The sequence below is a fragment of the Tateyamaria sp. genome (assembly GCF_039945315.1).
Taxonomy (GTDB): domain Bacteria; phylum Pseudomonadota; class Alphaproteobacteria; order Rhodobacterales; family Rhodobacteraceae; genus Tateyamaria.
The window spans coordinates 1-56,029 of record NZ_JBDUXB010000060.1 but is presented as its reverse complement, the minus strand read 5'-3'; the positions used below and the strand labels follow the sequence as shown (position 1 = coordinate 56,029).

Below are 56,029 nucleotides of genomic sequence, written 5' to 3'. Positions count from 1 at the left end.
GACAAAGGCCAAGGAGTGCGCCCATGAACATTCTGATTTTGGGCGGCGGTGGCCGCGAACATTCGCTGGCTTGGGCCGTCCTGCAAAACCCTAAATGCGACCGGTTGGTGGTTGCCCCAGGCAATGCCGGAATCGCTGCAATTGCAGACTGCGCTAACCTCGATATCTGTGACGGCGGTGTCGTGGTCACCTTTGTCGAAGAAGAAGCGATAGATTTCGTCATCATCGGCCCAGAAGGGCCCTTGGCAGCAGGGGTCGCCGACCGCTTGCGCGATGCAGGCGTCCTCGTCTTCGGCCCAAGTAAAGCAGCCGCACAGCTCGAAGCCTCCAAGGCCTTTACCAAAGAAATTTGCGCCGCCGTTGATGCACCCACAGCGGCCTACGGTCACTTTACCGATGCTCCTGCCGCGCGGGCTTATGTGTCTGAAGTGGGTGCGCCCATTGTCGTCAAGGCCGATGGACTGGCCGCAGGCAAAGGCGTCATCATCGCCGAAACTGTGGCACAGGCCCACGCCGCAATCGACGACATGTTCGGCGGCGCTTTTGGCGGCGCAGGTGCCGAAGTGGTAATCGAAGAATTCATGACTGGCGAAGAGGCGTCCTTCTTTGTCCTCTGCGATGGCACCGACGTCTTGCCCATCGGCACCGCTCAGGATCACAAGCGCGTCGGCGAAGGCGACACGGGCCTCAATACCGGCGGCATGGGCGCCTATTCCCCTGCCCCGGTCCTGAGCGAGGCCATCGCAGCTCGCGCCCTCGACGAGATCATCCGGCCCACCATGGCCGAGATGGCGCGTCGCGGGATGCCTTACCAGGGGGTGCTCTATGCCGGGTTGATGATCGAGGACGGCGCGCCGCGACTGGTGGAATACAACGTTCGCTTTGGCGATCCTGAATGCCAGGTGTTGATGATGCGCTTAGGGGCTCAGGCCTTTGATCTGATGCATGCTGCAGCTGAAGGACGACTGGCAGAGGCGCAGGTCAACTGGGCCAACGATCATGCCATGACGGTAGTCATGGCGGCGAATGGCTACCCCGGATCTTACGAAAAAGGTGCTGTGATCGGAGGACTGGACGCATTGCCCGAAACCAGCAGCCAGATGGTGTTCCATGCCGGAACCAAAGCGCAAGGCGGGGCCGTTACAGCGTCTGGTGGGCGAGTGCTAAACGTGACCGCACGGGGGGGCACCCTTCAGGAAGCAGCCGCAAAAGCCTATGAAATGGTGGACGCGATCGACTTTCCTGACGGCTTCTGCCGGCGAGATATTGGCTGGCGCGCGCTCAAAACCTGAGTGTCATTTCGCTAGAATGTTTCTTGCCGGAGGCTTGTGTCAGTCAACGCACTCCATGGCCCGCGCAAAGGCAGGGCGTGAGGTGTCGGTGCCGATAGCGCGCGTTTCGAAACCGTCGGCCGCCCAAGTGATAGCAACCAGCTGCGCCCAGTTGGCCGTCGCCACAATCATCTCGGGGCTGCCTGCGCATGTGCGGATACCGCCAGCGATATCCGCCTCTCCGATCCGGTGGTTGGTCACACCTTTGAGCGTCGCAACCTGTCTCAGGGTGCCCACCTGATAGCTCCAGACATGCAAGGTTTTGGCGAGATGGGGGCGGTCAACAAAGGTGATTTCGACAACCCCGTCCCCGTCCAGATCAGCAGCCCCGATAGGGGCCAGCCAGCGATTACGGGTCCCGATATGGGGGGTCTCGGTGATCTTGCCTGACGGCCCGTAGACCACCAAAGCCGCGCCAGCATTGACGTCAGATTCGACGACGATCACTTCTGGGGCACCGTCACGGTTCAAATCGGCCAGACGCGGGGCCACGTCTTCGAACACATGATCGATGGGCAGGGTGAATGTCGATATGCGCCCGTCTGTGAGGGTGAGCTCAAGCGCACCCCACTCGATGGCGTCTCCGAGGACCCCATGCGCATATCTGTCGGTAGGTGCAGTGTAACGCGCCGATGCAATGGTGTCGGCCCGCACGCCACCGGGCACCGCGAGCCAAAGGCACACCGCCAGCAGCGCGCCGCGGGCGGTGCCGTTCGATAGGCGCAACAGCAGACGCGGCGCCCGGGCCAAGATCAGATCTGCTTTTCGGGCATCTGCACGATCAGGCCATCCAGCGCGTCGGTCACTTTCAACTGACAGGTCAGGCGGGACCGGGTCTCGTCCGGCTCATAGGCAAAGTCGAGCATGTCTGTTTCCATGTCGTCCTTGGCAGGCAGCTTTTCGACCCAGTCGGCGGCCACATAGACATGGCATGTCGAGCACGCACAGGCGCCCCCGCAATCAGCCTCGATGCCCGGGATGTTGTTGTCCCGCGCGCCTTCCATGACAGTCAGGCCATTGGCAACGTCCACCACATGTTTGGTGCCGCCGTGTTCGATGTAGGTAATCTTGGCCATGAAATGTGCCCCTTCGGTTTTGTCGCTCTGACAGGTTCTAGCGATCCCTTTTTCGCCCCGCCAGCCCCTTTCGCACGCCCGCCCTTTTCCGCTTGCGATGAGAGGTAAATGTTCTATTTTTGTTCTCATGCGTGTTGCTAAAAATCTGACATCACCCCGACCGGAGCCTTCAGCGCACGGCTGGCCGCGCCCGCCGTCCTGCTTGCGAGCGTGCGATCTGAATGCTCCGCCCGTCAACGCGCGCATCGCGGTTGCGGGCCTTGTGATCCTGCGCCAACGCCCCGGCACCGCCAAGGGCGTGATCTTTATCACGCTTGAAGATGAAACCGGCGTGGTCAACATCATCGTGTGGCGCCACATCTACGAACGCTTCCGCCGTGCGGTGGTGGCAAGCCGGATGCTACGGGTGACGGGGCGGATGCAGCGGGCGCACAGTGTCACGCATGTGCTGGCCGAAGAGATTGAGGATATCTCGCCCCTGCTCGACCAGCTTCTGGCTGAGGATACAGGTCGACAGATGGCGGCCGAGGCGCGCACCAAAACATGGGACGGCCGCAAATAGGCACAAACCCACCTGCCCCCCTCTGGCAGCCGGGCAACAGCACACACACTCCACCACATGCAGGACTAGGCAGGCCACAGGCCCGACGCTATGCTGACAAAAAAGCCCACTCAGAGGCCCGAGCATGCGATCCATACCTTGTCTTTCTGCCTTCGCGGCAGCCCTGTTTGTGACAGCCTGCGCCGAAAACGCAGCTGTCACCTCTTCCAACATTGATCCCGTATCACTGGCAACCTCCCCACCTGGGGCGGAGCCAGGCACATGCTGGGACAAGACCGTCAGCCCGGCGATTGTAGAAACGGTCACCCGCAAGGTGCTGCTCCAACCAGCCCAGATCAGCAGCGATGGACGGATTCAAGCGGCACCCGTCTACAAGGATGAAACCTATCAGGAGGTTGTCAAACCACGCGAGGCCACGTGGCACGAAATACCTTGTGCTGCAGATCTCACGCCTGAGTTTGTCTCGTCTTTGCAACGCGCCCTTGGCGCCCGTGACTATTATCGCGGGCCAGTCACAGGTGAGCTGGACAATGCAACCAAAGATGCAGTCCAGCGCTATCAGCGTGATGAGGGGATAGAGAACAAGACGCTGTCCCTGGCTACAGCGCGCCGATTGGGTTTGATTGCCGTGCCTCGGGACACCGACGCCTGACCAAGCGCACCACAGGTGCGCCCCAAATCTCATCCGCCACAAGAAAAAAGGCGCCCGGTGAGGGGCGCCTTTCCCAATTCAATGAAAGCGTTGGCTACTCTTCGAGGCTCAGCGCGACAAAGCGTGGGTCACCCCCCCGCCGCACAAGCAACAGCAGCGACTTGCGCCCGGCATCCTTAACTTCTTCGAGCCGCGTCTCGAAATCGGAGATGGATGTCACCTTTTGCTGACCTGCTTCGGTGATCACATCGCCCGCGCGCAAGCCCTTTTCATAGGCTTCGCTGGTCTCATCCACAGCCATAACTGCCAGCCCGTCTTGATCATCATCAAGCCCAAGTTCGGTGCGCATTTCTTCGGTCAATGTGCTAAGTGTGAGACCAAGAACTTCGCGCGTCACGGGGCCTTCCGGTTCACCGTCCGGCGCCTCAACAGCGGCAGGCACAGCGCCTTCAGCCTCTTCACGACGGCCCAGCGTCACACGCAGGGTGACAGTCTCACCATCGCGGTACACAACGACGCGCACAGTCTCGCCCACGGGGCTGTTGCCCACTTGGCGAACCAGTCCACGTGTGTCTTCAACGTCGACGCCCGCAAAGCTCAGGATCACGTCACCGTCCTGCATGCCCGCCTCCATGGCAGGACCTTCGGGAACGGAGGTCACCAGAGCACCTGCAACAGGCTCAAGACCAATCGCCTCGGCGATGTCCTCGGTCACGTCCTGAATGCGTACGCCCAGCCACCCACGGCGGGTTTCGCCGAACTCTTGCAGCTGATCGACAACGCGGGTCACAACGTTGGATGCCATTGAGAACCCGATGCCGATAGAGCCACCATTGGGCGACAGAATCGCGGTGTTCACGCCGATTACTTCGCCGTCCATGTTGAACAATGGACCACCCGAGTTACCCCGGTTGATGGCCGCGTCTGTCTGGATGTAGTCATCATATGTTCCGCTGAGCGCGCGGTTACGTGCCGAAACGATACCAGCGGACACCGAAAATCCCTGCCCCAACGGGTTGCCCATCGCAACCACCCAGTCACCAACGCGCGCACCATCACTGTCGCCGAACGGGACAAACGGAAGCGGGCCGTCGGCCTCAACCTTCAGCAGTGCGATGTCGGTGTTTGGGTCGGTGCCGATCAATTCGGCCTCCAACTCGTCTCCGTTGAAGAATTCGATCAGGATTTCGTCCGCGCCTTCAATCACGTGGTTGTTGGTGACGATGAACCCATCTTCAGAAATCACGAAGCCGGAGCCGAGCGCCGAGGAGCGGCGTGGGCGGTTGCCCTCTCCGTTGCGGTCCTGAAACTCGCGAAAGAAATCCTCGAATGGAGAGCCTTCCGGGACGATGCCCTGCGGGCCCGTCCGCCCTTCAACCACCGTCGAGGTCGTGATGTTAACCACCGACGGGCTGATCTGCTCGGCCAGTGGCGCTAGGCTTTCGGGGCGGGCATAGGCCATTGCGGTCTGCACTAGCACAAAGGCGAGCGCGAGCACGCCTAGCCACAAGGCCCGCATCATGTTTTGGTTTGGTAACTGCTTTGAAATAGCGATTGCCTGTCTTTGCATCAGGTTTCTCCTAGAACGTCACTTGGCCGATTTTGGCCCGTTTGCACACATTCGTACGACCTTGCGCACAGGGTGCATGTAGGGTTGCATGCTTGCAAGATTAAAGATGGCTTTGATCAGCAACGTTTCAATACTGCGTTACCAGAGCGTGAAGATCGAAGCCCTAAAGACCCAGAAAAAAGGCCAGCCACAGGCAAATCAGACCCGAGACACACACCAGTGCACCAAACTGTCGTCGAACCGGCAGCGGCAAAGTGCGCAGCATTTCAAGCACGCGCTCAATGAGCGAAGGGGCCAGCACATAGGCCAGCCCCTCCACAATCATAACCAGCCCAAGGGCAAGCAGCACCCAGGCCATCAGTCACCTTCGACGCTGCGCGATCCCTGATCGGAGCGCAGGTAGTTGAAGAATTCGCTGTCAGGTGACATGACCATTGTTGAGTTGTCGCCCTTTAGCGCACGTTCATACGCCGTCAGGGAACGGTAGAATTCAAAGAATTCCGGGTCCGCACCAAAAGCTTCGGCAAAGATCGCGTTGCGGCGGGCATCAGCCTCACCACGAATGATCTCGGCCTGACGTTCGCTGTCTGATACCAGTTCAACCACAGTCCGGTCAGCCTGAGCACGGACACGCTGGGCGGCCTCGTTACCACGAGCGCGTTCGTCCGTCGCTTCACGCTCACGTTCTGCCCGCATCCGCTCGAACGTCGCGTCGAGGTTTTCGGTTGGCAGGTCGGTCCGCTTCAGACGCACGTCGATGATCTCGACGCCTAGCGCACTGGCCTCTGCGATGGCCGAGTTGCGGATGCGCAGCATCAGCGCTGCCCGGTCCGAACTCAGGATATCGTTGGAGGACACCGAACCCAGCACTTCCCGCGTTTCAGCGCGCAAGATCGAATCAAGGCGATCTTCAGCGAAAGCAATGCCACCAGCACCAACGGCCTGTCGGAACTGGTTCACATCCACGATCCGGTAACGGGCGAAGGCGTCAACGACGAGACGACGATCATCCAAAGGCGTGACCTCAAGCGGGTCAATATCGCGGCTGAGGATCCGGTCATCATAGCGGACAACTTCCTGAATCAGCGGTATCTTGAAGGCCAGACCTGGCTCTTCCTTGACAGCGACGACGCGGCCAAATTGCAGGACCAGACCCTTTTCACGCTCGTCCACAATGTAGATCGAGGACAGACCAATAGCGGCAAGGATCACGATAATCGGCAGTAAATATGTTGCTCGACGCATCAGTTCGACTCTCCCGTACTACGGCGCAGTTCATTGAGTGGCAGATACGGCACAACGCCTTGCCCGCCACCACCAGCAGATTCATCCAGAATAATTTTGTCCATCTGGCCCAAAACATTCTCCATCGTCTCCAGATAAAGACGCTTGCGGGTCACATCCGGTGCCTTGGCATATTCTTCCAGAACGGCGGAGAAGCGGGACGCCTCACCTTCGGCCTGGTTGACCTGCTGAGCGCGGTACCCTTCGGCTTCTTCAAGAAGCTGCGCAGATTGACCACGGGCTTCAGCCAAAACACGGTTTGCGTAGGCGTCAGCGACGTTTTGCAGACGATCGCGTTCTTGTTCCGCAGCCTGAACGTCGCGGAAGGCGTCAATCACTTCGACAGGTGGGTCAGCCTTGTCAAAGTTCACACGAATAATGTTCACCCCACTGTTGTAGCTGTCGAGTGTGGACTGGATCAAATCCTGCAAACGGTCACCAATCACACCACGATCCCGGTTGAGGATCGGAGCCAGATCGGACTGGGCGATAATCTCGCGCATCGCCGATTCAGACACGGCGCGGATCGTCGGGCGCGGGTCACGCAGGTTGAATAGAAAAGCGCTGGGATCGTTGATGTTCCACTGCACTTGAAAATCGATGTCGACGATGTTCTCGTCACCCGTCAGCATCAGACCAGCATCCGAACCCTGACGACCCACACCAATCTCTTCGGTGCGTTCCGTAGTAACCGCGATCACCTCTTTGGTCACAACCGGCCATGGGGCAAAGTTCAGGCCCGGCTCACCGATGCTCGAAAACTCACCCAGAAACAGTTCGACTGACTTTTCTTCCGGGCGGACCGTATAAAAGCTCGCCAGACCCCACAAAACGATGGCCGCAACAACAGCGATGCCAATCGTACCGCGTGTCAGGAACGGTCCAGCACCGCCGCCGCCACCACTACCGCCGCCGGTGTTTCCGCCACCGCGGCCACCCATCAGGACGCGCAGTTGCTCCTGACCTTTTTTGACCAGTTCATCGATTTCAGGGATTTGCGGACCCTCGTTGCCGGGACGCTGCCCACCATTGTTCCGGTCAGGACGGCGCGGGCCATTGCCACGTCCATCATCACCGCCGCCCGAATTTCCGCCGCCCCCCCAGGGGCCGCCCGTATTGCCAGCCATGTGGTGTCGTTCTCCTTTTACCATGCAGTCGCACTGCATCTTGACCCGTAACCTGTGCTTTTTTCGCGAGAATTCAAGCAGTCCGCATGGGTGTCTTCATGGTTACGATCTCTTCGGACATTGTGGGGTGAACCGCAACCGTCCGATCGAAATCCTCTTTGGTTGCACCCATTTTTATTGCAATCCCGGCCAATTGGATCATTTCACCCGCGTCAGGTGCGACGATGTGACAACCCAAAACCGTGCGGTTGGCTTTGCTGACCACAAGTTTCATCAACACACGATCCGGTTGACCCGCAAAGGCAGTACGCATCGGGCGGAAGGATGTGCAGTAGACTTCGATCTCCTCCTTCTCGCGCGCATCTTCCTCGTTCAGACCCACAGTGCCCATTTCGGGTTGGGTGAATACGGCAGACGGGATCAGTTCGTGGTCGACCGCCGTTGGGTTATCTTTGAACACCGTCTCGACAAAGGCCATGCCCTCGCGAATGGCGACCGGGGTCAGGTTCACGCGGTTCGTCACATCACCAATAGCATAAATATTGTCGGCGCCGGTCTTCGAATATTCATCGACCATAATCTCGCCACGCCGGCCGATTTCGATCCCCAAGTCTTCCAGACCCAAATCACGACTGTTGGGGTCCCTGCCCGTGGCAAACAGGACCATATCGAATTCACGGGGTGTACCGCTGGTCGGCTTCACCCACACAGGTCCCTGCGCTCCGTCGGCCGACGTGCTGAGCTCGACAGACTGCTGCGCCGTCGCCCCCATCGCGGCATCCGTGGCCGTGGCAGTCGAGGCAGAGTGGTCGGCGCTCGCCGGGGCCATCTCGACAATATTGGTGCCCAGCTTCAGGTCGACCCCTTGTTCGCGCATCGATTCCGCAATCAGCCCGCGGGCCTCATCATCAAATCCCCGCAGGATTTGCGCACCGCGATAGTACTGGGTGACCTCGACGCCCAGACCGTTGAAGATACACGCAAATTCACAGGCAATGTATCCGCCGCCGACGATCAGGATCGACTTGGGCAGAGCCTCAAGATGAAAGATGTCATCGCTGACAATGCCAAGGTGTGCATTCGGAATGTCCGGGCGGACGGGATGCCCACCGGTCGCGATCAGGATGGTCTTGGCAGTGCGGGTCTCACCATTGGACAGAGCGATGGTGTGCTTGTCCTTAATGCGTGCACGAGCATCAAACGTGTCGACACCGGAATTCTTGAGTAAAGAGCGGTAAATGCCCTCCAACCGGTCCAGTTCCTCGTTCAGGTGTCCGCGAAACACCGACCATTCGAATTGGCCGTCTTGAACATCCCACCCGTAGCCACGGGCAAGGCTGGGCATTTTGGAAAACTCGCTGGAGAACACCATCAGCTTTTTGGGCACACAACCCCGGATTACACAAGTCCCGCCATAACGGTCTTCTTCGGCCAATGCCACCCGCGCCCCGGCGTCCCCTGCGGCGACACGGGCCGCGCGCACTCCGCCGGATCCACCGCCGATGACAAAAAGGTCATAATCAAAATCGGCCATCGGAGTCGTTCCTATTCTGCAAGATCCTTGAACAGGTTGTCCGTCTCGATAAAATCAATCCGGTCCTGTTCAACGGTGCCTTCATTGATGTCGCGCGTCTCAACACGACCGTCGCCATAGCCGACGACAACCGCGTCACAAATATCAATGAACAATCCGTTTTCAACCACGCCCGGCATCTGGTTGATCACAAGTGAGAGCTGGCGAGGATTGCCAATACGCTGCAAACTCAGGTCCAGAATATAGTTGCCCTCATCGGTGATAAAGGGGCGTTCGCCATTCATGCGCATAGAAGACTTGCGGCCCAGAACATCCATGGAAATCAGGGTCTCTTCGACGAGAGCCTGCGTGGTTTGCCAGCCAAAAGGGATCACCTCAATCGGGAGCGGGAACGCACCCAGATGTTCGACCTCTTTGCCGATGTCGGCAATCACAACCATTTGATCCGAAGCCGTCGCTACGATCTTTTCCTGTAGCAGGGCCCCGCCCCCGCCCTTGATCAGGTTCAGATCGCCATCGAACTCGTCCGCCCCATCAATGGTGAGGTCGAGCCACTTGGCCTCATCAAGGCTGATGACCTCGATACCAACCTTCCGGGCCAGATCGGCGGTGCGAGAAGACGTGGGCACACCTTTGAAGCGCAAACCGCCATCGCGCACCTGATCGCCAAGACAACGCACCAGCCACGCCGCGGTGGAGCCGGTGCCAAGACCGACGCGCATTCCATCCTCAACATAGTCTGCAGCACGCTTGGCTGCGACGAACTTGGCCTTGTCGATGGGCGACAGTTCTCCGGTCATATTGTGGCGACTCCCCAAATGGTCATGGCGTTATAGAGGCACGTCTGCACTGTTGCGACCCCTATGGGCCGACAAAAGACCGGCAAGACGTGACAATCCGCGTAATCTGCGAAACAAACGTGAAAGAGCTTTGCATATCGAGGCATATGGCAGCATATGGCAGGTGGCCGACCTTTTTGAAAACATCATCGCATGGCTGCAAGACCGTGCCCTCGGCGACGAAGACATTGTGTCCACGGTCCACGAGTTGTGCACCCGTCTGGTCGACGGCGGAGTCCCTGTGGCCCGGGTCAGCGTCGGGCGCACCGTGCTGCACCCTGTCATCGGATTGATGGATATGTCTTGGGACCGTGAAACCGGCAAAGTCGAGACCAACGCAATGAACCGCGATGTCGTCCGCAGAATGACAGAATTCAACGCTCCTTTTGGCACCATATCGCGCGGAGAGACCGACCGCATCTTTGCCGATCTGACTGACCCCGTCGACGTGGCGCGCTACCCCCTCTTTGCGGATCTCGCGGAACAAGGGATGACAGCCTACTATGCCGCCGGTCGGACTTACGGTCATCGCCAGGAACTATTTGATACCTATGGTAAGTCGTTCCGAGGCGGCTCAGTGTCCTTCGCGACCAAACGCTTTTCAGGCTTCTCCGAAACTGATCTGGATGGGTTGGAACGGCTGATCGCACCGTTTTGCATATGCCTGCGCATCGCGGATGACCGCTTTGTCGCCAACGAACTTATGGGGACCTATCTGGGCCGCATTACAGGCCAGCAGGTCCTGTCCGGTCATATTGAGCGTGGCGACGGCCAGCAGATAGACTGTGCGATCCTGTATTCTGACCTGCGTGGGTCAGTAGATTTGTCACAAGAGTTGGACACCCAAACCTACCTCGACACGGTGAATGCCTATTTCGACTGTGTGGCCACAGCCATCACCGAACACGGCGGCGAGGTGCTGAAGTTTATCGGCGACGGCGTACTCGCGATCTTTCCCTTTGAAGACGTCAAGCGGCCGCGCCCAAACATGTGCGCGGCCGCACTCGCCAGCGCGCAAGAGGCCTTCGCCCGCGCCATTCATACCAACAAAGCCCGACTGAACGCGGACCTTCCGCCAATCCAGTTTGGGGTCGGACTGCACGTTGGCACAGTGATCTACGGGAATGTTGGCACGACGCGCCGCCTTGATTTCACCGCGACCGGGCCTGCGGTAGGCCTTGCAAGCCGGTGCGAGGGGATGACGCGCACGCTCGATACTCCGCTGCTGGCCACAGGCGCTTTTGCAGCTCTATGCCCGACCAAAGGAATTGAAAAAGGCGCGCAAACTTTGCGCGGTTTCAATGATCCGGTGGACTTGGTGTCATACCCGCTGGAATAGCAAAAGGCGGGGTCATCCCGTTCGACAATGCCATGCGCCACGGCATCAGGCAGGCAATCACGGAAAGCAGGACAAGAATTGTTCGCATAGGGCAGCTCCTTCTGCCCTCATTCAATATGAGCTTGGTTAAGGTCGCATTAATCATGGCACAGATTCAGAATATGAGGTTCTGCCATTGGCTGGGTGGACGTGTTGGGCTCAAAACGTTTCAAGCGCCACCACAGAGACACATCTGAATCCAGCTTTGGTACAACTTTCACAACAAGGTAGGATTGCTCCTTTTCTGATTTTTCTTACCGCAATAGGGTGACCGGAGATAACGGTACGAAAGTACCCGCGCCAGCCGAGGTGATCTTATGAACCAAACGTCTATCAAACGGGTGCTGATGACTATTGTTTGCGCAGTGTGTGCAACCCAGGTCGCGGCAGAACTCAAATATGACACCGGAAACGGCGGCTCTGTTCAGATTTATGGCGAGTTCAGCCCCGCGTATCTTTCATTCGACGATGGCGTCTCGACCACGAGTGAACTCGTGGACAACACCAATTCCAACACGCGCATCGGGTTGTGGTATCGCAATCCAACGGACTTTGGCGAATTCGCTATTAATCTGGAAACGTCTTTTGGCCTGCGTCCGTCTGGCGGAGTGAACCAAGTCATCAAACCTGATGCATTCGAATGGCGGCGCACTAACATCCGCAAGATCGAAGCGATCTGGAATGTCGATCAATTCGGCACGTTCTATTTGGGACAAGGGAGCATGTCGAGCGACGGAGCTTCAAGCCAAGATCTGTCTGGCACAACGCTCGTCCTTTACAATTCAATCCCCGACACTGCCGGCGCGTTTACTTTCCGCACAACAGCGGGCGCTCTGACTGCTAAGACTATAAACGCGGCATTTGCCAGCTACGACGGCAGCCGTAAGGCCCGCGTGCGCTACGATACACGTTCATTTAACGGCTTCCGCCTGTCCGCTAGCTACGGTGAGGAAGTGCTCCTTGAGAATGTGGATAACAAAGTCTCCGACTTTGGAGTGTATTATTCCGGAGAAGTTGGCAGCACCACAATGGTCGGAGCGGTGGCCTATTCCCGCACGGAGTTTGACATCGGAGTAACGCGCCATAACACCGTGGGCTCGTTCAGCCTCCTGCATGACACCGGCTTCAACGTTACTGTCGCCGCCGGCCGTAGCAACGAAGCGGGAAGTTATGGCTATGCCAAGTTGGGGTACAAGACCGATTGGTTTTCGATAGGCTCTACCGCAGTAGCGATAGACTACTATTCAGGCAGCGACACGACATCACCGAACTCTGACTCTGACTCCATTGGTATTGGTGTTGTTCAGTCCTTTGACGCTGCCAATCTTGAAGCATACTTGGGCTATCGCGAGTACAGCCTGAGCGAGACGGCGCAAACCTACCGTGATGCGTCTTCCGTACTGTTTGGTGCACGCTGGAAATTCTGAAGGTGGAAATCGCCGGAACGACGCATACCGTTCGATGTCTAAATTTCTTACACATGTTTGCGCAAAGGTCAGACGTCACAGCCCCGTCGCTCGTATCAAATGATATAAAACGGTCTTTGCCGCCAACGGCGGTTGTTGAACAGTAGATTTGCCGTGCTGGCGCTGTGCGCTCCAAAAATGGTCGCTTTTGTCAGGTCGCACGGCGCGGTCCGTGGTATCGCCTGCCCCATGCGCTACGTTCTCCACTATGCCCCTGACAATGCTTCGTTGATCGTCCGGCTCGCGCTGGACTTCGTCGATCAAAAATTTGAGACCCGGCTGGTCGATCGCAGCAGCAACGCTCAAACCAGCCCCGCCTATCTGGCCCTCAACCCAAACGGTCTGATCCCCTCACTGGAAACTGTCGATGGGGTCATATTCGAAACCACTGCGATCCTGCTTTATCTGCACGAACGGCACGGCGCGTTGATGCCACAGGACGGACCTGCCCGTGCGCAGGCCATCAAATGGCTGGTCTGGCTGGGCAACACCCTGCACCCAAGCCAGCGGATGCTGTTCTATCCGCATCTCTATACGGATGGCGATCACGAAGACCTGCGCCGCCCGGCGCGCGCGCGGATCACCCGGCTTCTCACTCTGCTCGCAGACGCCAAAGACAGCGACTGGCTCGAAGGACCACCTTCGGCCATGTCCTGCTATCTGGCGCCACTGCTGCGATGGTGTGCGATCTACGGCGGGCCTGCGTGGTTCGACCTATCCGATCACCCGCGGCTGATGGACTTTGCCCGCAGGATGGAGCAGACCGAAGCAACGACCCGCGCCATCACTGCTGAGGGTCTGGGTCCAATGCCATTCACAGCCCCCAAACGCCCAAACCCAGCCGAAGGATCAGCCCTCTAATATGTTTTTGTCTGTTTTTGAGATGTTCAAGGTCGGCATCGGCCCGTCTTCTTCCCACACAATGGGGCCGATGGTGGCGGCTGCTCGGTTTCTGGACATGATGCGCGCCTCTCCATTCCAGTTCGCCGGGTTGCGCGCCTCTTTGCATGGCAGCCTGGCCTTCACCGGTGTGGGGCATGCCACGGACCGCGCGACGATCCTTGGTCTTGCCGGGTTCGTTCCCGACACTTACGACCAAGGGAAGGCCGAAGCGACACTCACGGCACTCGCCCAGGACCACACACTACACCCGGATGGCCTGCCCCCGCTGCACTTTCACCCCAAAACCGATCTAAACTTTGACTACGACACCCAACTGACCGGGCACGCCAACGGGATGATCCTGATGGCAACCGACGCCCAAGGCGATGTGATCCTGCGACAGGTGTTCTATTCCATCGGTGGCGGCTTCGTGATGACCGAAGAAGAACTGGCCGCAGGCAAGGCCACGGACGAAGGCGCGCCAGTTCCCTACCCCTTCAAGTCTGCCGCCGAAATGCTGGAGATGTCTGCGAACTCCGGCAAGTCCATCGCCGCCATGAAACGCGCGAACGAAGTGTCGCGTGGCACCCCCGAAAGCCTCAGCGCAGGCACCGGACGGCTGTGGCAAGTGATGAACGACTGCCTTGAGCGTGGCCTGTCCACTGATGGCACCCTACCCGGCGGCCTGAACGTGAGGCGCCGCGCCAAGGACATCCATGACAAGTTGCAGGCCGAACGGGGTATGAACCTGAACGCCCCGCACACCATCAACGATTGGATGGCAGTCTATGCCATGGCCGTGAACGAGGAAAATGCTGCTGGTGGTCAGGTTGTCACTGCTCCAACGAACGGGGCGGCAGGCGTGTTGCCTGCAACCTTGCGCTACTACCTTGACCACGTGCCCGGCAGTTCCGAAGCCCATGTCGAAGACTACCTGCTCACTGCGGCCGCCATTGGAGGGCTCGTGAAATACAACGCCTCGATTTCCGGGGCCGAAGCCGGGTGTCAGGCTGAAGTGGGCAGTGCAGCGGCCATGGCGGCGGCGGGCCTGTGCGCGGTAATGGGCGGCACCCCTCAACAGATCGAAAACGCCGCCGAGATTGCGCTGGAACACCATCTAGGGATGACCTGCGATCCTGTGCGCGGCCTTGTCCAAGTGCCCTGTATCGAGCGCAATGGATTGGGCGCAATCAAGGCGGTCAGTGCGGCCTCCCTCGCCCTGCGCGGCGATGGCACCCATTTGGTGCCGCTGGATGCCTGCATCGAAACCATGCGCCAGACCGGGGCAGATATGAGCGAGAAGTACAAAGAGACATCTCTGGGCGGCTTGGCTGTGAATGTCCCGAATTGCTAACTTTGGGTTTGCGGAGGCAAACTCCCCAATCTGACATTAATCCCGCAAACAGAGTCAGCGGATGGGCGCATTCCGCGTATCGCGCGGAACAGTGCCACCCATCGACAGCCAGGCTGACGCCAAAGCGCATCACCCATGCTGCAATTGCAGCGTTGCCCCATGGGGAACCGCTGTTAGGGTGCCGTTCATGACCCAAGACCGCCCTCTCCTCGGCATCTTCCTGATGCTGGGTTTTTGCGTTGTGGCCCCGATGGGCGACGCAGTGGCCAAACTGCTGGGCCAATCGGTTCCGCTGGGTGAACTGCTGCTCGTACGTTTTGCCATACAGGCGATCATCCTGATCCCGTTGGTCTGGCTGGGACGGCGCATGTGGAAAATGCGCGGCCGGGTGCTGCGACTGACCGCTTTGCGTACTGTGCTGCACATTTTTGGAATTGGGGCGATGTTCACAGCCCTGCAATATCTACCTCTCGCCGACGCGGTCGCTATTGCCTTCGTGATGCCGTTCATCATGTTGTTACTAGGTAAATACGTTTTGGGCGAAGAGGTCGGCAGCCGCCGTCTCATGGCTTGCATCGTTGGGTTCATAGGCACACTCTTGGTCGTCCAACCCAGCTTTGCCGAAGTAGGCTGGCCCGCTCTACTGCCGCTTGTGGTGGCCGTGAACTTTTCGTTCTTCATGTTGGTAACACGGCAGATCGCCAAGCAAACAGATCCCATCGGCCTTCAAGCGGCAAGCGGCGTGATGGCCGTCTTTATCCTGGGGCCTTTGTTGTGGTTTAGCCAAAGCGCGGGCATTGCGCCTTTGGAAGTCGTCGAGGTCGACAGTCGTGAAATGGTACTTCTTGCCGCCATCGGGATTCTAGGAACACTCGCTCACTTGTTGATGACATGGTCCTTACGGTTCGCCCCTTCGGCCACGCTCGCACCCATGCAATACCTTGAAATTCCCGTGGCAACGATCATCGGCCTGATCATCTTTTCCGATCTGCCTAACGGCCTTGCAGCCACTGGTATCTGCATCACGATTGCGTCGGGGCTCTATATTGTCCTGCGTGAGAGGGCCATCGCGCGGCTGGAGGCGCAAACGCCAGCGCCTGCGTAACCGCGCCCAGATACCGGCGCGGGAGCATCACGATCATGGCCGGGTTATCCATGGCCAGCGCAATCGGCCCCGTGGCCGCATTCGAGGTGCTCGTTTGCCCCACAGGATCAAGGACCAACCCATCAATCTCCCATCGCAAACCGGACGATGTGCCAGTCACAGGCGCAAGTGGAAACAACGACACAACATCTCCTGCGCCCGTCTCGATGCGAAGTGCGGGCGGGCACAAAAACACAATCTCAGTGGCGCCCAACAACACGCACGCGCGAGCTGGATGGGATGCAAGCACGTTGAGCGCAGCCAGCTGATGATCCAGCCGCGCGCCCAGAAACCCAACGCCAAGAACAACAGGCGCTTCGATATTGCGCAGCGCCTTATCAAAATCCGTGCTGTCCTGTTCAGCGATATGGTGCCGGCGATCCGAGGGGGTCAGCGCCAGTGTTTCGGGTGACACTGAATCAAAATCCCCAATCACCGCGTCCAGGGACACACCGGCGCGGGCGGCCAATTCAGCCCCTCCGTCGGCGGCGACGCAGGTAGACGCAAAGGCCATCGCAGCCTTAACATCCTCGGTTAACGCATCTCCACCACCCAAAAGAGTCACGGGATTGGGGCTCTGAACTATCATCTGCTTCATGGCTTTTTAATGCAGTTTCCTGAAACAGATCACAATGTCGCCTCAAAATGATACGATAAAGATCATAGATTCGGGCCGCTTTGGTCCGGGATCGTAGCCTACAACCCTCCGCAAACAGGCAGAGGACGAGCATCCGATGACGATGAATAACAAAATTCTGACAGTCTCCTACGGCACCTTTTCGTGTACGCTGGAAGGTTTCGACGACAGCTTTGGCACGATGAAGGCGATAGCGGAGTATTTCCGCGACCTGGCCGCTGACGATCGCTACTTTGGTGCCGAACCACCGGTACCAGACGCCGAGATGCTGACACGCATTGCAGAACGCGAGATTTCCCGCCGCGTCGAAGCGCGCCATCACGATGGCCGCATTGTACTGAGCGCCGCCGACGCCGCAGAGGAAGAGCCCCTGCAAAACGCGGAAGCACATCCTGAGGCAGACGCCCTGCCCGCAGCAACGCCTATTGCCGCGGCAGTTGTCGCCGCAACAGTTGCCGAAGCAAGCGCCGTTGACGAAGCCGAGACAGAGACTCCCGACACCGAAGAAGTGACCGTCGAAAACATCGCGGCTGCTCTCGAAGAGGACCCTGTTCAGGCCGAAGTTCAAGAGGTGGCCGAAGAAGAAAATGCTGTTCTCGAACTGACCGACGCAGACATGGCCCCGGCACCCGAATTCGTTCAGGAAGAAGCCGAAGTAGAGACTGCTGAGGACGATGATCCAAGCCTGTCTGAAGCAGAGGCCTTCTTTGCCGCCTCCGAAGATCAGGTCACCGACGAGTTCGAAGAAGACAGCGAAGAGGCTGTTGAAGCAGAAGCGCCAGAAGCTCCTGCCGAGGACACCATCGCCGCCAAACTGCAACGCATTCGGGCCGTCGTATCTCAAAGTCACTACGACGACGAAGAAGACGAATTGTTCGAAGACGAGCATGCCGAAGACCTGCCATCCGAAGGCGGAGTCAATACTCCGTCCGAAGAGATCGCCGCAGACGAACACGAAACATCCGAAGGCATTGTGGCCGAAGCTGCGCGCGACATCGAGGAAGCGTTCGACATCGATGATGCCGAAACAGTCGCCGAGGAAACCGAAGCGCAGGAACAAGACGAACTCAGCGCTCTTCTTGCCCGGTTTGACGGCGGTGACGCGAACGAAGTCGAAGCGCCGGAGGAAACTGCTATTGCAAAGGTCGACGACGCCGAAGATCAAGACATGGGGCTCGATACACTCGCTGCCCTGATGGCCGCAGACAAGGAACCTGACGATGCCACCGGCGCAGGCGAAAACCTCTTTGACGGCGCAGAAGCTGACGAAGAAGAAGATGTTGCAGCCGAAATGGACGAAAGTGTTGAAGCCGAGGCAGATGACGCTGAAACCGAAGAGGCACCCCGTCGTGCCCGCGTTTTCAAAGTCAAACGCGCCGACATCGACGCAGCCCTTGCCAGCGGCCAGCTTGAACAGGTCGAGGACGAGGCTCCCGAAGAAGAAACCGCTTCAACCCTCTCTGACCACGAAGAGGCCGAATTGCAGGCGGAACTGGCGCAGGTCGAAGCTGAATTCACGGCCGACGACAACGACGCTGGCGAAACCGATGTGAACGCAAACGCGGCAGAAACAGATGTTCTTGAGGACGATGCAGAGCCAGCCATCGCCGCCGAGTCCAAATCACTGGATGTGCAGGACGACGATGTGACCCGCCTGATGGCCGAAGCCGAAAACCAGATGGAAGAGCCCGAAGGCACCAACCGCCGCGACGCCTTTGCCCATCTAAAGGCCGCCGTCCAGGCCAAGAAGGCCGACTCTGGCATCGGCAAGGACTCGATCAAGGATGAGGGCGCCTTCCGCTCTGATCTGGCCGAAGTAGTTAAACCGCGCCGCCCCGAAGTTGGGACCAGCCGCGCCGAACGTCCGGGAACCGCACGCCCCGCCCCACTGAAACTGGTGGCAGAGCAACGCGTTGATGTCGACGCTGCTCCTAAAGGCCCTGTGCGGCCCCGTCGAATTGCCGCCGCCCAGGAGGTCACGCAAGACGGACAAAGCGCTGACAGCTTTGCAGACTATGCCGCGGACCTCGGTGCAAACGACCTGCCCGCGCTTCTGGAAGCTGCCGCGAGCTACCTCAGTTTTGTCGAAGGACAGGACCAGTTCTCGCGTCCACAACTCATGAAGAAAGTGCGCCAGATCGAAAAAGAGGATTTCAGCCGCGAAGACTCTTTGCGCTCCTTCGGTCAGTTGCTGCGCTCCGGCAAGATTGAAAAGATCTCCGGCGGACGCTTTGCTGTCACCAGCGACATAGGCTACCGCCCCGAGCAACGCGCGGCTGGCTAAGACTGAGAACACATCACAAGAGAAAGGCGCCTCTGTTCGGGCGCCTTTTTTGTTTGAACAAGCGCTGCAGAGAAAAGTCTCCCTGCAGGACCTAGCTGCCCTTTATCCTTAATGGGTCAATGACCGGTCTTTGCCCGAAGCGCACACTGGTTAGTTTAGGGCGTAAGACGAATCTGTGGACAGACTTGCCATTTGGCAAAGAGAAAAACCGGGAACAAATGCTCTTCGGCACATCATAACTGGGATCCAATGGGAAGTATTCCCAAGAAACCGGCCCAGATATGCTGCAACAGCGTGCCGCTAGGTTCCTGCCGGTAAAGAGACGTCTTTTTGTCATCTCTCTCTGTCAGCCAGATCATCTGCTGATCCTCTGTCAATTCCACTTTAAATGTATTTCTTGGCAAAGCCGCTTCTAACTGACCAACCGTCCGTTGGGCCAAGCTGGGGGAGTCGATCATTATTCCCATTTCGGTGTTGATCCTCACCGACCGCGGATCCAGATTGAAGGATCCGATAAACAGATATCGGTCGTCGACAGTGAATGCTTTGGTGTGCAGGCCCGAGCGGCTGGTATCCCAATTCACACCCAGTTTGTCGCGCTCCAATGAATCCGGTCGAAGTTCATAAAGTTCGACACCCGCCCGCAGCAGCGCTCTGCGCTTTTTGGCATAGTGCGCATACACCGGCGCGACGTCGTTGGATGCAATAGAGTTGGTGACGACCTCGACATCTACGCCACGTTCTTCCAGTCCAGCAAGCCAGGTCACACCACTGTTGAGCGGTACGAAATAGGCAGAGATGATGTGCACTTCATCCCCGGCATTCTCAAAATATGGCAGAAGTTGCCGCGCAAGAATTTCGTCCTCATCGTGTTCGCGTGCGATTTTTGAAACAGGATCGGCATAAGCCTTTGCTGACACCCACTCCAACTTGAAATTTTCCCGTGCGAAATCAGTGCTGGCGGACCTGATGAGGGCTTCTACAAATTTAGTCTGACGGGCGTCATTTTCCAGTTTCAGAAGGCGTGCTTGCGCCTCTTTCAATGTCAGGTCTTCCGGCTCGCCGACAACGACACGGGCTGGCACTGCAAAACGACTGTTCCAGTATTCATCGAAGCTATCAGAAACTTCGCGGACAACTGGACCTGTCGCAAGAACGTCCAGATCTCTGTAGTTTGTCGTCTGTTTGGCCAGAAAATACTCTGCACCGATGTTTCGACCGCCAACAATGGTAAAGGTATTGTCAAAGGTCATCGACTTGTTGTGCATCCGTCGATTGATCCGTCCAAAGTCAGTCAGGGCGTTCAGGGCTTTCCCTTTTTCCCGCCAGAACGGATTAAAGAGCCTGATTTCTATGTTTGGATGAAGATCAAGCGCGGCGGTCATTGTGTCATAACCGGCCGTGTCCATGTCATCTAAAAGAAGCCGAACACGTACGCCGCGATCTGCGGCCCGAACCAGGCTGGATGCAAACATGTGTCCCGTGGGATCATCGTGCAGAAGATAATACTGCGCATCTATTGTACGCTCGGCTCGTGCAGCCAAAAGAAGCCGCGCGGCAAGAGCCTCCTCGCCGTCGGACAACATGCGAACGCCCGATCGACCATCTTCTGGGTTCCCAAGTGATTTTGAGCGACGAGAAAGATAGCTTTGCGGTGGTTCTGCAAGCGAGCGTGTCACAGTCTTTTCATACTGCCGCACCGAAGGTCCGCATGCCGATAACACGACGCCGACCAGGCCGAACAGCAATGCCAATAAAAGACTTTTGAAGTGTCGCATTGCGAGGAAAGAAAGCGGCTGTCTACGCATAATTACTGCAGGTCTTTCAGCATGAGTTTACCGAACATCGCATTTGCAGCCCCACAAAAAAAGACACTAATGCTTCATACAGCCGAACCGTTTTGGAAAATCTGCGCCAAACGAAATGTTGCAATCGTGGCAGAGCTGGAAACCAGCACTGTGCTATGGGCTCAAAGTTGCCGTTCGCTGCACTCGGGTCTCAGCTCCGAAGTCAGGAACCAGACCGGACTTTGCAAAGCCCGCTTCATGCCCACGCTTCTCTATCGGCCATCAGGCACAATCGATCACAGACTGCTCACTCAAGACTACCTTAGCACGGTCGTCCCTCGCCCCATATACTGCTCAACCCCGCCGAAACCGGGTCACGCGTCCGGGTCAGGCTGTCCAATTCCCTTGAACACAAACTTGAGAGGGAACGCCCAGATTACGCCCAGACCCACATAGATCAACAGCTCCACAAGGATTGATGGGCGCTCGAACGCTGAAACCACGTTCAGTGCCACGATGATATAGAGTGGCAAGGCCACCACCAATATCAGCAGAGCCAGCCGTTTCCGGGTCTTGTAACGCAGCGCCATTGGCACCTCATTCAATCAGCAAAAGGATCGCGGACAAGGATCGTGTCTTCCCGCTCGGGTGAGGTGGAAAGTAGGGCCACTGGGCAATCGATCAACTCTTCGACACGTCGGACGTATTTGATCGCGTTGGCCGGCAGATCGGCCCAACTGCGCGCGCCTTCGGTCGAATCTGACCAGCCCGGCATCTCTTCATAGACAGGTGTGCAGCGGGCCTGTTGATCGGCAGCCGTGGGCAGGTAATCAAGCGTCTTGCCATCAAGCTCGTATCCGACGCAAATCTTGAGCACCTCAAAGCCGTCCAACACATCCAGCTTGGTCAACGAAATACCGTTCACGCCGCTGGTCGCACAGGTCTGGCGCACAAGGCAGGCATCAAACCATCCACAACGGCGCTTACGCCCGGTTGTCGTGCCAAACTCATGTCCCCGTTCGCCCAGACGCTGGCCATCTTCGTCTTCCAACTCGGTTGGAAACGGCCCTTCGCCCACGCGGGTGGTGTAAGCTTTGACGATGCCGAGAACAAAGTCGATGGCCCCAGGACCGACGCCGACACCGGTCGCAGCCTGACCGGCGATGACATTGGACGAAGTCACAAAAGGGTACGTGCCAAAATCAATATCCAAAAGCGCGCCTTGCGCTCCTTCAAACAGAATACGTTTACCTGCGCGGCGGGCCTCGTTCATCGCCTTCCAGACGGGTGCGGCATATTCCAGAATACGCGGCGCAACCTCATTCAGGCTTGCCAGCAGCGCATCCCGGTCCACAGGTGGCAGACCCAGTCCGCGGCGCAATGCGTCGTGGTGCACCAACGCACGATCCACGCGCAACTCAAGTGTGGCCGGATCAGCAAGGTCGGCGACACGCACGACGCGGCGACCGACCTTGTCCTCGTAGGCTGGCCCAATGCCGCGCCCTGTGGTGCCAATTTTGGCGACTGAATTCTGTGCCTCACGAGCGCGATCCAACTCGCCGTGGATCGGCAGAATCAGCGGCGTGTTTTCGGCAATCATCAAAGTCTCAGGCGTAATCTCAACGCCTTGTGCGCGGATCGTTTCGATCTCTTTGAGCAAATGCCACGGATCCAGCACAACCCCATTTCCGATCACACTCAGCTTGCCGCCACGCACCACACCCGATGGCAGCGCATGCAATTTATATACCGTGCCATCGATAACCAGAGTGTGACCCGCATTGTGCCCGCCCTGAAACCTCGCGATCACATCGGCCCGCTCGCTCAGCCAATCGACAATCTTGCCCTTGCCCTCATCGCCCCACTGCGCGCCTACAACCACTACGTTGGCCATGCTGGACCCTTTCTGATGAAACCCGCGCCGGTATAGCGATGCCGCTGGCAGAGGCAAACCGATATCTGACTTTCTTCTTGCCAGAAACACCGAAGCGGAAGGGCTACCAAGCTTGAGCTTGGCGAAATTTCCCGGCATGACGCCGCGACATGGATCAGGAACGCACATCATGACGGGATTTTTCTGGCGCTGGCTCTGTGCGCTCTGCTTGCTGGCAGCGACCTATAATCCGACTGAATTCAACTACGTCCGCTGGGTACTTGAATACGGGTCGATGAACCTATCGATCGCCGTGCTCGTCGGGCTGATACTGGTCGTGGGCTATATCATCTACCTACGCGCGACGCTGCGGTCGATAGGGCCGTTTGGTATGATGTTGGTTTTGGCGTTGGTCTGCGCGATTCTTTGGGTACTCTATGATCTGGGCTTCGTCAGCCTCGACAATCCGGGCTTTAACACCTGGCTTGGCCTGCTCACCCTGTCGGTTGTTCTGGGAATCGGATTGAGTTGGAGCCATGTGCGCCGCGCTCTTTCCGGTCAGGCCGATATGGACGATGTGGACGAGTAGACGCAACCATAAGCGCCTGTTGACAGATGTGGCTGATAGTTGTCACCTGCTTTGACCAGATATAGCTGCATTCTTTGAACGTATTACTTCAGCAACCTGTATCATTAGACAGCAAAAGGGATTGAAATATGTCAAAAAAGTTCGCCTCCGTCGTGTCCGAAGTTATGAAGAAAACGGTCAAGGACGAAAAAGAGTTCAAGGCCATGGAAAGTGAGATGTCTGACAGCAACGAGATGAAATCTATGCTTAAAGAATGGAAAAAAATTACTGAACAAAAGAAAAAATTGCTGAAGGGCATGGAAAAAGAAATCAAAAAAATGAAGTAGCACAAGGAGGTCTGCGTCCAACCGAGCCCGGTCTAAAGCGTGACTGGGAATCCATGTTCAGTACGCAGATACGCTGCCTCCCAAGCTGCTCGCATCGCTTTCACATCTTCTGGAGCAGCGATCTCTTGATCTGCCAAGAGGCTCTCCAGCGTCTCGAGCCAGGCGGAGAAATAGTCGTCTCCGCCATTCAGGTCTCGGGCCAACCCGTGCGTCTTGAGTGTCGCGCTAAACCGCGTCGCCCAGTCCGTCCACGCAAAAACACCAGCCTCGTTAAGATGAACAGTCAGAGCGAACAACTGCGCATGCCACGGGGCCTCGAATGCGGGTTCCGGCCTCATGCCGGTTCCAGATAGCTGTCCCAGACATCAAGGATCACCTCGTCATCGGGATGTTCCGGATGGGCCCAGATGTCGGCTGCGCGTAATGCCACGGCATAAAGGGGTTCCGGCGCTTCGCCCAAGTGGTGGGCATTGCTGTCAGGCAAAACGTGGCTACCATGCATTCGGACGATGTGCGCCTGTGATCCCGCAGCATAGGCAGGTAGACGCGTGTGCCCACCCGGCACTGTCCTGTTCTCGGGGTGTGCGCGCAAACGCACGCGTTCACCCACCGCAAAACGGGGTGCGACATTGCTGGGCCGGTCTGCCGGTCCGCCACGCGCGAGGACACCCGCCACCGCCTCTGCCTTCAGCACTTTTTGTGCCAGCGGGCTGTCTGCCCGCGCCTGCCCTTCGGTCAGTTCCTCTTTGCTCAGCGCGCCGGTTTCGACCAGCAAATCCGCAAGCGCTGCAATCCATTTCTCGTAATAGGCAAAGCGCGCATAGTCCTTTGGGGCAAGCCCTTCACGCGCATGACGCGACACATCGATATTCCACAATCCCAGCGACCCGCAGGCCAACGTCAGAGCCAGAGCGCGTGGATGCCAGTCGGCGTGGAATTTCACGTCTTCAGGTTCCGGGATCACCGGACCGTCGCCAAAACGGCCCCCCATGTCATGGACGCGGGTCATGACGCACCTGCAAGGCCACAGCCAATCATCGAATCCCGGCTGACCAGATCAGCCAAAGCACTTGTATCCAACCCTTCGGTGCCTTCGGGCCTCTGCGGCAGAACAAGATAACGCACTTCAGCGGTCGAATCCCACACTCTTACAGCGCACCCCTCAGGCAAGGTCACGCCAAACTCTGCAAGAACTTTGCGCGGTTCGCGCACGGCACGGGCGCGGTAAGCGTCGGATTTGTACCACCCCGGCGGAATGCCCAGTAGCGGCCAAGGGTAACAGGAACACAGCGTGCAAACGACCATGTTGTGCACAGCGTAGGTGTTTTCCACCACAACCATATGCTCACCCTGACGACCATAAAACCCAAGCTCGGCCAACACTGGGTCGGCATCCTCCAACAACGCCGCCTTAAATTCAGGATCGCTCCATGCGCGCGCGACAACCTCGGCTCCGTTGCGCGGGCCGATACGATTTTCGTAAGTATCGATGATTTCATCCAGTGCAGCAGGGTCAACAAGGCCCTTTTGCGTCAGGATGGTTTCCAGCGCCTTGACCCGCAGCGCAGGGTCCGATGGTAACAAAGAATGAGGGTGGTCGTAGTCTGAATGATCATGGGGCATGGGTCAACTCTGCGCGCTGTTGTTGCGGAAATCCACCCCCAGATGTGCCGCCCGGTCGTCACGTCGTCACATTGGCGCGAAAGGCGACTTGCGGGGCACTGCATTTCTGCATAGATACCCCCAATCGCGCAGCAAAGGCCTTGATCCCCCTCTATGGAAAACGTCGTTCTTATCGTCCACCTGTTCCTCGCGCTCGGCCTGATTGCCGTGGTGCTGATGCAGCGCTCCGAAGGCGGCGGTCTGGGCATGGGCGGCGGCGGTGGTGCAGCCACCGGACGGCCTGCGGGCACGGCTCTGGGCAAAGTGACATGGATTTTGGCCATAGCGTTCATCATCACATCGATCACGCTTACAATCATCGCGGCGCAAAAAGCGGCCGGGACCTCCGTCATAGACCAGCTGGGCATCACGCCACCTGCGCAAAACGCACCAGCCGACGATCTGGTACCGCCCGGTGGCGACCTCTTGCCACCCACATCAGGCGATGATGCACCGCTGGTACCCAGCGCCGACTAACGAAATCTTGAGGGCAAACAACGCGCTACAACATCATGTAGCGCATGTCTTGCCCCCAAGACCCGAATCCTTATATACTGAGGTCCCGTGGGGAACGCTTTTTTAAGCCTCCCGCAAATGGCCTTTTGCCAAACAAGAACCACGGGAGACCCCACCATATGGCGCGCTATATTTTCATCACCGGCGGTGTTGTTTCATCCCTTGGAAAAGGTCTCGCATCAGCGGCTCTTGGAGCATTGCTGCAGGCGCGCGGTTTCTCGGTTCGCCTACGCAAATTGGACCCCTATCTGAACGTCGATCCCGGCACGATGTCGCCCTTTGAACATGGCGAGGTGTTTGTCACCGATGATGGTGCCGAAACCGACCTCGACCTTGGACACTACGAACGTTTCACCGGCGTTGCGGCCCGCAAAACCGATTCCGTGTCTTCGGGGCGCATCTATTCAAACGTCTTGGAAAAGGAACGGCGCGGCGACTACCTCGGCAAAACCATCCAGGTGATCCCGCATGTGACAAACGAAATCAAAGATTTCATCGGGGTTGGGGACGACGAAGTCGATTTCATGCTCTGCGAGATCGGCGGCACCGTGGGCGACATTGAAGGGTTGCCCTTCTTTGAAGCGATCCGCCAGTTCTCTCAGGACAAGCCGCGCGGCCAGTGCATCTTCATGCACCTCACGCTCCTGCCTTTCATCAAAGCCTCTGGGGAGCTGAAAACAAAACCCACCCAGCACTCCGTCAAAGAACTGCGTTCCATCGGGATTGCGCCTGACATTCTTGTCTGCCGCTCCGAAGGGCCGATCCCGGTCAAAGAACGCGAGAAGCTGGCCCTGTTCTGCAACGTGCGCCCCGAGTCGGTGATCGCGGCCCAAGACCTCGACACCATCTACGATGCCCCCCTCGCCTATCACCGCGAAGGCATGGATCAGGCAGTGTTGGACGCGTTCCAAATCTCACCTGCCCCAAAACCCGACCTGACAAAGTGGGAAGACGTCAGCGACCGCATCCACAACGCCGAAGGTGTGGTGAATGTCGCCATCGTCGGCAAATACACTCAGCTTGAAGACGCCTATAAGTCCATTGCCGAGGCGCTGACCCACGGTGGCATGGCCAACCGTGTCCGGGTCAAGGTGGATTGGGTAGACGCCGAACTGTTCGACCGCGAAGACCCCGCGCCCCATCTCGAAGGGTTCCACGCCATCCTCGTGCCCGGCGGATTTGGCGAACGCGGTACCGAAGGTAAAATCAAGGCCGCCGAATTCGCCCGCACCCGCAATGTGCCTTACCTAGGCATCTGTCTGGGCATGCAGATGGCCGTGATTGAGGCCGCGCGCAACGTGGCAGGCCTCAAAACCGCCGGTTCCGAAGAATTTGACCACGAGGCTGGGAAAAAGCGTTTCGAACCCGTCGTTTATCACCTCAAGGAATGGGTGCAGGGCAATCACAAGGTCGAACGCAAAGTGGGCGACGACAAGGGCGGCACCATGCGACTTGGGGCCTATGATGCGGTCCTTACCGAAGGCAGCCGCGCGGCAAACGCCTATCGCACGACCAACATCGACGAACGCCATCGCCACCGCTACGAGGTGGACATCAAATACCGCGACCAACTGGAAAAGGCTGGGCTGAAGTTTTCGGGCATGTCCCCGGATGGGCGCTTGCCCGAGATTGTCGAATGGCCGGATCACCCATGGTTCATCGGCGTGCAGTTCCACCCGGAACTGAAATCAAAACCCTTCGCCCCGCACCCATTGTTCGAAGATTTCGTGCGCGCAGCCAAGGACGTGTCCCGACTGGTCTGACCCCAACCGCCGCCCCCCCCCTTCACGAAGCCGTCATAGCGGTTTATCGTGTGCGTCATGGCCTTACCTTTTGTCTGAACCTTTCAGAGGAGACACGTCCATGACCACCCCCTCGATTGCCCGCCGCACCATGCTTGCCACCGGGGCCGCTGCATTGCTGACCCCCGCTACCGGGCTGCTGCCGGCGGCCGCCGCAAGCGTCAAAGTAACCCCGACGATGCGCGGCGGAGCAAACAACTACCGCCCCGGCGCTCCGATCGTGGATCGCATAGGCGGCGGTGGATTCCTGATGACAGGCAGCGTGCGCCGCGCCGGTGATGGCGCGCCCTTGCCGGGCATGCGCATCCAGATGTGGGCACACACCACCGAAGGACATGAACGCGACAAGCACAGCCACGGGGCTACACTGACGGATGCCGACGGGATCTTTCGGATGGACATGCCGCAGATCGTGCCCGCCTTTGGGCAGGCGCACGGGCATCTGGGCTATGACAATGAATACGGGACAGCCGGCTTCCAAACCGTGTTCCTGCGTCCTTTATTGAGAAAATCGTCCGACACCACGCTGCACGTCGAATTTGTGCTGCAACCCGTCTGATTGACGTTTAATCCTGAAAGTTCGCCCATGCGTACAGCCCTGATCTGGATCGCGCTGGCGCTTGCCCTTAGCGCCCCACTTGTGGCGGCCGGTTTCAGCCCACAACTGCAATGGCGCAGCGGTATCTACATCGCCTCGGGCTTTGCCGGGATTCTGGCCATGGGGCTTTTGCTGATACAGCCACTGCTGGCTGCAGGTGATCTGCCTGCGTCGGGGATGTCGCGCAGCCGCAAGGTACACCGCGCGATCGGGGGGGTCCTGTTTCTGGCCGTTGTTGGGCATATCGCCGGGCTCTGGCTGACCAGTCCGCCAGACGTAATGGACGCTCTGTTGTTCGCTTCACCCACCCCTTTTTCGCACTGGGGCGTGATCGCCATGTGGGCGGTATTCGGCGCTGCGCTGGTGGCCATCTTGCGCCGCCGGATGAATGTGCGGCCCCTGACTTGGCGGCGCGTGCATGTGGGGTTGGCCGTGATCATAGCAATCACCACGGTTGCACATGCGGCACTGATCAACGGCACGATGGAACTGATCACCAAGATTTGTCTGAGTATCCTCGTGCTGACTGCAACCGCGCGGGTGGCCTACCTCACCTGGCGCATGGGAAAAAAACGCAGACCGAGCAGCTCGCGCTGATATCCCTTCGAGCGGGCCAAGCAGGATGATCTGTTGTGCATAACTCGGACAGCATCCTCGGAGAAAAGCGCTGACGCACATCCCAATACCTGTCTGAAAACAGACTACCACTCTCTGCGTTGACCAAGCTTCGCATGATAGGGCAGATCAAAGCGAATTTCCGATTGCGTCCCGGCGACAGGAACATAGAAAAATCACGCGGAAACTTGCCGTACACCGGCGGAATTCCACTCCTTTTTGCGCTTAATTTCAGCCAATTGGAGCACAAAACAGAAAAAAACACCAGAGCGAAACAAGTGTTGCGCAGCTGAAAACCTTTAACCAAGTTCGATACAAATCGCCCTAATTGAGCCTGAATTCAGGCTTTTACATGGTTAACGCTCGATACCTCTTTCGAGTGTCAAATTGGTCTTTGGCTGCAGGAGAAATCGCAGATGCCACCCATTTTGAACCTGATCCTTGTCTTGTTCGGCGGCGGTGCCTTGGCCGCAGCGGGTAGAGGCGGCAGTAGTTCCGCCACCACTGCACCGGCGCAAAACCCAATCGAAACTGATCCGGTGCCCGCGGTCTCGGACGAGAGCGACGATACCCCTCCAGAGGAAGATCCTCCTGCAGCAAGTAATCCGCCACCCACACCTGTCGCTGAAGCGCCGGTTTCGTCAGACGCGCCTGATCTGCCCGATAGTGCCTATGATCTGGATTGGGCGGGTCTGACGGCGCAGGAACAATACATGCTCGAACTCGTGAACCGGGCCCGCCTCGACCCCGAAGCAGAAGAGATACGCACCGGCGACGCGGTAGATTCCGGCGTGTCAACCGCACCAAAGCAGGCGCTCGCTGTCCATCCGATCCTGTCAGCCACCGCAGACAACCATTCCGCGGACATGCTCGATCGCGACTTTTTTGCCCACACCAATCCTGATGGGGATGGCCCGACGGATCGCGCACAGGATGAAGGTTGGTCAGGTCGTGGCGTTTGGGAAAACATCTCGGCCCGGTGGACAAGCGCGGCTTCGGTGTCGGATGAACAAAGCTGGATTGATGAAAGCCACGCAGGTCTGTGGGAATCCGACGGCCACCAGTTTGGAATGCTGCAAGACAGCCATACTGTGGCAGGCATCGGTGTCGATTGGGGCGAGTGGTCCTATCCGGGCCCGACCTACCCTACCGCCATGGTCGTGACAGAAAAGTTCTCGAATGACGACCAAACCTATCTGACAGGGGTCGTGATCGACGATGCCGACAATGATGATTTCTACGACATCGGCGAAGGTCAGGGCGGTGTCCACATCACCGCATGGCAGGGTGAAGACGTCTACACAACATCGACATGGGACTCAGGTGGGTATTCGCTCGCCCTGGACGCTGGCGTCTATAATGTCCGCTTCGAGGGCGGCGATTTGAACACGGCGTATGAGATGGTGGTGAACATCGGCGACGAAAACGTCAAACTGGATGTCTTCGAAAACGATTTGGATATGCCTGTGGTGGCCATGAGCGAAGAAATGTCATCGATCCCGGACGAGGGCACGATCGAAAACCTGTTCCTGTCGGCGGAAGAGTCGCTCGAGATGATCGAGCGCGAAGCAGAGGCCGTGCGCGCCTTTGAAGGTGCGGAAGGCGAAGACGAATTGGTGATGGTGTAAATCACCGCCCCGCGCACGCACGGGCGCAGTATCTCCGCATCGCGGCAGAATCGACGTGCGGACAGCTGGGACGGATACCTCGGATTGGCGTGCCAGAGTGAGACGCCCAATACCGGGTCGAAACCACCGGGACTCGTCTGGACACTTCTCTTGTGAGACGCAGGCGCTGTCGCAAAGTTGCCGCTCGGTTTTGCGTGGTGGCGTTAGAGTCGGGACCTATCAAGCGGCCAGAAGCGGCCATTCTCCATGTCGCAAGCGAACTGCCGTATGGCGGGACGAAGCTGACTTTCGCTGCGGCTGCGCCAATGGCAATTACTCAAAGGGAGACTATTCGAAGGTTTCTATCCAAATAACTTGTCTATGAACTTGATAATAGTATCTGCCCACTTTTGAGCATGTGTTGAAACACTCGACCAATTGACTTGCAATAGATTTTCTTTGAGATTTTGGAGAATTGCGTCGGGAACCTGATCTGGGCCTAGCCCCCCATCATCATCCAGAAAGGCCGAAAGCGATTCTAGAAATGCCTTTGAAGTTCTTACGCGAGAGTCTGCCACATGGGGGTCATTTATGCCTTCGATTTCCCTTCGTAGCCTCAATACTGCATCTTCGAGTTCACGCAGGATGCCGAAACTGTCTGGGTCTTTGGCTAGGTTAGGCCAATCAAGCTTGGCAGTATGACTGTCAGCAAGCCTTATCGAAGTGATTGTGTTCTGGCCTTCCGAAACAGTTGATGGGACTGGGTGTATGACCAAAGATGTTTTAATACCTCTGTGCCGGAAGTGATTAGTTACGGTACCAACCGCCGCAAGCGAAAACGTTCCTTGAAGACTGCTATGGATTTCGACACTTGGCACATCTACTTTGCGTAGTTGTCTAAGAAGGCGTTCAGTATCAAGCGCCTTCTTGTCTTTTTGAACCTCAGCTAGGAGTTGCGCTTCATTTCGAACCGGGGGAGACCAACGCTGCATTAGCATCCCGTCGATCCGCAAGTCTGCATCTTCAACGAGCTTTGATGCATGCTCCCCAAGCGTAGTTTTGAACACCATCTTTCGATCGAACCTACCTTTACCTCTGTAGATATACACAGATAAGCGCGGATACGAGAGCCGGTTTCACAAAGCCGTCATTGGAACGAACCGCCGCATCAGTGCCTTTGGGCACAATCGAGACCTTCGCTGAACGTGCACACTAATCAAGTGAACGGCGCCCCAGCGAAACCCATGCGCGGGATCAAGGCCGTAGGCCGCCGCGCATCGCCGGGCCGCCCCCCGGCACGGCGATTTGGCGAACCTTGACGCGATAGGCCCGCGTCTTGATATCCTTGATCCATAAACCGCTCGGGAATGAGCGTGTCGTCGCCATCCCGCGGCCCGTCGATGCGCGGCTGTTCTCCGTTGTCAGACCGTCACTTTGGACTCATCCCCGCCTTTCGCTGCGGGGCGTGCCAGAAGCTGCTTTATCACCAAACGTCCGCTTTGGGCCTTATGCGTCTGAGACCTTCACGCTTCATTAACCCTGTCGACCGCACGCAGTGTTAACCTTACCTGCGGTGCATCAGCGGTGCACAGGTTGTGCACGCGCGGTGTACGGCCCGTGTATGACCTTTCGGCCCTATTCCACAGGCGTTAACCCACGCTTCGCCGAAGCGCGTGCGCCACATGCCGTTAACCGTTGCGCGTGCGGTCCAATCCGCTACACCGCATCCCATGCTCAGCTATCAGCACATCTACCACGCCGGAAACCTTGCAGACGTGCACAAGCACAGCCTCTTGGCGTGGATGATCGGCTACCTCACGCGCAAGGACAAACCGCTCAGTTACATCGAAACCCATGCTGGCCGCGCGCTTTATGATCTGAGCGCGGATGAAGCGCTGAAAACCGGCGAAGCGGCCCAAGGGATCACGCGCGCCAAGGCGTGGTTTGCCGACAATCACCCCTACATGCGTTCGCTCGCGCAAACCACCGGAACACATGGCGAAACCGCCTATCCAGGTTCGCCTCTCATAGCTGTTCAGATGCTGCGAGAAAACGACACAATCACGCTCGCCGAACTGCACCCCACAGAGCATCTGAACCTCGAACTGGCCCTGCCCACGGCCACCTGCCGCAAGACAGACGGCTTTGCCATGGCCCATTCGATGCTGCCCCCAACGCCGCGTCGGGGTCTCATGCTGATCGATCCCAGCTTTGAGATCAAGGACGACTATCAAACCATTCCAAACCACATCAAAAAATACGACCGGGCTTGGAACGTCGGCATCATCGCCTTGTGGTACCCGATTCTGACATCAGGTGCGCACCATAATATGCTGAAAATATTGGAAAACAACCACCCAGAGGCCTTGCGCAGCGAAGTACGTTTTCCACCCGCGCGACCGGGTCACGGCATGGTCGGCTCCGGCCTCTTTGTCATTCGCCCTCCCTTTGGACTTGCGAGCGAGGCCACAACACTGAAAACTCGCTTTGACACGTTAAAGTGAGGAGCCCGGCCCATGTTCGAACGCCTGTTTCCCAAGCGGCCAAAGGAAACGCCAACTCTGCCAGAACCCACCCCGCAACTCGCGCTCGGGGCACTCTTGATGCGCATTGCGATGGCCGACCGGGATTATCGGGCAGCTGAGGTTGGAGCCATCGACAAAATTCTGTCACAGACCTTTGGTTTAAAACCGTTGGAGGCTGCCAAATTGCGCGCCACCTGCGAAGCGCTGGAACGGCATGCGCCCGGAACACCTGAATACGCTGAGATTCTGCGGGAAACAGTGCCTTACGATGATCGCCTTATGCTGGCGCGCTGCATGTGGCAGGTCCTGCTGGCTGACGAGGAACACGCCGACATCGAAGAGGCCATGTTGCACCAGATTGAGGCCGCCATAGGTATCACCCCCGAAGACAGTGCGGCGATTAAGTCGCGCGCGCTTGGCTAATCAGGCGACCGTGCGTATATGCAACTCATGTTCCAAGATCTTCTCAACAGACTTATCCAACCGCAGCCCGACCCTATCACCGACGCGGATGCCCGTCTGGCCCTCACGGCCTTGCTGGTACGTGTCGCGCGGTCAGACAACCACTACAGCAGTGACGAAACCGCGCTGATCGAACAGATCACGCAGGATCGTTATGCGCTTTCCCAAGCTGATGCCACAGCCTTGCGCACCGAGGCCGAAGCAATGGAAACCGCCGCGCCCGACACAGTTCGCTTTACCCGCGCGATCAAGGATGCGGTTGCTTACGACGACCGTCTTGGCGTGATCGAAGCGTTGTGGAAAGTCGTGCTGGCTGACGGAAAACGCGCCAAGGAAGAAGACGCGCTTTTGCGCCTCGTCGCGAACCTTCTTGGTATCTCAGATCCCGACAGCGCCCGCGCCCGTCAACGCGTGTCAAGGTGATCGCATTTCTCGGCATGTATGACATGCCGCACGCTGCATCGGCCTATGACCGGCTTTGGGCTGCAATCCGCGATGACTTGGGTGCAGGGCCCAAAAACATTGACCGCTCCATTGATCCATGGACGGCGTGGCAATCGTTGGACCTTGTGTTGGCGCAGACCTGTGGGCTGCCATACCGCGCACGCCTTTTCGATCAGGTCAATCTGGTGGGCACCCCAGACTACGGACTGCGAGACTGCCCGAAGGGGTACTACTACAGCTATCTTGTGCGTCGGAGGGGCGAGACCCGTAACCTTCGTGACTTGGTCCACGGCGGAACCATTGCCTTCAATGAACCCCTGTCGCAGTCTGGATGGGCGGCACCTGTCGCCTATCTGGCAGATCTCGGTTTGGGTCCAGTCGAAACGATGCAGACCGGGGCCCATCTGGCCTCGGCCCGCGCGGTTTTAGCGGGTCACGCCGATTATGCGGCGATTGACGCGATCACCTACCTTATGTGGGATTATGCCGAACCTCAGGTTTTTGCCGACCTCGAGGCGTTCACTCGTACCGAACCGACCCCCGGACTGCCCTTCATCACCAGCCGCACGGCCGACCCCAAGCCCATTGCCGCCGCAGTGACCCGCGCCATTGATGGTCTGTCTGCCGAGGACCGCGATATCCTCATGCTCAAAGGGTTGGCACAAATTCCGCAAGAGTCTTATCGCGCCCTCCCAATCCCCCCATTGCCCTGACCAAAACGTCATCACCCTACGTCAAATTGGGCAGTTGCGGTCGATATCGTTCACTTTGAGGGTGGACATGCACCGCAATTTGCTTCCCTGTACCCGATGACTGTCCAACCAGAGCCTGCCCATTGACCAACCCGCCCGTCATCGAAATCCGTAATCTTCACAAGGCCTATGGGTCTCTTGAAGTGCTGAAGGGTGTCGATATCACAGCCAACCGCGGCGACGTTGTGTCGCTCATTGGCTCGTCAGGTTCCGGCAAATCTACGTTGCTGCGGTGTTGCAACCTGCTTGAGGATTGCCAACAAGGTGATGTGCTCTTCAAGGGCGAACCGGTCTCGTGGACGGGACAGGCCCATGGCCGCCGCCCGTCCGACCCAAAACAGGTCCTACGCATTCGCACCAACCTGTCCATGGTGTTCCAGCAGTTCAATCTGTGGGCCCATATGAGTATCCTCCAAAACGTGATGGAAGCGCCGGTCACCGTGTTGCGCCGGGACCCGGCAGAGGTCGAAAAGTCTGCGCGTGCCTATTTGGACAAGGTGGGCATTGGCGACAAATGCGACGTCTACCCCGCACAGCTTTCTGGGGGCCAGCAACAGCGGGCCGCCATCGCCCGGGCGCTGTGCATGGAGCCAGAAGCCCTGCTGTTTGACGAACCGACATCTGCGCTCGATCCTGAATTGGAACAGGAAGTCGTGCGCGTGATCAAGGACCTTGCGAGCGAGGGCCGCACCATGCTGATCGTCACCCATGACATGAAACTGGCCGCCGACGTTTCTGACCACGTCGTGTTCCTGCATCAGGGCCTTATCGAAGAACAAGGGGCGCCAAAGGATCTGTTTGGCACACCCAAATCCGAACGCCTGCGCGGGTTTCTCTCTGCGACCCACGCTGCGTAACTAAAATCAAAAACGGGAGTAATCACTCATGAAATCTCTTCTTCTTGGCACCACATTGGCGGCCATGACGGCCACTTTCGCCATGGCAGACGGCCATTCCGTCGTGCGCATGGGCACCGAAGGCGCCTACCCCCCCTACAACTTCATCAACGATGCCGGCGAAGTCGACGGGTTCGAACGCGATCTTGGCGACGAGCTCTGCGCACGTGCCGAACTGACCTGCGAATGGGTCAAGAACGACTGGGACAGCATCATCCCCAACCTCGTGTCGTCTAACTACGACACGATCATGGCCGGCATGAGCATCACGGATGAGCGCGACGAAGTCATCGACTTCACCCAGGACTACTTCCCACCCACCGCTTCTGCCTATGTGGCAGCAGCCGAAGGTGTGGACCTTGATGGTGGCGTTGTGGCCGCGCAAACGGCGACCATTCAAGCTGGTTACATTGCCGAAAGCGGTGCGACACTGGTCGAATTCGCCACACCGGAAGAAACCGTCGCCGCCGTGCGCAACGGTGAAGCGGACGCCGTATTTGCTGACCGCGACTACCTCGCACCTCTCGTTGAAGCGGCCGGTGGTGAGTTGATGTTTGTTGGCCCCGACGTTCCCCTTGGTGGCGGTGTGGGCATGGGCCTGCGTGAATCCGACACAGAGCTGAAGGAAAAGTTCGACGCAATCATCACGGAGATGAAGGCGGACGGGTCGCTGAACGAACTGCTGGTCAAGTGGTTCGGTGAAGAAACCGCGCAGTATTAATGAAAAGAGATGGGCGGGGCCTGACCCCGCCCATTCGTTTGATCCAGATGTTTTCTTATTGCACTGACCCGGAGACGCTCGCCACGTTACAGTGGCTGACCTGCTACCTGACGACGGGTGTGCATTTCTCGTTCTACTACAGTTTCCTGAAAGTACTTGGCATTCTGGCCGTGACCGCACCCGTGGCGCTCGCCTTTGGCTTTGGCGGGGCGATGGCGGCGCGGTCGTCCATTGCGCCACTGTCATGGTTCGGCAAGGGCTACATCGCCATCGTGCGCGGCGTACCCGACATCGCGTTCTTCCTGTTCTTTGTGATTGCACTGGATCAGGGCTTTGAATGGTTGCGCCATCAGGTCCTGTGTCCGGACTGGACCGATCCCATCCGACAAGGCAACGATTTCCTCGTGTGCCCACAGGCCAAACTGCCCTTGGGCACGGCGCCTCAGGTCGTCCATCAGACCTATGCGTTCGGGTTGGCAGTCATCACCTTCGCTCTGGTATTCGGCGCGTTTGCCGCCAACGTCATCTTTGGCGCCATGCGCGCCGTACCTCGGGCCCAGCTGGAAACTGCAGAGGCCTATGGCATGAGCCCGCGCCAGACCTTCTGGCGGGTGCTGGTGCCACAGATGTGGGTCTACGCCCTACCCGGCCTCTCCAACCTTTGGCAGGTTCTGATCAAGGCGACTCCGCTTCTGTTCCTCTTAGGCATCGAAGACGTTGTCTATTGGGCCCGCGAGTTGGGCGGTACAAAAACTCCACAGTTTACAGATTACCCCCATGGTGACTGGCGCATGTGGTATTTTCTCGCTCTGCTGATTTTCTATCTGTTCATGACGTGGGGCTCGGAAAAGATCCTTGGTCGGATCATGGCGCGCCTGACACGCGGTCAGGCCACATCGGGCGGTGAAGCACAACGTAAGGCGGCTGCCTGATGTCGTGCATTGAAACCATCCAGGCTTATGCCTTGCGTTCCGTCGGCCTTGGCGAACGCCTGCTACCGCGCAGTGACTTTACCTTGTGCGAACAGTTCACACTGATCGGGTCGGGCATGATCTGGAATGTCTATTTCGGGATCATGGCGCTTGGGATCGGGTTCTTCCTCGCCATTGCCATTGCGCTGGCCAAGGGACAGTCAAACCCGTGGCTGCGCCTGCCCGCCGAATGGTTCATCTTTCTGTTCCGGGGCTCGCCGCTCTTTATCCAGTTCTTTTTTGCCTACTTCCTGTTCCTGAGCCTCAAGGGCGTCTACCCCGTCTTTTCGCCTTTCACGGCCGCATGGCTCGGTGCGTTGATCGTGCTGTTTCTCAACACGGCTGCCTATTCCGCACAGATTTTCTACGGTGCATTGCAATCCATCCCCAAGGGCGAGGTCGAGGCTGCGGACGCTTATGGACTTTCCGGGTGGCTGCGGTTTCGCCGGGTCATCTTTCCTACCATGTTGCGGCTTGCGTGGCCTGCCTACACCAACGAGGCAATCTTCCTGTTCCACGCCACAACGCTTGTGTACTTCTCCGGTTTTCCGGCCTGGCAGCAACGAGGCGATGCACTCTATTACGCGAGCTACTTTGCGGACAAGACGTTCAACCCGTTTGTGCCATACCCGATCCTAGCAATGTATTTCATCATGCTCACGCTGGTGATTATTGCAGGGTTCGGCCTGATCAACGGGCGCCTGAACCGCCACCTTCCGGCCAACAGCCACCAGAAACTACGGGTGCGCCCCAACCTCATCCGTTAGACTGGTCGATACCGGCCCTTCGGGGAGGATTTTTAAAATCAGAGAAGATGACCCATGCACGACTGGCTGATCGAAAACCCCCACATCCGCACAATCCGGGTGGCAGCGTCTGACCTCAATGGCGTGGCACGGGGCAAGCGGATGCCCGTGCGCTTTGCAGACAAGGTGTCCAGTGAGGGCACCCGATTTCCAATGTCTGTGCTGAACCTCGACATTTGGGGGGAAGACATTGAGGGCAGCCCGTTGGTGCTGGAATCTGGTGATCGTGACGGTGTTCTACGCCCAACCGAACGAGGCTTTATGCCGATGCCTTGGCTTGATACGCCGTCGGGCTTGTTGCCGATCTGGATGTATCACGAGGATGGCCGCCCCTTTATGGGAGATCCCCGCCACGCCTTGGCCGCTGTCCAAAAGCGTTTCAAAGACAAAGGCCTTACACCCGTTGTTGCGGTGGAACTTGAATTCTTTCTGATCGATGACGCAGGCCAACGGCTGCGGGTGCCGCCTTCGCCTCGCTCTGGCAAGCGTCGTATCGCAGGTGAGATTCTTTCATTGCGCGCGCTTGACCAGTTCGACGCCTTTTTCTCCGAGCTTTATGATGCTTGCGAGGCAATGGATATCCCAGCAGACACCTCGATTTCCGAGGCCGGTCTGGGCCAGTTTGAAATCAATCTGATGCACGGTGCAGATGCATTGAAGGCGGCCGATGATGCCTGGCTGTTCAAGATGTTGGTGAAGGGACTGGCGCGGCGGCATGGGTTTGCTGCGTCTTTCATGGCCAAACCTTACACAGACTATGCGGGCAACGGATTGCACATGCATTTTTCGGTGCTGGATGAACAAGGTCGGAATGTCTTTGATGATGGCTCCGCCACAGGCAGCGCGATGTTGCGACATGCTGTGCAGGGTTGTCTTGCAGGCATGCCCGGATCGACGCTTATCTTTACGCCTCACGCCAATTCCTATGCACGGTTCGTGCCCGGCGCACATGCGCCCACAGGGATCGCGTGGGCCTATGAGAACCGCACAGCGGCGATCCGCATTCCATCTGGCCCACCTGCGGCGCGCCGTATTGAGCACCGTTTGGCTGGCGGCGACGTAAACCCATATCTGTCCATCGCCGCCGTCCTGGGTGCGGCCTTGAACGGGATCGAAGATGCGATTGATCCGCCTGCGCCCATCACCGGCAACGCCTATGAGCAAGACTTGCCAAGTGTCCCAATGACGTGGGGCGCGGCCATCGATGCCTTTGAAACGGACAAACAGACTGAGCGCATTTTCGACCCGGAACTGATCCGCAACATGGTCATGACAAAGCGGCAAGAGATACGCGACATGAGCGAACTCAGTGTGGAAGAGCAGACAGAAATCTACCTCGACACCGTTTAGGGGCTGCATTATCAACGCGGTGTAAGCCCAAGGTGATCCATGAAAATCGGCATTCTGCAAACAGGCCATGTGCCCGACGACCTGATTGGCGAAAACGGCAACTACCCCGAGATTTTTGAGCGTTTTCTGAGCGGACAGGGTTTGACCTTCGAACACTATGCGGTGGTCGACAACGTCTTTCCAGATAGCGTTGACGCGGCCGACGGGTGGCTGATTACGGGATCGAAATTCGGTGCCTACGAAGATCTGCCGTGGATCGCACCATTGGAGGCACTGATCCGCGATATCTATGCCGCTGGTCTTCCTATGATTGGTGTTTGTTTTGGCCACCAGATCATCGCGCAAGCTCTTGGTGGCAAAGTCGAAAAATTCGCAGGGGGTTGGTCTATTGGTGCGCAACGCTATCTAGTGAACGGGACCGACGTGACACTGAACGCGTGGCATCAGGATCAGGTTACAGAACGCCCCGAGACGGCGGAGGTCGTTTCCTCAACAGAGTTTTGCGAGAATGCTGCCCTTCTTTATGGCGACCGGGTATTCACGATCCAGCCACATCCCGAAATCGACCGTACCTATCTCAAAGGATTGCTGGATGTGCGTGCCCCGGGCGTTGTCCCCGAGCCAATACGACAGGCCGCCATTGACGCAATCGATACCCCTACTCACAGCGCACAACTTGCAGACATGTTTGCGCTGTTTTTCAAGGAAAAGAGGATCGCATGAGCGAGCCAAAACTGACCGACCTGCCAGAAGCTGCCCGCCTCTATCTTGAGGGCAAGCGGCTGGATGAGGTGGAATGCGTCATCTCTGACCTGCCAGGAATTGCCCGCGGCAAAGCGGTACCAGCCAGCAAGTTCGCCAAGCAGGACTATTTTCACCTGCCCGATAGCATCTTTTACCAGACCATCACCGGCGGATGGGGTGAGGCTGCGGACGAGGACGGGTTCATCGAAAAGGACATGATCCTGAAGCCGGATATGAGCACGGCAACGGCCGCGCCATGGACAGGTGACTGGACGCTACAGGTGATCCACGACGCCTATGATCGCAAAGACGTGCCAGTGCCGTTCTCTCCGCGCAATGTTTTGAAACGGGTTGTGCAACTGTATCACGATCAGGGCTGGAAACCGATTGTGGCGCCGGAGATGGAATTCTTTCTGATCGCCCGCAATCTGGACCCGGCACAGGAGATCAAACCGATGACGGGTCGTTCGGGCCGCCCTGCTGCTGCACGGCAAGCTTATTCAATGACGGCGGTAGACGAGTTCGGCCCCGTGATCGACGACATTTACGATTTTGCTGAGGCCCAAGGGTTCGAAATCGACGGCATCACGCAGGAAGGCGGCGCAGGCCAGCTTGAGATCAACCTGCTTCATGGCGATCCGGTCAAGCTGGCGGATGAAGTATTCTATTTCAAACGCCTGATCCGCGAAGCGGCCTTGCGCCACGACTGTTTCGCCACCTTCATGGCCAAACCGATCGAGGATGAACCCGGAAGCGCCATGCATATCCACCACTCGATCCTCGATATGGAGACGGGCAAGAACATCTTTGTTGGCCCTCAAGAGGGCGATACGGACGCGTTTTTCCACTTTATCGGGGGCATGCAGACATACATGCCTGCGGCGCTCGCGGTGATGGCGCCCTACGTCAACAGCTATCGCCGATACGTCAAAGATCACGCCGCCCCGATCAACCTCGCGTGGGGGCGCGACAACCGCACCACGGGCATCCGCGTGCCCCTGTCCACACCACAAGCGCGCCGAGTTGAAAACCGCATCGCAGGCATGGACTGCAACCCCTACCTAGGTATCGCGGCTTCGCTGGCTTGCGGATATCTTGGGTTGATGGAAGAAAAGCGCCCCGGTGCGCAGTTTAAGGGCGACGCCTATGAGGGGGATGGCGATATCCCTCGTGTTCTTGGATCGGCGTTGGATTTGTTTGATGACTGCGCGCCATTGCACGATGTCTTGGGTCCTGAATTTGCGCGTGTCTATTCCATCGTCAAACGCGCCGAATATGACGAGTTTCTACAGGTGATTTCACCATGGGAACGCGAGCATTTGCTGATAAACGTCTAAAGCGGCCACCCTGCCCTGTGGGTAGAATCTATTTGGCGAGATGAAGCAGAGGACCCCGGCGATGAATTTGCTCTATGCCAATGACAAGGTCGGCACTTATCCGGACAGCTGGTATGCGGCGACGTCTGACATTCCGTCGGAACGCGCCCCTTTGCAAGGTGCCACGCGTGCCGATGTTTGTGTTGTCGGGGCTGGATACACTGGCCTGTCCGCGGCACTGCATCTCGCGCAGGCTGGTTTCAACGTTGTCGTGCTGGAGGCGCATCGTGCAGGCTTTGGCGCCTCGGGGCGCAACGGAGGGCAGTTGGGCTGGGGCCAGCGGGTCGAGCAGCCATACCTTGAGAAAATGCTTGGGATGGCGCGCGCCCGCGACCTTTGGGCCTTGGGTCAGGAGGCCACGGCCCTTGTAAAGTCTTTGGTCGCGGACCAAGATATCGACTGCTATTTGCGACCCGGCATTGCTTGGGCGGGCGAAAACACCGGCGAAGTGGACGAATTGCATGCCCATGCAGCCCACATGTCACAGCACTACGGCTATGACATGGATGTACTGGACAAAGACGGGTTGCACAGCTTTTGCCCCTCGCCTGCCTATATCGGCGGGATCATGAATTGGGATGCAGGCCATTTACACCCCCTCCGCTATGCCCTTGGGCTTGCCAGCGCGGCAGAGGCACAGGGAGTGCAGTTGTTCGAACGCAGCCCGGTCGAGCGGATTGAACAAGGCGCGCGCGTGAAGGTGCACACGTCAGGCGGCGTCGTTGAGGCGGACCACCTGATCCTCGCCTGCAACGGTTACCTCGGCACCCTCGATCACTCAGTTGCGCGTCGAGTCATGCCCATCAACAACTTTGTCGCTGCCACCGCTCCCCTAGGAGACGACGCGGCGCGTGTATTGGCACAGGACATTGCCGTGGCCGATAGCCGTTTTGTGGTGAACTACTTTCGGCTCAGCCATGACAAGCGGCTGCTGTTCGGGGGCGGGGAAAGCTATGGTTACCGCTTTCCGACGGATATCCCCGGCCTTGTGCGCAAACAGATGGTGCAGATTTTCCCTCACCTAACGGATGTGCCGATCGACTACGCGTGGGGTGGCACTCTTGGGATCACGATGAAACGGCTGCCCCATCTCTCTCGTGTGGCGCCTAACGTATTGTCAGCCTCAGGCTACTCGGGCCACGGTGTTGGTACGGCGACCCATGCCGGCAAACTGATGGCGGATGCGATTGGCGGTCAGGCAAATGGTTTTGACACAATGGCCGCGATTCCCAGTACTCCATTCCCTGGCGGGCCACGGCTGCGCAGCCCGCTGCTGGTGCTTGCGATGACGTGGTATGCCTTGCGCGACCGTCTTGGCCTCTAGCGTTTCTGCCTGATTTGTTGACCAAACCGGCACAAGCCCGCCGCCTATGTCATAAAACCATTTCTTTTTCTCGCCAACAGTTTTAATAAACTGAAAACTGAGCATAAGGAAATTGAAATATGTCCCTGCCAGATATGCACAGTGCCGAATCCATCCCCGAAGCCGCACGGGTCGAGATTGATCGCCTCCTGAACTCCGGTGACCTGTTCCGCTACACAGCGCCCAGCGATGCGCCTGTGTCTTTGCTGGAAGACGAGTTAGCAGAACTGATGGGGTCCAAATTCGCGCTCGCCGTCTCCTCCTGCTCGGCCGCGCTGTTCCTGTCCCTCAAAGCGCTGGATTTGCCGCGCGATTCCCGCGTTCTGATCCCAGGATTCACTTTTGCCGCCGTTCCTTCGGCAGTACTGCACGCCGATTGCCTGCCTGTCCTGTGCGAAGTGGGTGAGAACTACCGCATCGATATCGTGGATTTCGCAGCCAAGCTGCCATCGGTCAAAGCCGTCATCGTCAGCCACATGCGTGGCCACACATCGGACATGGATGCGATCATGGAACTGTGTGATGCCGCAGGCATCCCCGTGATCGAAGACGCCGCACATTCGCTGGGCACCACATGGAACGGACACAAGATCGGAACCATCGGCAGAATCGGCTGTTTTTCTTTCCAGTCTTACAAAATGATCAATGCCGGTGAGGGCGGGATCATGATCACAGACGACGCTGATCTAGCCGCGCGCGCCGTCATTATGTCCGGGGCGTATGAGCACAACTGGAAGAAACACGGCGTGTTGCAAGATGCATTCGCTGCGCATCAAAACCAGCTGCCCCTCTACAACCTGCGGCTTTCGAACCTGAGTGCGGCAGTGATCCGCCCGCAATTGCCTGATCTCACCCGCCGGGTGGAGGACGGACGGCGCAACCACGACTACGTGGCGGCTCTGCTGGAACGCAGTGCACATATCCACGTCCCTGTCCCGCTTGAGGGCGAAGTGCGCGCGCCAGATTCCATCCAGTTCAACCTGATCGGCCTCAGTGACGCTCAAGTTGCTGGGTTTGTGGATGCAGCCGCCGCGGGAGGTGTCAAAGTTCAGGTCTTTGGGGCAAGCCCAGACAACGCGCGTGCCTTCTGGAACTGGCAGTTCATTCCTGACCTACCCGAATTGCCACAGACACGCAAAATGCTGATGCGAGCTTGCGACGTGCGCCTGCCTGTTCATTTGCCTGTGCACACTTTGGACGCTGTCGCCGATGTCCTGCTATCCGCAATGGAGACAGCGCGCAAACCTCAGGCGGCCTGAGGAACCCACTTTCTCAAAACGCAAATACCATGGGGGAGGTACGCCAGTGGTGGGTACACAGCCCCCTTTGCTCCAGGTAGCACAAGCGCTAACCTGCCCCAATGACAGACCTTACTCGCGGTGCCGCGTGGATGGGCGGCAAGATCATTCCAATCGCAGAGGCGGCCATTCCCGTGACCGATTGGGGGCTGACCCACAGCGACATTGTTTATGACGTCGTGCCCGTCTGGCAGGGTGCTTTCTTTCGGTTGAACGACTACGTGAACCGCTTCATCGCGTCGCTTACAGCGGGGCGTTATGATATCGGGATAGATCGGGGAGGGATTTGCACTGCCCTTCACGAGATGGTCCATAAGAGCGGACTACAGGACTCATATGTTGCTATGGTCGCAGCCCGCGGTCGCAACCCTGTGCCAGGTAGCCGCGATCCGCGCGACTGTGCAAACCACTTTTACGCATGGTGTGTGCCGTATGTGCACATCGTCAAACCCGATGCCGCCGCAAAGGGCACCTCGGTCTGGATCTCAAAATCTGTACGCCGGATCCCGGAAGACAGCGTGAATCCACGGGTTAAGAACTACCATTGGGGCGATTTCACCTCAGGCCTTTTTGAGGCCAAGGACAAAGGGTTCGAAACGACCCTCTTGCTTGATCACGACGGCAACGTGACCGAAGGACCCGGATTCAACGTTTTTGCGGTGTTTGGGGATCGTGTGGTCACCTCAGACCACGGCGTATTGCACGGGATTACGCGGGCCACTGTGCTTGAAATGTGCGTTGAGGCGGGCCTTACGCCAGAAGCGCGTCCCCTCCCCCTTGAAGAATTCTGGCAGGCGGACGAAGTATTCGTGTCGTCGTCCGGCGGCGGTGTGATCCCGGTGGCACAGGTGGACGAACGGCACTTTTCCAACGGAGCGGCAGGCCCCGTCGCCTCCGGGCTTCGGGCGCGCTATTTCGACTGGATCATGCGCGACGAATACCGGACGCAGGTTAAGGCCCCGTAAGGCGCACTTCCTGGTGCGCCGTTCCTGTCGCTCAGGATAGCTTGGACAGTTTGGCCTGCAACTCGGCGAGTTGCTTTTTGATGGTCGCCAGATCCTCGGCCTCTTCTTCGTCTGCCGCGTCCTTGGCAGATCCGCCAGTCCAACCAGGCGTCAACCCGCCAGTCATGGCCTTCATGAATGCCTCTTGCTGGGCCTGCATCAGTTCAAATCCCGGCATCTTGGCCATAGGATTGAGGGCCGTGACATTCTCCATCACCTTGCTCTGTCCATCGCGTAGCATCTCGAAGGAAGCTTGCAAGAACTGAGGAACAACCGTCGCGCCTCCACCCATATAGCTGCGTACAAGATCGTTGAGTACGTCTACCGGCAACACATTCTCGCCGCGGCTCTCATGCTCGGCAATGATCTGAAGCAGATACTGGCGAGTCAGGTCGTCCCCTGTCTTTAGGTCGACGATCTGCACTTCGCGGCCGTCACGGATAAATCCTGAGATATCCTCCAGCGTCACATAGTCGCTCGTCTCGGTGTTATAGAGACGGCGGCTTGCATAGCGTTTTATCAAGAGTGGTGCTGGCTTATCCGTCACGATGCTATTCTCCCCAAGCGTGCGTGCTGCAGTGCAGCTTAGGCGCATGCGCGGGAAAAAGAAAGGTTGCGGATGATCCTGTATTTATCCAACCAAAAGTTGCGACATACTCATGCGTTTGGAGGTGGCTGCTTCGACCCTCCGGTCACTCAATTTCACAAGACACTTGCAACCCGCCGATCAGTATCTCGCTTGCGTGGACGTCGCTGATTTTCGGCTGTTCAGTCCGAATGTTAGCCAAAGGTCATCAGCGAACACGCATTCATACTGCAATGAATACTCGGAATATTTGCGAATGGCGCCCAAGTACTTCAAACATACAGGAAGAGCACCTTACGCTCGCGGAATGACCTATACTGCCAAATCGAGAGATGCCAATGCCCCTTCGCGCCGCTTTGAATACCTTCGCCATATGCCAGTTCATCGCCTTGCTTTGGCTGGGAACGGTTGCGATCGCGCAGGAACAAACGGCTTCAGCCTTTTCCGCCCCTGATCCCAGCGCAGTCACGACCACCGCCGCTGAACTTGAATTACTCACCGTACCGATGACGACTGATGAATTGTCAGACCTCGCAACTGCGTGGCAAGACCATGTCAAAATTCTGCTTGAGCAATCTGCGGTACTCAATCTGGAACTGGAAGTCGCAAGCAACGCGCGCAGCGAAGTGTTGCGTACGGAATTGGCCACCGCATTGGATCGGCAGCGAGAAGTACAAGATAGCTATGAGATCGTCATCGAAGCATGGCGCGTAAAAGGCGCACCACCAGAAGACATCCAAGCCCATGAAACCTATTTGAACGCGCTCCGTCTCGAAGCGGTCCGCACGACTGATGCAAAGACGCTGTTTCAGTTCGCAATCGACTGGTTGACCTCCTCCGAAGGAGGGTTGGGTCTGTTACTTAAGATCGCGGGGTTTTTACTCGCACTTTGGGGTATGTATTTTGCCGCTAGGGTATTGCGGCGTGCGGCAGGTCGTGGCCTTTCACGCATCCCGAACCTGTCCCGACTGCTTCAGCGTTTTATCGTCAATGCGGTTTATTGGGCGACGTTCGTGCTGGGCATATTGGTTATTCTGGCGGTTTTCGGTGTGAATGTGACCCCTTTGTTTGCTGTGTTTGGTGGCCTTTCATTCATTATCGGCTTCGCATTGCAGGATACGCTCGGCAATCTGGCCAGCGGTCTAATGATCATGATCCTCAAACCCTTTGACACCGGTGACTACATCGAGATCAGCGGAGCGTCAGGTTTTGTTGACGAAATGTCTATTGTGTCGACGCAAATTCGTACCTTCGACAATCAGGTTATTGTTGTTCCCAACTCCAAGATCTGGGGCGATGTCATTACCAATGTCAGCGTATCTCCTGAACGGCGTATCGATCTGGTTTTCGGTGTCGGGTATTCCGACAATACAGCGCTGGCCATAGAGGTTCTCAAAGAGCTCGTGGCCGCGCACCCTAAATGCCTGAAAGACCCGACACCCGAGATATTTGTTGGTGAGTTGGGCGAAAGTTCCGTCAACATTTTCTGCCGGCCATGGTCAAAATCTGATGATTATTGGATCGTCTACTGGGATCTGACGGGGCAGGCAAAAGAACGCTTTGATGCCGAAGGAATTTCGATTCCTTTCCCTCAGCGAGATGTTCATCTCATTCAACAGGAAAAAGCTGCAGCCGATGGTATGTGATCATCGACAAAGGGCACACAGTATACCCCAGTAGCCAACTTGCCAGACCGCATTCCGTTCAGTAATCGGTCCGTGCGCTACAAACAAAAAGGCGGACCCCAGTAAAGGAGCCCGCCGGAGTCATCGCGCAGTTCAGGGAGGAGAATTGGCGCGATATCTCGATGTCGCCTTACTTGGCGGCGGCTTTCTTAGCAGCTGCTGTCATGTCGCCTGTGGCTTTTTTCACGGCGGCAGACGCGTCTTCGCTCATGTCTTTGCCAGCAGCCATCATCAGCTCAACTGTGTCCATCTGAACTTTTTTCGCAACTTCAGCGAAAGCAGCCATGTGCTCGGCAGTTACTTCGGCGTAGGACGAAGCGAAATCTGTCATCGCTTTTGCGTAGTCAGCTGGCTCGGATTTCGCTTTGGACATGTCCGAGATTTTCGCCAGAGTTTCTTTGGTCCACTTGGAGGAGATCTCGGTGGATTTCTCTGCTGCGTCGATCGCAACCGAGCTCAGTTTTTCGTTCAGCGATGTCGCTGTTTTGAATGCGTCTTCCATGGAAGCTGTGTCGACGGGGAAAGAACCCATAACGTCTTTGAACATCGCGCTCATGTCTTGTGTCTTAGCCATTGTATCAGTCCTTTGTTCAGGTGTGGGGGGAGGACCCACTGCTTAATTCCTGAAACAGAACATAGATGCTGCGCTGCAGCATTTCAAGTGTTTTCGCTGCATCGCAGCAAAAAAGTTAACCGAAGGGAAATGCAGGCAAAAAAGCCCACATCCCTAGGGCTTCGCCTTGACGGCAACGTATGTTCCGGGAGCATCACACAAAATTGGACGGCCAGAATCACCCGGATCACGTGCAGCAACTTGAGCACCTGCCCGCTTCTTTAGCCACTCGCCCCAACGCGGCCACCAAGACCCTTCATGGAACTCGGCCGCTTCCAACCACTCCTTATGATCAAGGTTGAGATCGGTGTTAGTATAATGTCCGTACTTGTTCCTGGTCGGCGGATTGACGATCCCAGCGATGTGCCCGGATTGCGTCATGATGAATGTCTTGTCCTTGCTGCCCATCTGCTGCACGCCGCGGTAGCTGTCTTTCCAGGGTGCGATGTGATCCGTCTCACAAGCTATTGCACACAGGGGGACATCCACCTCGTCCAGAACAAGATGATGGCCCAACAGATCAAAACCGCCGCTTGCCAGTTCGTTGCGCTGGCAAAGGCCACGCAGATATTGCATCGCCATTTTGGCCGGCAGGTTCGCCCCATCACCGTTCCAGTAGAGCAGGTCAAAAGCAGGAGGGGTCTGCCCCATCATGTAACTCTTGATCGCCGGGGTGTAGACCAGATCGTTGGAGCGCAGGAACGTAAATGTGCGCGCCATTATTATGGAGGGCAGAATGCCCTTATCTTCCGTCTCCGCCTCGATCCCATCGATAAAATCATCGGTAAGGAAAGGGGCAAATTCACCCTGATCCCCGAAATCCGTGAGGGCCGTAAAAAGGGTGGCGGACTTGACCGACTTGTCGCCGCGCTGTTTCATCAGGCTTAGAGTGAGCGACAATGTGGTGCCAGCAATACAGTAGCCAATGGCATTCACCTGCTTCTGCCCGGTGATCGCTTTGGCCTCGGTTATGGCGCGGACGTAACCTTCTTCGACGTAGTCTTCCAAACCCACATCAGCGTATGCCCCATCCGGGTTGACCCAACTAACCACAAAAAGCGTGTGGCCTTGATCAACCAGCCATTTGACCATGCTGTTCTGCTCTTTGAGATCAAGAATGTAGAACTTGTTGATCCACGGCGGAAACAGCACAAGCGGGATCTTGTGCACCTTTTCTGTGGTGGGTGTGTACTGGATCAACTCCATCATCTTGTTGCGGTAGACGACCTTGCCCGGCGTTGTGGCGATGTTGCCGCCCAGTTCGAACGCCTTGTCATCGGCAAGCTTGACGATCAGTGCACCGTTGTTGGTTTCCAGATCTGAAATCAGGTTCTCCAGCCCGTCGACCAGCGACTGTCCTTCCGTTTCGACCGCCTTTTCCAGCGCATCGGGGTTGGTGGCGAGAAAATTGGTCGGCGACATCATATCGAGGATCTGGCGGCTGAAATAAGCGAGACGTTGCTTTTCCTTGCTGTCCATATCGGTGACATCGTCAATGGCCTGTTCGACGGCGGCCGCGTTGATCAGATACTGCTGTTTGACGAAGTTGAAATAGGGGTGCGTGTCCCAAAGAGGGTTGGCAAAGCGACGGTCCTTGGGTCCTGGATCACTGGGGGCCTGCAGCTTGCCGCTTGCGAGCGCCTGCTGCGCCTCGACGAAGTGCGTCACCGATTTCGACCAGAACTGCAATTGGTGTTCCAACACTTTGGCCGGATCACGAAGGGCCTCGCTCCAGTAGGCCGTGGCCGCCTTGGTGAACAATTCCTGATTCGGACCGTCGAGGGCCGCGTTGTGCATGCTGCGGTGCGACATAACATGCGACAACCTCTGCGTGAGTTCTTCGACTTTCTTGAGGTTAGCGTTCAATTTGTCGAGGTTTTCGCCCGAGACAGCACTATCTGTTGTGCTTTTCGTCGTCGTGGTTGTCATATTAACCTCTTCCTCGTAGTCTTTGCACATGCAGCAATTGGGCCCGGCCCAACTGATGCCACTATAGGGTCGCATGTTTCAGGGGGCAAAGCGACAGTCTGTCCGGCGTGGTTTTTGTGTGCCCGCCCCTAACGGTTCAAGGAGTGCACAATGCGCTACATGATCAACTACGATTTGATGGAAACCATGCGGAACACCAATCAATGGTTGGGCGCAACAGCGCAAGCCATCGGCAGCTATCCCGCTTTTTCGATGATCCCGAACCCGGGCATGGCATGGATGCGTGCATGGGGTGAAGTGACCGAGCGCACCTTCCAACGGATGGTGGTAAAACCTGACTGGGGCATCCCATCGATGACGGCCGAGGATGGCAAGGACCACCTTGTCAGCATCGATATGTGCGTGCCCGGTGCCTTTGGCGATCTGATCCACTTCAATGTCAACGGCCGCAAACCCAAAGACCGCAAGGTCCTGTTGGTTGCACCGATGTCGGGACACTATGCCACCCTGTTGCGTTCAACCGTCATGTCGCTTCTGCCCGACTGTGAAGTTTATGTCACCGACTGGCACAATGCGCGCGACATCCCCGTCAGCGCCGGCAAGTTCGATATCGAGGATTATACCCTCTACCTCGTCGATTACATGCGCCACATGGGACCTGAAACCCACGTGATCGCCGTATGCCAGCCTGCGCCGCTGACACTGGCGGCGACAGCATACCTTGCCGAAGAAGACCCCAAAGCGCAGCCCCGCTCGCTCACGCTGATTGGCGGTCCGATTGACCCGGATGCCAATGCGACAGACGTTACCGACTTTGGCCGACGCGTCACCATGGGCCAGCTTGAAGAAACGATGATCCAGCGGGTTGGCTTCAAATACCCGGGCGTTGGACGTCTGGTCTATCCAGGTTTGTTGCAACTGGCTTCATTCATCTCGATGAACGGCGAAAAACACCAAAAGGCCTTTGTCGATCAGATCAGTTCCGTTGCGCGCGGTGAAGCAGCTGATCATGACAAGCACAACAAATTCTATGACGAGTACTTGGCCGTTATGGACATGACGGCTGAGTTTTACCTGTCCACCGTGGATCGTATTTTCAAAAACGGTGAAATCGCCAAGAACGAGTTTACGGTCGCGGGCAAAGCCGTGGACATCGGCAAGATCACGACTGTTGCAGTGAAAACGGTTGAAGGATCTAACGACGACATTTCTGCGCCCGGACAATGCATTGCGGCTCTTGATTTGTGCACTGGCTTGCCTGACGAGAAAAAAGCCAGCCACCTCGAAGAGGGCGCAGGCCATTATGGCATCTTCGCTGGCAAAAGCTGGCGCAACAACATTCGCCCACTTGTGCTCGAATTCATCGACGCCAACACGCCGAAGCCCGCTGGCAAAAAGGCTGCCAACAAGAACAAGGCGGCATAGACCAGCATGACTGGGGTCGATTTGCCATTCGCCTGCTCTTGCGGCACGGTGAACGGCAAGCTCGTTGGTGTGAGCCCCACAAACGGCAATCGGCTTGAATGCTATTGCGGAGATTGCCGCGCAGCCGAGGCATTCGCTACGCCGAACCGAGCGATCCCAGATGGCCCTGTCCAACTCTACCAAACCACACCAGCCCACATCCGGATCGACGCGGGCACTGGCCAATTGGCAGTCTTTTCACTGTCTCCAAAAGGCGTGTTGCGCTGGTATGCGAACTGTTGTGGCACGATGCTTTTCAATACGCTGCGCAATCCGAAAATTGCGTTTGCGGCGGTTTTTACCGACGCTATTTCAGACGCAAATGCTCTCGGTCCAGTGCGCGCGCGCGCCAATATCCAAAACGGCGACGGCACATCGCGCAACGAGGGGTTCGGGCGGATGCTTCGATCCTTTGCCAAAGGCGCTATCCCCGCGCGGTTCACCGGATCGTGGAAGAACACGCCCTTTTTTGATCCGGACACTTTAGAACCGGTTTCAGAGATTTACGTCCTAAGCAAAGAAGAGCGGGCGGCGGTCACTCCAAACTTAAAAGTGTCCTGAAAACTGAAGATTAGCGCAAAATCAGAGGTTGCTGCATCCAATCGCGCAGCGCTTGCGTTGTCTCAGCCGGCGCTTCGAGTGTTGGAACATGACCCGCTTCCTCTAGCACACGCAACTCGGCACCATTGATCAACTCGGCCATGAATGTGTGGCGTTTGACCGGACACAACATGTCGTGCGCGCCGCACAACACCATGGTCGGCACCTTGCACTTGCGCAGGGTCCCCTGCTGATCACGGCGTCTTTGTAATGCGCGCGATTGACGCACAAATATCTCGGGCCCGAGGGCATCGGCCATATCCAACATCAGCTCTGTGATCTCAGCGCGGTAAGGTCCCGGCCCAAAATACGTCGGTAACACCTCGTCCCGCATCAACTCTTGCAAGCGTCCGGTGCGCGCTTTGATGATCTGGGGTTCGCGGGCGGTGGAGGCCTGCGGTGTTTCCGCCAGCGGGCTGGTGTCCATGAATGCGACTCGCGTTATTCGGTCGGGCGCACGGCGCAACAATTCCATCGCCACGATGCCACCCATCGACAGACCTGCAAGAGCAAACCGCGCCGGAAGTTCATCCAGCAATCCGCTTGCGATCTCTTCAATCCGTTCACCACGGGTAACCGGCGATACCATGATCGAATATTCAGAGGACAATTCTGCGATTTGCGGGCCAAACAGGCGCGCATCGCACATCATTCCAGGTAGCAAAACCAGCGGTTCAGCCATGCTGCAGCCTCATCACGTGCCTAAATTCCCGTTTTCCTAGTATCGTCCCTGTGGCCACAATGGCTTGCCCGGGCCAGCACGGCAAGCCCAAGATGTGGTCACATTTCAGGGATATTCGATTCCTCGGTAGGGTGGAAAGTCGCGGTAGCGCTCTTTGCGTTTCTCCAGCGGCTCGCTGGGCACGGCCCCAGTTTTCAACAACAGCCCTTTGGGCGCGATGTAGCTGCCGATCATCCCTCGCGGATGGGGGCGCCAATCAAGGTTGAAGGCGCACAGTTTTGGGAAAAACCACATCGCAGAATAGGGCAGATGGTCGTGTAACCACCACGCGAGGCCGCGCCAGTCGCGCCCCTGTTCATATCGGTCCGTAAACCACGGAATTGCCAGCGACGTCCCGGCAATCGCATCGTCCCCCTGCCCCCCGTCCCAGATGTGGCATTCGATCGGATTGTCGTTCCGCGCGCAATTCAGTTTGTTGTCATTACCGTATTGATTGAGCTCGGGCGAGCGGTACCCGGAGCGGATTGCGAGCCGTCCAAAAGTTTCTTCGAGCGGATCTAGGAGCTGAGTGCACAGCATCCGTCCATGAGCAATTGCGAGGTCCGGATCACGTGGTAAGTTTCTGATTTCATGAAAATTTCCAATTTCAGAGTACAGGAAATCCCGCATGAAAAAGTGCTTGGACAGTCGCACGCGCCCGAAGGTTTCAAGGCTCCACATGCTGGCCGGGCGTCGCATTACACCGCCCCGTTCCATTGAAATGCGCCGTCTGGGCCAAGGGGCGAAAACGGGTTCCATGCCACTTCCCATATGTGCCCTTCTGGGTCGGCAAAGTATCCGTGATAACCGCCCCAAAACACGTCCGAAGCCGGTTTCAAAACCTGTGCCCCCGCCGCCTCGGCCCGCGCGAGCAACTGAGCAACCTCGCCCTTGTCCTTAACATTGTGTGCCAGTGTCATCGCACCACGCCCCAGCACGCCACTCGGAACTCCGATCTCTTTGGCCAATGCGGTAAGCGGGTAAAGTCCAAGCGTCTGCCCAATCAGATCAAACGCAATCACTCCGTCCGGGCTGTCCACCCGTTTCCACCCCAAGGCTTCGTAAAACCCTGCCAGTACATCCATGTCCAGTGCGCCCAAGGTGATAAGCGAAACGCGCTGTTCCATCATTGCCCCTCGAGAGTTTGCACCCAGTCCAGCATACCTGTCACCGCCCCATCCGTTTGTCCGGGTGACATTATATCGCCTGCAATAACATGGGATAGCGGGTCATCCACCGCGCCCATCACTGGATTGACGATCATCGTATCGGCCCCCCAACGCTTGGCGACTTCTGCGGTGATATCCGAGCGCACCACCTCGTCCTCAATTGAAAGCCAGAACAAGGCCGGAATTGTTTGGTCCGCATGATCCACAGCGTTCGCCGCATTGATCAGGGCAGCCATAGGCATGACGGAAACACTCGGATATTGTGTCGTCCAATAAGTGGCGTGATCTGCATTGTGTGGCTCGAAACTGCGGGTCTTGCCGGCCAAAGTGGGTAGCCAATAGCGTGCCGCAGGCCAGTTGAGCAAACGCGCGACAGGGTTTGCAATGCCAAAGTTCGGCGAGACAAAGATCAAACCAGCCACCCGGTCCATCATCGCACGGTCCTGGGCGAGTGCAGCAACAAGCGACCCTCCCGTAGACGCAGAAATGACCAGAACGCGCCGACCGGCAATCCGCGCAGCTTGCAACCCCTCATCCAGATCGCTGGCCCACGCCTGCACCGATCCCGTGGCCAGCGCAGCTCCATCGCGCCCATGCCCTGCCAGACGGGTAAAAATCAAATTGGCCCCCAGCGTTTCTGCCAGACGATCTGGCACCGGGCGCAATTCCTGCGATGTCGCGGAAAATCCATGTACATACAGGATCGCCCAATCGGCTTGAACGCCGGGGTCCTCGATCCAGATGATCCGTTTTTCGACACCCGGCGTGACGTCGTCAAACCGCGCTTCAACTTCGGCGAAATGAGCGTCGAGGTCTGGGCCGACTGTAATTTGGTCCGGCGTCAGGTTTGCATCCTCGTATGGGCCAAACAGCCACAATGCACTGCCCGCTAGCAGACAGGACGCACTGACCCAAACAACCCATTTCATGGTTCGCCGCCCATTACGTCGACAATGGCAGCCTCGATCAGTCCAAGACAGGGTCCGTCAGAAAACCTGTGATCTGCCCCTTTGACCAGAGTGAGACGCATGTCCGGGCTGTCAGCGTGCTCCAACAAGCGTATCGCAGTTTCAGTACTCACGGCGCTGTCGTCGGTTCCTTGCAGGCTGCGCACGGGGAAAGGTAGCGCGAGGGGCGTGCGTAGAACCAGGTTGTCGCGCCCATCCTCGATTAGCCGGCGGGTGATGATATAGGGTTCCATATAGTCCGACGGCATCTCGAGCTGCCCATCCCGCTCAATTGCGGCCCATTGGGCGTCAGTGAAGGACGCAGCATAGCCGTCTTCGGTAAAGTCAGGCGCTGCAGCGATAGTCACCAATCCGGCGACGCGCTCTGGGTGGGCACGCGCAAACAACAGTGCCTGCCACCCCCCCATGGAGCTGCCGACTACAATTAGCGGGCCGTTCGTCAACGCGTCCATAGCGGCGGCCGTGTCCTGCGCCCAATCTCCGATGCAACCATCCTCGAAAGCACCCGAGCTTTCGCCATGGCCTGAATAGTCAAAGCGCAAGAACGCCTGGCCCCGCGCGGCACACCACGCTTCGAGATGTACAGCCTTAGTGCCCTCCATGTCCGATTTAAGGCCGCCCAGAAACACCACGGTCGGGCCTGCACCTTGCTTGCGGTGATAGGCCAGCTTGCGGCCAAGCGCGGTCTCCAGAAATTCAGGCCCAGCCATAACTGCCTCTCCCCCATTTAATTGACCGGATCATGCGCAGCGCATGGGTTGCTGTCCATCCTGATAACATAGGATTTCTGGCAGACACTGTTTCGTAGAATGGGATCTGGAGTTCAAAACACACTCCACCAATAATGGCACCACCCACTCATAAACCACTTTCGACAATGTGAGCCCTTCGGTTGAGAAGTGGACCGAGGGATAGCGTTGGTGGAACAGCGCGACAGTGAGCAAATCCCACATTTCCCAAGTAATTGAGTGATTTGGCTTCGCGGGCTTGGCTTTTCGTGATATATTTCAGTGTGTTATCTGGGTTTGGAGGCTGCAATGTTAGATCACCCTTTGGGTGCGGGTTCTGAGGGCGGTTTTCGGCTGGG

General features: G+C 57.4%; 57 protein-coding genes. 33 read left to right on the top strand and 24 right to left on the bottom strand.

Annotated features, from left to right (window positions below):
- Nucleotides 1-23: 23 nt before the first annotated feature.
- Nucleotides 24-1,292, top strand: coding sequence for a phosphoribosylamine--glycine ligase (purD, locus tag ABJD00_RS19915; RefSeq protein ID WP_413831155.1), 1,269 nt, complete (start codon nt 24-26; stop codon nt 1,290-1,292).
- A gap of 39 nt (nt 1,293-1,331) precedes the next feature.
- Here the strand turns inward: purD and ABJD00_RS19910 are convergent, their stop codons facing one another.
- A complete protein-coding gene (locus ABJD00_RS19910) occupies nt 1,332-2,081 on the bottom strand; it encodes an FG-GAP repeat domain-containing protein (RefSeq protein WP_413831153.1) in 750 nt (249 codons plus the stop codon).
- Nucleotides 2,082-2,083: 2 nt separating this feature from the next.
- Nucleotides 2,084-2,407, bottom strand: a complete 324-nt coding sequence (locus ABJD00_RS19905; protein ID WP_413831151.1) for a 2Fe-2S iron-sulfur cluster-binding protein — start codon at nt 2,405-2,407, stop codon at nt 2,084-2,086.
- A 127-nt stretch (nt 2,408-2,534) separates the two neighbouring features.
- Here ABJD00_RS19905 and ABJD00_RS19900 point away from each other — a divergent pair, with 127 nt between their 5' ends.
- Both ABJD00_RS19900 and ABJD00_RS19895 read left to right on the top strand, forming a co-directional pair.
- Nucleotides 2,535-2,969: an OB-fold nucleic acid binding domain-containing protein gene (locus ABJD00_RS19900; protein WP_413831149.1), complete on the top strand. Its 435-nt coding sequence runs from the start codon at nt 2,535-2,537 to the stop codon at nt 2,967-2,969.
- Between the two features lie 124 nt (nt 2,970-3,093).
- A complete protein-coding gene (locus ABJD00_RS19895) occupies nt 3,094-3,621 on the top strand; it encodes a peptidoglycan-binding domain-containing protein (protein ID WP_413831147.1) in 528 nt (175 codons plus the stop codon).
- A 94-nt stretch (nt 3,622-3,715) separates the two neighbouring features.
- Here the strand turns inward: ABJD00_RS19895 and ABJD00_RS19890 are convergent, their stop codons facing one another.
- The 6 genes from ABJD00_RS19890 to rpiA all read right to left on the bottom strand — a co-directional run bounded on the left by ABJD00_RS19890 (nt 3,716) and on the right by rpiA (nt 9,936).
- Nucleotides 3,716-5,191 carry a DegQ family serine endoprotease gene (locus tag ABJD00_RS19890; RefSeq protein WP_413831145.1) on the bottom strand — a complete coding sequence of 492 codons (1,476 nt, stop codon included), beginning with the start codon at nt 5,189-5,191 and terminating at the stop codon, nt 3,716-3,718.
- Nucleotides 5,192-5,354: 163 nt separating this feature from the next.
- Nucleotides 5,355-5,549, bottom strand: coding sequence for a DUF2065 domain-containing protein (locus tag ABJD00_RS19885; RefSeq protein ID WP_413831143.1), 195 nt, complete (start codon nt 5,547-5,549; stop codon nt 5,355-5,357).
- Nucleotides 5,549-6,436, bottom strand: a complete 888-nt coding sequence (gene hflC / locus ABJD00_RS19880; RefSeq protein ID WP_413831141.1) for a protease modulator HflC — start codon at nt 6,434-6,436, stop codon at nt 5,549-5,551. Before hflC ends, ABJD00_RS19885 begins: the two co-directional genes overlap by 1 nt.
- Nucleotides 6,436-7,602, bottom strand: a complete 1,167-nt coding sequence (gene hflK, locus ABJD00_RS19875) for an FtsH protease activity modulator HflK (protein ID WP_413831139.1) — start codon at nt 7,600-7,602, stop codon at nt 6,436-6,438. The genes hflC and hflK overlap by 1 nt, the downstream gene beginning before the upstream one ends.
- Before the next feature lie 73 nt (nt 7,603-7,675).
- Entirely contained in the window at nt 7,676-9,136 is a 1,461-nt protein-coding gene (locus ABJD00_RS19870) for an FAD-dependent oxidoreductase (RefSeq protein ID WP_413831137.1), read from the bottom strand.
- Between the two features lie 11 nt (nt 9,137-9,147).
- On the bottom strand, nt 9,148-9,936 hold the full coding sequence (gene rpiA / locus ABJD00_RS19865; protein WP_413831135.1) for a ribose-5-phosphate isomerase RpiA: 789 nt from the start codon (nt 9,934-9,936) through the stop codon (nt 9,148-9,150).
- Between the two features lie 163 nt (nt 9,937-10,099).
- Between rpiA and ABJD00_RS19860 the strand changes: the two genes are divergently transcribed.
- The 5 genes from ABJD00_RS19860 to ABJD00_RS19840 all read left to right on the top strand — a co-directional run bounded on the left by ABJD00_RS19860 (nt 10,100) and on the right by ABJD00_RS19840 (nt 16,160).
- Nucleotides 10,100-11,314, top strand: a complete 1,215-nt coding sequence (locus ABJD00_RS19860; protein ID WP_413831133.1) for an adenylate/guanylate cyclase domain-containing protein — start codon at nt 10,100-10,102, stop codon at nt 11,312-11,314.
- 356 nt (nt 11,315-11,670) lie between these two features.
- A complete protein-coding gene (locus ABJD00_RS19855; RefSeq protein ID WP_413831131.1) occupies nt 11,671-12,780 on the top strand; it encodes a porin in 1,110 nt (369 codons plus the stop codon).
- Between the two features lie 228 nt (nt 12,781-13,008).
- Nucleotides 13,009-13,680 (top strand): glutathione S-transferase family protein, encoded by a 672-nt coding sequence (locus tag ABJD00_RS19850; RefSeq protein ID WP_413831129.1) that lies wholly within the window; start codon nt 13,009-13,011, stop codon nt 13,678-13,680.
- Nucleotide 13,681: 1 nt separating this feature from the next.
- Entirely contained in the window at nt 13,682-15,055 is a 1,374-nt protein-coding gene (locus ABJD00_RS19845; RefSeq protein ID WP_413831127.1) for an L-serine ammonia-lyase, read from the top strand.
- Nucleotides 15,056-15,242: 187 nt separating this feature from the next.
- Complete coding sequence (locus ABJD00_RS19840) at nt 15,243-16,160, top strand: DMT family transporter (RefSeq protein WP_413831125.1); 918 nt, start codon at nt 15,243-15,245, stop codon at nt 16,158-16,160.
- Here ABJD00_RS19840 and ABJD00_RS19835 read toward each other — a convergent pair.
- Complete coding sequence (locus tag ABJD00_RS19835; RefSeq protein WP_413849813.1) at nt 16,078-16,797, bottom strand: thiamine diphosphokinase; 720 nt, start codon at nt 16,795-16,797, stop codon at nt 16,078-16,080. The genes ABJD00_RS19840 and ABJD00_RS19835 overlap by 83 nt on opposite strands.
- A 136-nt stretch (nt 16,798-16,933) precedes the next feature.
- Here ABJD00_RS19835 and ABJD00_RS19830 point away from each other — a divergent pair, with 136 nt between their 5' ends.
- Nucleotides 16,934-19,120: a hypothetical protein gene (locus ABJD00_RS19830; protein ID WP_413831121.1), complete on the top strand. Its 2,187-nt coding sequence runs from the start codon at nt 16,934-16,936 to the stop codon at nt 19,118-19,120.
- 233 nt (nt 19,121-19,353) lie between these two features.
- On the opposite strand, the gene ABJD00_RS19825 is transcribed toward ABJD00_RS19830, so the two are convergent.
- The 3 genes from ABJD00_RS19825 to ABJD00_RS19815 form a co-directional block, all read right to left on the bottom strand.
- The gene (locus ABJD00_RS19825; protein WP_413831119.1) at nt 19,354-20,874 is read right to left on the bottom strand and encodes a phospholipase D family protein; all 1,521 of its coding nucleotides are present in this window, start codon (nt 20,872-20,874) and stop codon (nt 19,354-19,356) included.
- A 407-nt stretch (nt 20,875-21,281) separates the two neighbouring features.
- Entirely contained in the window at nt 21,282-21,497 is a 216-nt protein-coding gene (locus tag ABJD00_RS19820) for a DUF2842 domain-containing protein (RefSeq protein ID WP_413831117.1), read from the bottom strand.
- Nucleotides 21,498-21,508: 11 nt separating this feature from the next.
- Nucleotides 21,509-22,801, bottom strand: coding sequence for an adenylosuccinate synthase (locus ABJD00_RS19815; RefSeq protein WP_108837272.1), 1,293 nt, complete (start codon nt 22,799-22,801; stop codon nt 21,509-21,511).
- Nucleotides 22,802-22,970: 169 nt separating this feature from the next.
- Here ABJD00_RS19815 and ABJD00_RS19810 point away from each other — a divergent pair, with 169 nt between their 5' ends.
- Both ABJD00_RS19810 and ABJD00_RS19805 read left to right on the top strand, forming a co-directional pair.
- Nucleotides 22,971-23,369, top strand: a complete 399-nt coding sequence (locus ABJD00_RS19810; RefSeq protein ID WP_413831115.1) for a DUF6524 family protein — start codon at nt 22,971-22,973, stop codon at nt 23,367-23,369.
- Nucleotides 23,370-23,497: 128 nt separating this feature from the next.
- Complete coding sequence (locus tag ABJD00_RS19805) at nt 23,498-23,695, top strand: hypothetical protein (protein ID WP_413831113.1); 198 nt, start codon at nt 23,498-23,500, stop codon at nt 23,693-23,695.
- Nucleotides 23,696-23,727: 32 nt separating this feature from the next.
- Here ABJD00_RS19805 and ABJD00_RS19800 read toward each other — a convergent pair whose 3' ends face one another.
- From ABJD00_RS19800 to nthA, 3 genes are read right to left on the bottom strand one after another with little or no spacing between them, the layout of a single operon-like run.
- A complete protein-coding gene (locus ABJD00_RS19800) occupies nt 23,728-24,033 on the bottom strand; it encodes a nitrile hydratase accessory protein (RefSeq protein ID WP_413831111.1) in 306 nt (101 codons plus the stop codon).
- The gene (nthB, locus tag ABJD00_RS19795; protein ID WP_413831109.1) at nt 24,030-24,704 is read right to left on the bottom strand and encodes a nitrile hydratase subunit beta; all 675 of its coding nucleotides are present in this window, start codon (nt 24,702-24,704) and stop codon (nt 24,030-24,032) included. Before nthB ends, ABJD00_RS19800 begins: the two co-directional genes overlap by 4 nt.
- Nucleotides 24,701-25,318 (bottom strand): nitrile hydratase subunit alpha, encoded by a 618-nt coding sequence (gene nthA, locus ABJD00_RS19790; protein ID WP_413831107.1) that lies wholly within the window; start codon nt 25,316-25,318, stop codon nt 24,701-24,703. The genes nthB and nthA overlap by 4 nt, the downstream gene beginning before the upstream one ends.
- Nucleotides 25,319-25,471: 153 nt before the next feature.
- On the opposite strand from nthA, the gene secG reads away from it, so the two are divergent.
- The 5 genes from secG (at nt 25,472) to ABJD00_RS19765 (ending at nt 30,516) form a co-directional block, all read left to right on the top strand.
- Nucleotides 25,472-25,834: a preprotein translocase subunit SecG gene (gene secG / locus ABJD00_RS19785; protein ID WP_108837013.1), complete on the top strand. Its 363-nt coding sequence runs from the start codon at nt 25,472-25,474 to the stop codon at nt 25,832-25,834.
- A 158-nt stretch (nt 25,835-25,992) separates the two neighbouring features.
- The gene (locus ABJD00_RS19780) at nt 25,993-27,636 is read left to right on the top strand and encodes a CTP synthase (protein ID WP_413831104.1); all 1,644 of its coding nucleotides are present in this window, start codon (nt 25,993-25,995) and stop codon (nt 27,634-27,636) included.
- 100 nt (nt 27,637-27,736) lie between these two features.
- On the top strand, nt 27,737-28,234 hold the full coding sequence (locus tag ABJD00_RS19775; RefSeq protein WP_413831102.1) for a twin-arginine translocation pathway signal: 498 nt from the start codon (nt 27,737-27,739) through the stop codon (nt 28,232-28,234).
- A gap of 27 nt (nt 28,235-28,261) precedes the next feature.
- The gene (locus ABJD00_RS19770; RefSeq protein ID WP_413831100.1) at nt 28,262-28,870 is read left to right on the top strand and encodes a ferric reductase-like transmembrane domain-containing protein; all 609 of its coding nucleotides are present in this window, start codon (nt 28,262-28,264) and stop codon (nt 28,868-28,870) included.
- 434 nt (nt 28,871-29,304) lie between these two features.
- On the top strand, nt 29,305-30,516 hold the full coding sequence (locus tag ABJD00_RS19765; RefSeq protein WP_413831098.1) for a CAP domain-containing protein: 1,212 nt from the start codon (nt 29,305-29,307) through the stop codon (nt 30,514-30,516).
- Nucleotides 30,517-30,857: 341 nt separating this feature from the next.
- Here ABJD00_RS19765 and ABJD00_RS19760 read toward each other — a convergent pair whose 3' ends face one another.
- Entirely contained in the window at nt 30,858-31,565 is a 708-nt protein-coding gene (locus tag ABJD00_RS19760; RefSeq protein WP_413831096.1) for a hypothetical protein, read from the bottom strand.
- 660 nt (nt 31,566-32,225) lie between these two features.
- Here ABJD00_RS19760 and rlmJ point away from each other — a divergent pair.
- The 14 genes from rlmJ (at nt 32,226) to ABJD00_RS19690 (ending at nt 45,168) form a co-directional block, all read left to right on the top strand.
- Nucleotides 32,226-32,999: a 23S rRNA (adenine(2030)-N(6))-methyltransferase RlmJ gene (gene rlmJ / locus ABJD00_RS19755; protein ID WP_413831225.1), complete on the top strand. Its 774-nt coding sequence runs from the start codon at nt 32,226-32,228 to the stop codon at nt 32,997-32,999.
- A 12-nt stretch (nt 33,000-33,011) separates the two neighbouring features.
- Nucleotides 33,012-33,443 carry a TerB family tellurite resistance protein gene (locus tag ABJD00_RS19750; RefSeq protein WP_413831094.1) on the top strand — a complete coding sequence of 144 codons (432 nt, stop codon included), beginning with the start codon at nt 33,012-33,014 and terminating at the stop codon, nt 33,441-33,443.
- A 27-nt stretch (nt 33,444-33,470) separates the two neighbouring features.
- The gene (locus ABJD00_RS19745; protein ID WP_413831092.1) at nt 33,471-33,905 is read left to right on the top strand and encodes a TerB family tellurite resistance protein; all 435 of its coding nucleotides are present in this window, start codon (nt 33,471-33,473) and stop codon (nt 33,903-33,905) included.
- Nucleotides 33,902-34,639, top strand: a complete 738-nt coding sequence (locus tag ABJD00_RS19740; protein WP_413831090.1) for a phosphate/phosphite/phosphonate ABC transporter substrate-binding protein — start codon at nt 33,902-33,904, stop codon at nt 34,637-34,639. Before ABJD00_RS19745 ends, ABJD00_RS19740 begins: the two co-directional genes overlap by 4 nt.
- A gap of 122 nt (nt 34,640-34,761) precedes the next feature.
- Entirely contained in the window at nt 34,762-35,535 is a 774-nt protein-coding gene (locus tag ABJD00_RS19735) for an ABC transporter ATP-binding protein (RefSeq protein WP_413831088.1), read from the top strand.
- A 28-nt stretch (nt 35,536-35,563) separates the two neighbouring features.
- Complete coding sequence (locus ABJD00_RS19730; RefSeq protein ID WP_413831086.1) at nt 35,564-36,295, top strand: transporter substrate-binding domain-containing protein; 732 nt, start codon at nt 35,564-35,566, stop codon at nt 36,293-36,295.
- Nucleotides 36,296-36,342: 47 nt separating this feature from the next.
- Complete coding sequence (locus ABJD00_RS19725) at nt 36,343-37,227, top strand: ABC transporter permease (protein WP_413831223.1); 885 nt, start codon at nt 36,343-36,345, stop codon at nt 37,225-37,227.
- A complete protein-coding gene (locus ABJD00_RS19720; RefSeq protein WP_413831084.1) occupies nt 37,227-38,033 on the top strand; it encodes an ABC transporter permease in 807 nt (268 codons plus the stop codon). The genes ABJD00_RS19725 and ABJD00_RS19720 overlap by 1 nt, the downstream gene beginning before the upstream one ends.
- Before the next feature lie 54 nt (nt 38,034-38,087).
- Nucleotides 38,088-39,422 (top strand): glutamine synthetase family protein, encoded by a 1,335-nt coding sequence (locus ABJD00_RS19715; protein ID WP_413831082.1) that lies wholly within the window; start codon nt 38,088-38,090, stop codon nt 39,420-39,422.
- Between the two features lie 39 nt (nt 39,423-39,461).
- Nucleotides 39,462-40,145 carry a type 1 glutamine amidotransferase gene (locus tag ABJD00_RS19710; protein ID WP_413831080.1) on the top strand — a complete coding sequence of 228 codons (684 nt, stop codon included), beginning with the start codon at nt 39,462-39,464 and terminating at the stop codon, nt 40,143-40,145.
- Nucleotides 40,142-41,503: a glutamine synthetase family protein gene (locus tag ABJD00_RS19705; protein ID WP_413831078.1), complete on the top strand. Its 1,362-nt coding sequence runs from the start codon at nt 40,142-40,144 to the stop codon at nt 41,501-41,503. Before ABJD00_RS19710 ends, ABJD00_RS19705 begins: the two co-directional genes overlap by 4 nt.
- Before the next feature lie 61 nt (nt 41,504-41,564).
- On the top strand, nt 41,565-42,866 hold the full coding sequence (locus ABJD00_RS19700) for an NAD(P)/FAD-dependent oxidoreductase (RefSeq protein ID WP_413831076.1): 1,302 nt from the start codon (nt 41,565-41,567) through the stop codon (nt 42,864-42,866).
- A gap of 119 nt (nt 42,867-42,985) precedes the next feature.
- Nucleotides 42,986-44,164 carry a DegT/DnrJ/EryC1/StrS family aminotransferase gene (locus ABJD00_RS19695; protein ID WP_413831074.1) on the top strand — a complete coding sequence of 393 codons (1,179 nt, stop codon included), beginning with the start codon at nt 42,986-42,988 and terminating at the stop codon, nt 44,162-44,164.
- Nucleotides 44,165-44,265: 101 nt separating this feature from the next.
- A complete protein-coding gene (locus ABJD00_RS19690; RefSeq protein WP_413831072.1) occupies nt 44,266-45,168 on the top strand; it encodes an aminotransferase class IV in 903 nt (300 codons plus the stop codon).
- A 31-nt stretch (nt 45,169-45,199) separates the two neighbouring features.
- Here the strand turns inward: ABJD00_RS19690 and phaR are convergent, their stop codons facing one another.
- Nucleotides 45,200-45,802, bottom strand: a complete 603-nt coding sequence (gene phaR / locus ABJD00_RS19685; RefSeq protein ID WP_413831070.1) for a polyhydroxyalkanoate synthesis repressor PhaR — start codon at nt 45,800-45,802, stop codon at nt 45,200-45,202.
- Nucleotides 45,803-46,131: 329 nt separating this feature from the next.
- Here phaR and ABJD00_RS19680 point away from each other — a divergent pair, with 329 nt between their 5' ends.
- Nucleotides 46,132-47,439 (top strand): mechanosensitive ion channel family protein, encoded by a 1,308-nt coding sequence (locus ABJD00_RS19680; protein ID WP_413831068.1) that lies wholly within the window; start codon nt 46,132-46,134, stop codon nt 47,437-47,439.
- Nucleotides 47,440-47,608: 169 nt separating this feature from the next.
- Here ABJD00_RS19680 and ABJD00_RS19675 read toward each other — a convergent pair whose 3' ends face one another.
- On the bottom strand, nt 47,609-48,052 hold the full coding sequence (locus ABJD00_RS19675; protein WP_413831066.1) for a phasin family protein: 444 nt from the start codon (nt 48,050-48,052) through the stop codon (nt 47,609-47,611).
- A 153-nt stretch (nt 48,053-48,205) separates the two neighbouring features.
- A complete protein-coding gene (locus ABJD00_RS19670) occupies nt 48,206-50,020 on the bottom strand; it encodes a PHA/PHB synthase family protein (protein ID WP_413831064.1) in 1,815 nt (604 codons plus the stop codon).
- 150 nt (nt 50,021-50,170) lie between these two features.
- Between ABJD00_RS19670 and phaZ the strand changes: the two genes are divergently transcribed.
- Both phaZ and ABJD00_RS19660 read left to right on the top strand, forming a co-directional pair.
- The gene (gene phaZ, locus ABJD00_RS19665) at nt 50,171-51,445 is read left to right on the top strand and encodes a polyhydroxyalkanoate depolymerase (RefSeq protein WP_413831062.1); all 1,275 of its coding nucleotides are present in this window, start codon (nt 50,171-50,173) and stop codon (nt 51,443-51,445) included.
- 6 nt (nt 51,446-51,451) lie between these two features.
- Nucleotides 51,452-52,045 (top strand): DUF6151 family protein, encoded by a 594-nt coding sequence (locus ABJD00_RS19660; RefSeq protein WP_413831060.1) that lies wholly within the window; start codon nt 51,452-51,454, stop codon nt 52,043-52,045.
- A gap of 10 nt (nt 52,046-52,055) precedes the next feature.
- Here ABJD00_RS19660 and ABJD00_RS19655 read toward each other — a convergent pair whose 3' ends face one another.
- The 5 genes from ABJD00_RS19655 to ABJD00_RS19635 all read right to left on the bottom strand — a co-directional run bounded on the left by ABJD00_RS19655 (nt 52,056) and on the right by ABJD00_RS19635 (nt 55,652).
- Complete coding sequence (locus ABJD00_RS19655) at nt 52,056-52,766, bottom strand: alpha/beta fold hydrolase (protein ID WP_413831058.1); 711 nt, start codon at nt 52,764-52,766, stop codon at nt 52,056-52,058.
- Between the two features lie 105 nt (nt 52,767-52,871).
- On the bottom strand, nt 52,872-53,486 hold the full coding sequence (locus ABJD00_RS19650) for a hypothetical protein (protein ID WP_413831221.1): 615 nt from the start codon (nt 53,484-53,486) through the stop codon (nt 52,872-52,874).
- A gap of 17 nt (nt 53,487-53,503) precedes the next feature.
- Entirely contained in the window at nt 53,504-53,932 is a 429-nt protein-coding gene (locus tag ABJD00_RS19645; protein ID WP_413831056.1) for a VOC family protein, read from the bottom strand.
- Nucleotides 53,932-54,903 (bottom strand): alpha/beta hydrolase, encoded by a 972-nt coding sequence (locus tag ABJD00_RS19640; RefSeq protein ID WP_413831054.1) that lies wholly within the window; start codon nt 54,901-54,903, stop codon nt 53,932-53,934. Before ABJD00_RS19640 ends, ABJD00_RS19645 begins: the two co-directional genes overlap by 1 nt.
- Nucleotides 54,900-55,652 carry an alpha/beta fold hydrolase gene (locus ABJD00_RS19635; protein WP_413831052.1) on the bottom strand — a complete coding sequence of 251 codons (753 nt, stop codon included), beginning with the start codon at nt 55,650-55,652 and terminating at the stop codon, nt 54,900-54,902. The genes ABJD00_RS19640 and ABJD00_RS19635 overlap by 4 nt, the downstream gene beginning before the upstream one ends.
- Nucleotides 55,653-56,029: the final 377 nt, after the last annotated feature.

Bases quoted from the DNA above. Each gene is read 5' to 3' on its own strand.
- nthA (WP_413831107.1), bottom strand. From the start codon at position 25,318: ATGCCCCATGATCATTCAGACTACGACCACCCTCATTCTTTGTTACCA.
- ABJD00_RS19670 (WP_413831064.1), bottom strand. From the start codon at position 50,020: ATGACAACCACGACGACGAAAAGCACAACAGATAGTGCTGTCTCGGGC.
- ABJD00_RS19830 (WP_413831121.1), top strand. From the start codon at position 16,934: ATGACGATGAATAACAAAATTCTGACAGTCTCCTACGGCACCTTTTCG.
- ABJD00_RS19855 (WP_413831131.1), top strand. From the start codon at position 11,671: ATGAACCAAACGTCTATCAAACGGGTGCTGATGACTATTGTTTGCGCA.
- ABJD00_RS19680 (WP_413831068.1), top strand. From the start codon at position 46,132: ATGCCCCTTCGCGCCGCTTTGAATACCTTCGCCATATGCCAGTTCATC.
- ABJD00_RS19905 (WP_413831151.1), bottom strand. From the start codon at position 2,407: ATGGCCAAGATTACCTACATCGAACACGGCGGCACCAAACATGTGGTG.
- purD (WP_413831155.1), top strand. From the start codon at position 24: ATGAACATTCTGATTTTGGGCGGCGGTGGCCGCGAACATTCGCTGGCT.
- ABJD00_RS19710 (WP_413831080.1), top strand. From the start codon at position 39,462: ATGAAAATCGGCATTCTGCAAACAGGCCATGTGCCCGACGACCTGATT.
- ABJD00_RS19890 (WP_413831145.1), bottom strand. From the start codon at position 5,191: ATGCAAAGACAGGCAATCGCTATTTCAAAGCAGTTACCAAACCAAAAC.
- nthB (WP_413831109.1), bottom strand. From the start codon at position 24,704: ATGACCCGCGTCCATGACATGGGGGGCCGTTTTGGCGACGGTCCGGTG.
- ABJD00_RS19800 (WP_413831111.1), bottom strand. From the start codon at position 24,033: ATGAGGCCGGAACCCGCATTCGAGGCCCCGTGGCATGCGCAGTTGTTC.
- ABJD00_RS19645 (WP_413831056.1), bottom strand. From the start codon at position 53,932: ATGGAACAGCGCGTTTCGCTTATCACCTTGGGCGCACTGGACATGGAT.
- ABJD00_RS19885 (WP_413831143.1), bottom strand. From the start codon at position 5,549: ATGGCCTGGGTGCTGCTTGCCCTTGGGCTGGTTATGATTGTGGAGGGG.
- ABJD00_RS19775 (WP_413831102.1), top strand. From the start codon at position 27,737: ATGACCACCCCCTCGATTGCCCGCCGCACCATGCTTGCCACCGGGGCC.
- ABJD00_RS19745 (WP_413831092.1), top strand. From the start codon at position 33,471: ATGTTCCAAGATCTTCTCAACAGACTTATCCAACCGCAGCCCGACCCT.
- secG (WP_108837013.1), top strand. From the start codon at position 25,472: ATGGAAAACGTCGTTCTTATCGTCCACCTGTTCCTCGCGCTCGGCCTG.
- ABJD00_RS19750 (WP_413831094.1), top strand. From the start codon at position 33,012: ATGTTCGAACGCCTGTTTCCCAAGCGGCCAAAGGAAACGCCAACTCTG.
- ABJD00_RS19700 (WP_413831076.1), top strand. From the start codon at position 41,565: ATGAATTTGCTCTATGCCAATGACAAGGTCGGCACTTATCCGGACAGC.
- ABJD00_RS19765 (WP_413831098.1), top strand. From the start codon at position 29,305: ATGCCACCCATTTTGAACCTGATCCTTGTCTTGTTCGGCGGCGGTGCC.
- ABJD00_RS19780 (WP_413831104.1), top strand. From the start codon at position 25,993: ATGGCGCGCTATATTTTCATCACCGGCGGTGTTGTTTCATCCCTTGGA.
- ABJD00_RS19900 (WP_413831149.1), top strand. From the start codon at position 2,535: ATGCGTGTTGCTAAAAATCTGACATCACCCCGACCGGAGCCTTCAGCG.
- ABJD00_RS19835 (WP_413849813.1), bottom strand. From the start codon at position 16,797: ATGAAGCAGATGATAGTTCAGAGCCCCAATCCCGTGACTCTTTTGGGT.
- ABJD00_RS19695 (WP_413831074.1), top strand. From the start codon at position 42,986: ATGTCCCTGCCAGATATGCACAGTGCCGAATCCATCCCCGAAGCCGCA.
- ABJD00_RS19870 (WP_413831137.1), bottom strand. From the start codon at position 9,136: ATGGCCGATTTTGATTATGACCTTTTTGTCATCGGCGGTGGATCCGGC.
- ABJD00_RS19730 (WP_413831086.1), top strand. From the start codon at position 35,564: ATGAAATCTCTTCTTCTTGGCACCACATTGGCGGCCATGACGGCCACT.
- ABJD00_RS19655 (WP_413831058.1), bottom strand. From the start codon at position 52,766: ATGGCTGAACCGCTGGTTTTGCTACCTGGAATGATGTGCGATGCGCGC.
- ABJD00_RS19725 (WP_413831223.1), top strand. From the start codon at position 36,343: ATGTTTTCTTATTGCACTGACCCGGAGACGCTCGCCACGTTACAGTGG.
- ABJD00_RS19675 (WP_413831066.1), bottom strand. From the start codon at position 48,052: ATGGCTAAGACACAAGACATGAGCGCGATGTTCAAAGACGTTATGGGT.
- phaZ (WP_413831062.1), top strand. From the start codon at position 50,171: ATGCGCTACATGATCAACTACGATTTGATGGAAACCATGCGGAACACC.
- ABJD00_RS19895 (WP_413831147.1), top strand. From the start codon at position 3,094: ATGCGATCCATACCTTGTCTTTCTGCCTTCGCGGCAGCCCTGTTTGTG.
- ABJD00_RS19845 (WP_413831127.1), top strand. From the start codon at position 13,682: ATGTTTTTGTCTGTTTTTGAGATGTTCAAGGTCGGCATCGGCCCGTCT.
- hflK (WP_413831139.1), bottom strand. From the start codon at position 7,602: ATGGCTGGCAATACGGGCGGCCCCTGGGGGGGCGGCGGAAATTCGGGC.
- ABJD00_RS19715 (WP_413831082.1), top strand. From the start codon at position 38,088: ATGCACGACTGGCTGATCGAAAACCCCCACATCCGCACAATCCGGGTG.
- ABJD00_RS19690 (WP_413831072.1), top strand. From the start codon at position 44,266: ATGACAGACCTTACTCGCGGTGCCGCGTGGATGGGCGGCAAGATCATT.
- ABJD00_RS19720 (WP_413831084.1), top strand. From the start codon at position 37,227: ATGTCGTGCATTGAAACCATCCAGGCTTATGCCTTGCGTTCCGTCGGC.
- ABJD00_RS19660 (WP_413831060.1), top strand. From the start codon at position 51,452: ATGACTGGGGTCGATTTGCCATTCGCCTGCTCTTGCGGCACGGTGAAC.
- ABJD00_RS19760 (WP_413831096.1), bottom strand. From the start codon at position 31,565: ATGGTGTTCAAAACTACGCTTGGGGAGCATGCATCAAAGCTCGTTGAA.
- ABJD00_RS19705 (WP_413831078.1), top strand. From the start codon at position 40,142: ATGAGCGAGCCAAAACTGACCGACCTGCCAGAAGCTGCCCGCCTCTAT.
- ABJD00_RS19805 (WP_413831113.1), top strand. From the start codon at position 23,498: ATGTCAAAAAAGTTCGCCTCCGTCGTGTCCGAAGTTATGAAGAAAACG.
- ABJD00_RS19850 (WP_413831129.1), top strand. From the start codon at position 13,009: ATGCGCTACGTTCTCCACTATGCCCCTGACAATGCTTCGTTGATCGTC.
- ABJD00_RS19810 (WP_413831115.1), top strand. From the start codon at position 22,971: ATGACGGGATTTTTCTGGCGCTGGCTCTGTGCGCTCTGCTTGCTGGCA.
- ABJD00_RS19640 (WP_413831054.1), bottom strand. From the start codon at position 54,903: ATGAAATGGGTTGTTTGGGTCAGTGCGTCCTGTCTGCTAGCGGGCAGT.
- ABJD00_RS19840 (WP_413831125.1), top strand. From the start codon at position 15,243: ATGACCCAAGACCGCCCTCTCCTCGGCATCTTCCTGATGCTGGGTTTT.
- phaR (WP_413831070.1), bottom strand. From the start codon at position 45,802: ATGCGCCTAAGCTGCACTGCAGCACGCACGCTTGGGGAGAATAGCATC.
- ABJD00_RS19820 (WP_413831117.1), bottom strand. From the start codon at position 21,497: ATGGCGCTGCGTTACAAGACCCGGAAACGGCTGGCTCTGCTGATATTG.
- ABJD00_RS19650 (WP_413831221.1), bottom strand. From the start codon at position 53,486: ATGTGGAGCCTTGAAACCTTCGGGCGCGTGCGACTGTCCAAGCACTTT.
- ABJD00_RS19635 (WP_413831052.1), bottom strand. From the start codon at position 55,652: ATGGCTGGGCCTGAATTTCTGGAGACCGCGCTTGGCCGCAAGCTGGCC.
- ABJD00_RS19815 (WP_108837272.1), bottom strand. From the start codon at position 22,801: ATGGCCAACGTAGTGGTTGTAGGCGCGCAGTGGGGCGATGAGGGCAAG.
- rpiA (WP_413831135.1), bottom strand. From the start codon at position 9,936: ATGACCGGAGAACTGTCGCCCATCGACAAGGCCAAGTTCGTCGCAGCC.
- ABJD00_RS19770 (WP_413831100.1), top strand. From the start codon at position 28,262: ATGCGTACAGCCCTGATCTGGATCGCGCTGGCGCTTGCCCTTAGCGCC.
- rlmJ (WP_413831225.1), top strand. From the start codon at position 32,226: ATGCTCAGCTATCAGCACATCTACCACGCCGGAAACCTTGCAGACGTG.
- hflC (WP_413831141.1), bottom strand. From the start codon at position 6,436: ATGCGTCGAGCAACATATTTACTGCCGATTATCGTGATCCTTGCCGCT.